General features: G+C 55.4%; 52 protein-coding genes, 4 tRNA genes and 2 pseudogenes (1 of these 58 cut by a window edge). 36 read left to right on the plus strand and 22 right to left on the minus strand.

The window, feature by feature from the left end:
* Positions 1-41 precede the first annotated feature (41 nt).
* Together ACTHSL_RS02510 and ACTHSL_RS02515 are read left to right on the plus strand one after the other, a co-directional pair.
* Positions 42-257, plus strand: a complete 216-nt coding sequence (locus tag ACTHSL_RS02510) for a hypothetical protein (RefSeq protein WP_440380216.1) — start codon at positions 42-44, stop codon at positions 255-257.
* A gap of 41 nt (positions 258-298) precedes the next feature.
* Positions 299-586: a helix-turn-helix transcriptional regulator gene (locus ACTHSL_RS02515; RefSeq protein ID WP_440380217.1), complete on the plus strand. Its 288-nt coding sequence runs from the start codon at positions 299-301 to the stop codon at positions 584-586.
* A gap of 25 nt (positions 587-611) precedes the next feature.
* Here the strand turns inward: ACTHSL_RS02515 and ACTHSL_RS02520 are convergent, their stop codons facing one another.
* Positions 612-1,622: a site-specific integrase gene (locus ACTHSL_RS02520; RefSeq protein WP_440380218.1), complete on the minus strand. Its 1,011-nt coding sequence runs from the start codon at positions 1,620-1,622 to the stop codon at positions 612-614.
* 216 nt (positions 1,623-1,838) lie between these two features.
* Positions 1,839-1,914 (minus strand) — tRNA-Glu (locus ACTHSL_RS02525).
* 124 nt (positions 1,915-2,038) lie between these two features.
* On the opposite strand from ACTHSL_RS02525, the gene ACTHSL_RS02530 reads away from it, so the two are divergent.
* The 9 genes from ACTHSL_RS02530 to ACTHSL_RS02570 all read left to right on the plus strand — a co-directional run bounded on the left by ACTHSL_RS02530 (position 2,039) and on the right by ACTHSL_RS02570 (position 6,476).
* Complete coding sequence (locus ACTHSL_RS02530; protein ID WP_440380219.1) at positions 2,039-2,938, plus strand: recombination-associated protein RdgC; 900 nt, start codon at positions 2,039-2,041, stop codon at positions 2,936-2,938.
* A gap of 20 nt (positions 2,939-2,958) precedes the next feature.
* On the plus strand, positions 2,959-3,327 hold the full coding sequence (locus tag ACTHSL_RS02535) for a hypothetical protein (protein ID WP_074894073.1): 369 nt from the start codon (positions 2,959-2,961) through the stop codon (positions 3,325-3,327).
* A 41-nt stretch (positions 3,328-3,368) separates the two neighbouring features.
* Positions 3,369-4,184 (plus strand): ADP-ribosylglycohydrolase family protein, encoded by an 816-nt coding sequence (locus ACTHSL_RS02540; protein WP_440380220.1) that lies wholly within the window; start codon positions 3,369-3,371, stop codon positions 4,182-4,184.
* On the plus strand, positions 4,181-4,597 hold the full coding sequence (locus ACTHSL_RS02545) for a hypothetical protein (RefSeq protein ID WP_440380221.1): 417 nt from the start codon (positions 4,181-4,183) through the stop codon (positions 4,595-4,597). The genes ACTHSL_RS02540 and ACTHSL_RS02545 overlap by 4 nt, the downstream gene beginning before the upstream one ends.
* A 77-nt stretch (positions 4,598-4,674) precedes the next feature.
* Positions 4,675-5,241: a dCTP deaminase gene (gene dcd / locus ACTHSL_RS02550; RefSeq protein WP_004565761.1), complete on the plus strand. Its 567-nt coding sequence runs from the start codon at positions 4,675-4,677 to the stop codon at positions 5,239-5,241.
* Positions 5,242-5,303: 62 nt separating this feature from the next.
* The gene (gene yaaA, locus ACTHSL_RS02555) at positions 5,304-6,080 is read left to right on the plus strand and encodes a peroxide stress protein YaaA (protein WP_440380222.1); all 777 of its coding nucleotides are present in this window, start codon (positions 5,304-5,306) and stop codon (positions 6,078-6,080) included.
* Between the two features lie 60 nt (positions 6,081-6,140).
* A tRNA-Ser gene (locus tag ACTHSL_RS02560) sits at positions 6,141-6,231 on the plus strand.
* A 40-nt stretch (positions 6,232-6,271) separates the two neighbouring features.
* Positions 6,272-6,362 (plus strand) — tRNA-Ser (locus ACTHSL_RS02565).
* Positions 6,363-6,386: 24 nt separating this feature from the next.
* Positions 6,387-6,476: transfer RNA gene (locus tag ACTHSL_RS02570), tRNA-Ser, on the plus strand.
* Positions 6,477-6,954: 478 nt separating this feature from the next.
* On the opposite strand, the gene ACTHSL_RS02575 is transcribed toward ACTHSL_RS02570, so the two are convergent.
* Positions 6,955-7,410 (minus strand): four-helix bundle copper-binding protein, encoded by a 456-nt coding sequence (locus ACTHSL_RS02575; RefSeq protein WP_440380223.1) that lies wholly within the window; start codon positions 7,408-7,410, stop codon positions 6,955-6,957.
* A 293-nt stretch (positions 7,411-7,703) separates the two neighbouring features.
* On the opposite strand from ACTHSL_RS02575, the gene ACTHSL_RS02580 reads away from it, so the two are divergent.
* Entirely contained in the window at positions 7,704-9,470 is a 1,767-nt protein-coding gene (locus ACTHSL_RS02580) for a Na/Pi cotransporter family protein (protein ID WP_440380224.1), read from the plus strand.
* A gap of 159 nt (positions 9,471-9,629) precedes the next feature.
* On the opposite strand, the gene ACTHSL_RS02585 is transcribed toward ACTHSL_RS02580, so the two are convergent.
* The 4 genes from ACTHSL_RS02585 to ACTHSL_RS02600 form a co-directional block, all read right to left on the minus strand.
* Complete coding sequence (locus tag ACTHSL_RS02585) at positions 9,630-9,980, minus strand: cupin domain-containing protein (RefSeq protein WP_440380225.1); 351 nt, start codon at positions 9,978-9,980, stop codon at positions 9,630-9,632.
* A gap of 588 nt (positions 9,981-10,568) precedes the next feature.
* Complete coding sequence (gene tdfF, locus ACTHSL_RS02590) at positions 10,569-12,749, minus strand: TonB-dependent iron piracy receptor TdfF (RefSeq protein ID WP_440380226.1); 2,181 nt, start codon at positions 12,747-12,749, stop codon at positions 10,569-10,571.
* 109 nt (positions 12,750-12,858) lie between these two features.
* Positions 12,859-13,182, minus strand: a complete 324-nt coding sequence (locus tag ACTHSL_RS02595) for a cupin domain-containing protein (RefSeq protein ID WP_009425946.1) — start codon at positions 13,180-13,182, stop codon at positions 12,859-12,861.
* A gap of 500 nt (positions 13,183-13,682) precedes the next feature.
* Positions 13,683-14,654, minus strand: a complete 972-nt coding sequence (locus ACTHSL_RS02600; RefSeq protein WP_440380227.1) for a siderophore ABC transporter substrate-binding protein — start codon at positions 14,652-14,654, stop codon at positions 13,683-13,685.
* Positions 14,655-14,890: 236 nt separating this feature from the next.
* On the opposite strand from ACTHSL_RS02600, the gene ACTHSL_RS02605 reads away from it, so the two are divergent.
* Positions 14,891-15,844: a helix-turn-helix transcriptional regulator gene (locus tag ACTHSL_RS02605; protein WP_440380228.1), complete on the plus strand. Its 954-nt coding sequence runs from the start codon at positions 14,891-14,893 to the stop codon at positions 15,842-15,844.
* 53 nt (positions 15,845-15,897) lie between these two features.
* On the opposite strand, the gene ACTHSL_RS02610 is transcribed toward ACTHSL_RS02605, so the two are convergent.
* Positions 15,898-18,609 carry an FG-GAP-like repeat-containing protein gene (locus ACTHSL_RS02610; protein WP_440380229.1) on the minus strand — a complete coding sequence of 904 codons (2,712 nt, stop codon included), beginning with the start codon at positions 18,607-18,609 and terminating at the stop codon, positions 15,898-15,900.
* A 244-nt stretch (positions 18,610-18,853) separates the two neighbouring features.
* Between ACTHSL_RS02610 and ACTHSL_RS02615 the strand changes: the two genes are divergently transcribed.
* The 3 genes from ACTHSL_RS02615 (at position 18,854) to ACTHSL_RS02625 (ending at position 21,541) form a co-directional block, all read left to right on the plus strand.
* Positions 18,854-19,930: an HlyD family secretion protein gene (locus tag ACTHSL_RS02615; protein ID WP_440380263.1), complete on the plus strand. Its 1,077-nt coding sequence runs from the start codon at positions 18,854-18,856 to the stop codon at positions 19,928-19,930.
* Between the two features lie 96 nt (positions 19,931-20,026).
* A complete protein-coding gene (locus tag ACTHSL_RS02620) occupies positions 20,027-20,365 on the plus strand; it encodes an RNA polymerase subunit sigma (protein WP_440380230.1) in 339 nt (112 codons plus the stop codon).
* A gap of 54 nt (positions 20,366-20,419) precedes the next feature.
* Positions 20,420-21,541, plus strand: a complete 1,122-nt coding sequence (locus ACTHSL_RS02625) for an NADH-dependent flavin oxidoreductase (RefSeq protein WP_440380231.1) — start codon at positions 20,420-20,422, stop codon at positions 21,539-21,541.
* Between the two features lie 116 nt (positions 21,542-21,657).
* Here ACTHSL_RS02625 and ACTHSL_RS02630 read toward each other — a convergent pair whose 3' ends face one another.
* The 3 genes from ACTHSL_RS02630 to ACTHSL_RS02640 all read right to left on the minus strand — a co-directional run bounded on the left by ACTHSL_RS02630 (position 21,658) and on the right by ACTHSL_RS02640 (position 24,678).
* Entirely contained in the window at positions 21,658-23,244 is a 1,587-nt protein-coding gene (locus ACTHSL_RS02630; RefSeq protein WP_440380232.1) for a tannase/feruloyl esterase family alpha/beta hydrolase, read from the minus strand.
* Between the two features lie 126 nt (positions 23,245-23,370).
* Positions 23,371-24,444: a tRNA (adenosine(37)-N6)-threonylcarbamoyltransferase complex transferase subunit TsaD gene (tsaD, locus tag ACTHSL_RS02635; RefSeq protein ID WP_440380233.1), complete on the minus strand. Its 1,074-nt coding sequence runs from the start codon at positions 24,442-24,444 to the stop codon at positions 23,371-23,373.
* Between the two features lie 63 nt (positions 24,445-24,507).
* Positions 24,508-24,678 carry a hypothetical protein gene (locus tag ACTHSL_RS02640; protein ID WP_440380234.1) on the minus strand — a complete coding sequence of 57 codons (171 nt, stop codon included), beginning with the start codon at positions 24,676-24,678 and terminating at the stop codon, positions 24,508-24,510.
* On the opposite strand from ACTHSL_RS02640, the gene rraA reads away from it, so the two are divergent.
* From rraA to dinB, 6 genes are all read left to right on the plus strand, one after another.
* Positions 24,679-25,170 carry a ribonuclease E activity regulator RraA gene (rraA, locus tag ACTHSL_RS02645; protein ID WP_440380235.1) on the plus strand — a complete coding sequence of 164 codons (492 nt, stop codon included), beginning with the start codon at positions 24,679-24,681 and terminating at the stop codon, positions 25,168-25,170.
* A 3-nt stretch (positions 25,171-25,173) separates the two neighbouring features.
* A complete protein-coding gene (locus ACTHSL_RS02650; RefSeq protein ID WP_049254276.1) occupies positions 25,174-25,593 on the plus strand; it encodes an OsmC family protein in 420 nt (139 codons plus the stop codon).
* A gap of 169 nt (positions 25,594-25,762) precedes the next feature.
* On the plus strand, positions 25,763-27,244 hold the full coding sequence (pta, locus tag ACTHSL_RS02655) for a phosphate acetyltransferase (RefSeq protein WP_440380236.1): 1,482 nt from the start codon (positions 25,763-25,765) through the stop codon (positions 27,242-27,244).
* Between the two features lie 91 nt (positions 27,245-27,335).
* A complete protein-coding gene (locus ACTHSL_RS02660) occupies positions 27,336-27,689 on the plus strand; it encodes a DUF5713 family protein (RefSeq protein ID WP_440380237.1) in 354 nt (117 codons plus the stop codon).
* Between the two features lie 83 nt (positions 27,690-27,772).
* Positions 27,773-29,074 carry a hemolysin family protein gene (locus tag ACTHSL_RS02665; protein ID WP_440380238.1) on the plus strand — a complete coding sequence of 434 codons (1,302 nt, stop codon included), beginning with the start codon at positions 27,773-27,775 and terminating at the stop codon, positions 29,072-29,074.
* Between the two features lie 93 nt (positions 29,075-29,167).
* Positions 29,168-30,232, plus strand: coding sequence for a DNA polymerase IV (gene dinB / locus ACTHSL_RS02670; protein ID WP_440380239.1), 1,065 nt, complete (start codon positions 29,168-29,170; stop codon positions 30,230-30,232).
* A 19-nt stretch (positions 30,233-30,251) separates the two neighbouring features.
* On the opposite strand, the pseudogene ACTHSL_RS02675 reads toward dinB, so the two are convergent.
* The 5 genes and pseudogenes from ACTHSL_RS02675 to ACTHSL_RS02695 all read right to left on the minus strand — a co-directional run.
* A pseudogene (locus tag ACTHSL_RS02675) lies at positions 30,252-30,361 on the minus strand (IS5/IS1182 family transposase); the annotation flags it as partial.
* A gap of 88 nt (positions 30,362-30,449) precedes the next feature.
* Positions 30,450-31,184 (minus strand): epoxyqueuosine reductase QueH, encoded by a 735-nt coding sequence (locus ACTHSL_RS02680; RefSeq protein ID WP_049254266.1) that lies wholly within the window; start codon positions 31,182-31,184, stop codon positions 30,450-30,452.
* 66 nt (positions 31,185-31,250) lie between these two features.
* The gene (gene pssA, locus ACTHSL_RS02685; protein ID WP_440380264.1) at positions 31,251-32,012 is read right to left on the minus strand and encodes a CDP-diacylglycerol--serine O-phosphatidyltransferase; all 762 of its coding nucleotides are present in this window, start codon (positions 32,010-32,012) and stop codon (positions 31,251-31,253) included.
* Between the two features lie 124 nt (positions 32,013-32,136).
* Positions 32,137-32,547: a nuclear transport factor 2 family protein gene (locus ACTHSL_RS02690; protein WP_440380240.1), complete on the minus strand. Its 411-nt coding sequence runs from the start codon at positions 32,545-32,547 to the stop codon at positions 32,137-32,139.
* Between the two features lie 72 nt (positions 32,548-32,619).
* Positions 32,620-33,090, minus strand: a complete 471-nt coding sequence (locus tag ACTHSL_RS02695; RefSeq protein WP_440380241.1) for a ProQ/FINO family protein — start codon at positions 33,088-33,090, stop codon at positions 32,620-32,622.
* A gap of 320 nt (positions 33,091-33,410) precedes the next feature.
* Between ACTHSL_RS02695 and tdfG the strand changes: the two genes are divergently transcribed.
* The 4 genes and pseudogenes from tdfG to ACTHSL_RS02715 form a co-directional block, all read left to right on the plus strand.
* The gene (gene tdfG / locus ACTHSL_RS02700; protein WP_440380242.1) at positions 33,411-37,049 is read left to right on the plus strand and encodes a TonB-dependent receptor TdfG; all 3,639 of its coding nucleotides are present in this window, start codon (positions 33,411-33,413) and stop codon (positions 37,047-37,049) included.
* 282 nt (positions 37,050-37,331) lie between these two features.
* Positions 37,332-38,276, plus strand: coding sequence for a Slam-dependent surface lipoprotein (locus ACTHSL_RS02705; RefSeq protein ID WP_440380243.1), 945 nt, complete (start codon positions 37,332-37,334; stop codon positions 38,274-38,276).
* 218 nt (positions 38,277-38,494) lie between these two features.
* The gene (locus ACTHSL_RS02710; RefSeq protein WP_440380244.1) at positions 38,495-39,988 is read left to right on the plus strand and encodes a surface lipoprotein assembly modifier; all 1,494 of its coding nucleotides are present in this window, start codon (positions 38,495-38,497) and stop codon (positions 39,986-39,988) included.
* A 99-nt stretch (positions 39,989-40,087) separates the two neighbouring features.
* Positions 40,088-40,373 (plus strand): annotated as a pseudogene (locus ACTHSL_RS02715) (helix-turn-helix domain-containing protein); the annotation flags it as partial.
* Between the two features lie 218 nt (positions 40,374-40,591).
* On the opposite strand, the gene ACTHSL_RS02720 reads toward ACTHSL_RS02715, so the two are convergent.
* The gene (locus tag ACTHSL_RS02720; protein ID WP_440380245.1) at positions 40,592-41,398 is read right to left on the minus strand and encodes a DUF4198 domain-containing protein; all 807 of its coding nucleotides are present in this window, start codon (positions 41,396-41,398) and stop codon (positions 40,592-40,594) included.
* A gap of 130 nt (positions 41,399-41,528) precedes the next feature.
* On the opposite strand from ACTHSL_RS02720, the gene dut reads away from it, so the two are divergent.
* Entirely contained in the window at positions 41,529-41,981 is a 453-nt protein-coding gene (gene dut / locus ACTHSL_RS02725; protein WP_049249351.1) for a dUTP diphosphatase, read from the plus strand.
* A 179-nt stretch (positions 41,982-42,160) separates the two neighbouring features.
* Here the strand turns inward: dut and ACTHSL_RS02730 are convergent, their stop codons facing one another.
* Complete coding sequence (locus ACTHSL_RS02730) at positions 42,161-42,583, minus strand: hypothetical protein (RefSeq protein ID WP_440380246.1); 423 nt, start codon at positions 42,581-42,583, stop codon at positions 42,161-42,163.
* 116 nt (positions 42,584-42,699) lie between these two features.
* On the opposite strand from ACTHSL_RS02730, the gene smpB reads away from it, so the two are divergent.
* Positions 42,700-43,146 (plus strand): SsrA-binding protein SmpB, encoded by a 447-nt coding sequence (gene smpB, locus ACTHSL_RS02735; protein ID WP_041961407.1) that lies wholly within the window; start codon positions 42,700-42,702, stop codon positions 43,144-43,146.
* 72 nt (positions 43,147-43,218) lie between these two features.
* On the opposite strand, the gene ACTHSL_RS02740 is transcribed toward smpB, so the two are convergent.
* Positions 43,219-43,707 (minus strand): dihydrofolate reductase, encoded by a 489-nt coding sequence (locus tag ACTHSL_RS02740; RefSeq protein ID WP_440380247.1) that lies wholly within the window; start codon positions 43,705-43,707, stop codon positions 43,219-43,221.
* Between the two features lie 164 nt (positions 43,708-43,871).
* Here ACTHSL_RS02740 and ACTHSL_RS02745 point away from each other — a divergent pair, with 164 nt between their 5' ends.
* Positions 43,872-44,330, plus strand: coding sequence for a Fur family transcriptional regulator (locus ACTHSL_RS02745; RefSeq protein WP_003770176.1), 459 nt, complete (start codon positions 43,872-43,874; stop codon positions 44,328-44,330).
* Positions 44,321-45,244, plus strand: a complete 924-nt coding sequence (locus ACTHSL_RS02750) for a CobW family GTP-binding protein (RefSeq protein WP_107918471.1) — start codon at positions 44,321-44,323, stop codon at positions 45,242-45,244. The genes ACTHSL_RS02745 and ACTHSL_RS02750 overlap by 10 nt, the downstream gene beginning before the upstream one ends.
* Positions 45,245-45,448: 204 nt before the next feature.
* Here the strand turns inward: ACTHSL_RS02750 and ACTHSL_RS02755 are convergent, their stop codons facing one another.
* From ACTHSL_RS02755 to nadA, 3 genes are all read right to left on the minus strand, one after another.
* Positions 45,449-46,738, minus strand: a complete 1,290-nt coding sequence (locus ACTHSL_RS02755; RefSeq protein WP_440380248.1) for an ATP-binding protein — start codon at positions 46,736-46,738, stop codon at positions 45,449-45,451.
* Between the two features lie 296 nt (positions 46,739-47,034).
* On the minus strand, positions 47,035-48,579 hold the full coding sequence (gene nadB, locus ACTHSL_RS02760) for an L-aspartate oxidase (protein ID WP_440380249.1): 1,545 nt from the start codon (positions 48,577-48,579) through the stop codon (positions 47,035-47,037).
* A 206-nt stretch (positions 48,580-48,785) separates the two neighbouring features.
* Positions 48,786-49,898, minus strand: coding sequence for a quinolinate synthase NadA (gene nadA, locus ACTHSL_RS02765; RefSeq protein ID WP_440380250.1), 1,113 nt, complete (start codon positions 49,896-49,898; stop codon positions 48,786-48,788).
* 202 nt (positions 49,899-50,100) lie between these two features.
* Between nadA and ACTHSL_RS02770 the strand changes: the two genes are divergently transcribed.
* The 6 genes from ACTHSL_RS02770 to ACTHSL_RS02795 form a co-directional block, all read left to right on the plus strand.
* Complete coding sequence (locus ACTHSL_RS02770) at positions 50,101-51,039, plus strand: NUDIX hydrolase (protein ID WP_440380251.1); 939 nt, start codon at positions 50,101-50,103, stop codon at positions 51,037-51,039.
* 73 nt (positions 51,040-51,112) lie between these two features.
* Entirely contained in the window at positions 51,113-51,994 is an 882-nt protein-coding gene (gene nadC / locus ACTHSL_RS02775; protein ID WP_440380252.1) for a carboxylating nicotinate-nucleotide diphosphorylase, read from the plus strand.
* A gap of 306 nt (positions 51,995-52,300) precedes the next feature.
* A complete protein-coding gene (ettA, locus tag ACTHSL_RS02780; protein WP_440380253.1) occupies positions 52,301-53,977 on the plus strand; it encodes an energy-dependent translational throttle protein EttA in 1,677 nt (558 codons plus the stop codon).
* Positions 53,978-54,222: 245 nt separating this feature from the next.
* Complete coding sequence (locus tag ACTHSL_RS02785) at positions 54,223-54,744, plus strand: hypothetical protein (RefSeq protein WP_049248535.1); 522 nt, start codon at positions 54,223-54,225, stop codon at positions 54,742-54,744.
* A gap of 81 nt (positions 54,745-54,825) precedes the next feature.
* On the plus strand, positions 54,826-55,917 hold the full coding sequence (gene ychF, locus ACTHSL_RS02790; protein ID WP_440380254.1) for a redox-regulated ATPase YchF: 1,092 nt from the start codon (positions 54,826-54,828) through the stop codon (positions 55,915-55,917).
* 89 nt (positions 55,918-56,006) lie between these two features.
* On the plus strand, positions 56,007-56,407 hold the beginning of the coding sequence (locus ACTHSL_RS02795; protein ID WP_440380255.1) for a hypothetical protein. 418 nt of this gene lie beyond the right edge of the window; only the first 401 of its 819 coding nucleotides appear in the window; it begins with the start codon at positions 56,007-56,009; the stop codon falls past the right edge of the window.

Here is a 56,407-nt window from a genome sequence, read left to right on the forward strand (position 1 = left end):
ACGGTTCGGGTTAAGGGTAAATCTGATTGCAGGACTGATTAATGCGATGGGATGAATATTTTCGCAAGAGGTCTAATGATTGGAAAAATCTAAACGATGAATCACCGTGTATCGGGTGGATTTGCGACGTACTACTACCCGATGGAACGATCATCGAGAACGTGGAGGCAGTAGAAGTTGAGGATGATGAAGCTTTTATGCCTGAAGTCGGTTTTGAAAAATATCCCGAAGCCACGCATTTTCGAAAATCAAAATGATTGATATCCAATAACCCGCGCGGCGGAACCAGAGGTAAAAAATGAACGAGATTAAAACCATCCTATCAATGGTGCAGGAGCTGCATAATAATCAGCAGCGCGGCAGGCTGGCCGGGCTCACCGAAGATTCGGCTATCCTGATCGATACCGCCGACATCGCCGAAATGATGAATTACTCTTACAGCTACACTTATAATAAAATTGTCTGCCGCCCCGATTTTCCCGCACCGGTTGACCTCGAAAAACGCCCGCGCAGCAGCGGCAAAAAAAACCGCCGCTGGATAGCCGGCGACGTGGTGAAATACATCAAATCATGCAGACAGCAATAAACAAGCGGCCAATCGGCCGCTTTCCTTATTCCAGCTTATCCGCCAAATCTTCCACCGTGGGCGCGTAGTAGGTATTGAGCAAAATCCGCAAATCACGATGCCCTGAAATCTTAGCAAGCTCCATCGGCGAATATATCTTGGCCAGCCGCGTCAGCGCCTCACGCCGCGCATCGTGAAAATGCAGGTTTTCCAGTAAGCTGCGCCGCTTGAGCTTGCGAAACAGCGCATCCAGCGAGCCGCTGGTGATATTAAACACAAAAGAATTTTCGCGCACCGTTTCCATCTGTCGCAAAATCGCCACAGCCTTGCTGCTTAACGGCACATTGCGCGGATGGCCGTTTTTGGTAAGCGGGATATACACATAGCGGCGATCATAAAACACACAATCCCACGTCAGCATCACAATCTCCCCTGCCCGCATGGCCGTTTCCAGCGCGAAATAAAACGCTGCCGCCGCCCGTTGCGTGCGGGCGTTTGGCACACAATCAGGTGTATACCCACCCGCAAACGCCACCGCCGCCGCGTCCTCATCCGTTACCCGCTGCGTACGGGCCAGCCCGTCTGCGGGTTTGTCCAGCCGCTGCATAAAGTTTTCAGGCAGCCAGCGCCATTGCTTGGACGCCACCGTCAAAACATTAGACAGAAGCACCCATTCCCGCCGCAACGTGGACGTGCTCACCTCCTTTTTGCGCTCATCCGCCCAATCTTGGAACTGCAACTCCGACAAATGCGGCAGCCTCACCTCCGCCAGCGGCGTGCGCAGCACGCGATTGATGATATTGGTTTCATTTCGCCAGCCGTGCTTGTGCACCGATACCTCGTTTTTATACCGCTCCAACACCTCCGAAAACGGCACATTCGGCGCACCGCCAAAGCGCAGTGTGCGCCACTCATTTTCGATTTTAGCCGCCCAAGCCTCCGCTTCCGCCTTGCGCGGGAACGATGCCGATCGGTTTAGTGCCGGCAGCCCATCCCGAGCTACCCGGCGAACCTGCGCCAGCCACATGCCGTTAGATTTTTTGCGGATAGATGCCATTGTTTTTATCTCCGAGCCGTTGCAACGCCGTTGCAAATTGCGTTGCAAATCCGTTGCAATTATAGGCATAAACAGAGAAAAACAGAAACAAAAAGCATAAAGAAGAGGCAAAACAAGAGCAGGCTATAAATCGCCCAGAATTAAAATATACGATTGAATTATAAAGATAAAATAATATTAGCCTGTACCTTTTTCAGGTTGCAGGCTAATAGAAACTGGCACGCCCACGGGGATTCGAACCCCGGTTGCCGCCGTGAAAGGGCAGTGTCCTAGGCCTCTAGACGATGGGCGCGTAACCGAAGCGCGGCACTATACGGAAAACTGAATGGTAAGTCAAGCTTTGCGCGGGCTACTGATATTCAGACGGCCTGTGCATCCTGTATAATGCGCTGCTTTGAGAAGCAAAGGGATGCAAAATGTGGTTTAAGCAAATCAGTCTTTATCCGCTTAATAAAGACAAACTGCCTGATTTGGAAACATTGTCTGCCAAACTGGCCGAAGCCGGATTTGTTCCGGTCAGCGGTTTGGATTGGTTCAGCGAGGGCTTTGCCGCACCGGTTTCCTTTTCTCACGAACCGGTTTTTCCCGCCGAACATACTTGGCTGGTGGCTCTGAAAAAAGAAGAAAAAGTGCTGCCTGCCGGCGTCATCCGCGATATCTTGGACGATAAGGTGGCGGAAATTCAGAATAATGAGGCACGCAATGTAGGCCGCAAAGAGAAACAAGAATTAAAAGAACAGATTACCGACGATCTTCTTCCCCGTGCCTTTACACGCAGCAGCCGCAGTTTGGCGGTTTTCGACACCAAACACGGCTACCTGCTGGTTAATAATGCTTCATCAACCAAAGCGGAAAACATGCTAACCAGGCTGCGCGAGGCTTTGGGCGGTTTGGAAGCGTCGCTGCCGAACACCAAGCAATCTCCGGCTTCGCTGATGACTTCATGGCTGCTTAACGGTGCTTGCGACGGTGGCTTTGAGCTCGACAGCGATTGCGAGCTGAAAGGCAGCGGCGATGTCGCACCGACGGTCAAAATATCGAAACAGGATTTGACGGCCGACGAGGTGGTGCAACATGTGAAAAACGGCAAAACCGTCACCCAGCTCGGACTGGTGTGGCGCGAACAGCTGGCCTTCGTGCTGACGCAGGATTTCACCCTGAAACGCATCCAGTATCTGGACGTTCTGCAAGAGGAAGCGGAAAGCCACGGTGACGATGCCGCCAGCTTGGCATTTGCCTCGCAAATCCTAATGGCCGAAGCCCTGTCTACCATGGTGGACGAATTAGCCGTACACCTGGGCGGCTGGCAGGATTAGTTTTCAGACGGCCTCAATACATGCACATAGATAATGATTTAAAAAAGGAAATCTACCTTATTCTTGCTGATTTTTTGAATGCCTATCGGACGGAAGACATCCAAATCCTGAACGGCAAATACGATATTTCGGGACAATTTTTGGAAGAAATATACGAAATGTTGGATTTTGTAGAAGACAAAAGCAATCTGCGTCTCTTTCCGATGGAAGAAATGGATAAAGAAGAAGGTGGTGCGGCAAAATTGCAGATTTTCGCCTCAAATCATACGGAGTCGGTGGTGGGAATAGAAGCCTGCCTGTATGACGGACAAGAGTGGATCGGCCTGATCAAGGGAATATACGAACCGGATGGCTTTCCAAAATTTACCTTCCACTATTTCAGCACTTAAGGCCGTCTGAAAATACGGATCGGATATTAAAGGACATTATCATGCTTGGCGCGGCAATCGGCGACATTGCGGGTTCTCGGTTCGAATTCGACTTCGACAACCACTGCGATACCGATTTCGAACTCTTCCACCCAGACAGCGATTTTACCGACGACACCGTCTGTACCACTGCCGTTGCCGATTGGGTACTGCAAGGATGCGGGGAAGATTTGGCTTCAATCCTGCGGGATTGGTATGCAGCATATCCCGCTCCCAAAGGCGCGTACGGCGGCCGTTTCCTTCAATGGCTGCAATCGGACAACCCGCAACCCTACGACAGCTGGGGCAACGGATCGGCGATGCGCGTATCTGCCGTCGGCTGGGCATTCGGCACGCTGGAAGAGACCCTGTATTTCGCCGAACAATCGGCTGCCGTGACCCACAACCACCCCGAAGGCATCAAAGGCGCGCAAGCGGTGGCCGCCGCCATATTTTGGGCCAGAAACGGCATCAGCAAAGCACAAATTCAGGAAAACATTACACGGCAGTTCGGTTACCGCCTCAATCAAAGCTGCGACCAAATCCGTCCGCACTACCGCTTTAACGAAAGCTGTCAGGAAACCGTGCCGCAGGCCATAACCGCCTTTCTTGAAAGCAGCGGTTTCGAACATGCCGTCCGGTTGGCGGTTTCGCTCGGCGGCGACAGCGATACCCTCGCCGCCATCACCGGCAGCATCGCCGAAGCCTGTTACGGCATTCCGGCCGCCATGCGAGAACGGGCTTTGGCCATTCTGCCGCGCCGTATCGCCGAAACCCTGCTGGCATTCGAATCCTCAATCAGGCCGTCTGAAAACATACGCAACAAGGAACCCATATGAAATATTCCGCCCTGCTCCTCCTTTTAGGCACATTTTCCGCCGCCGTTTCCGCCGAAACGCTTTCTCCTTATAACAGCAAAGATTGCCAATATCAGGGCGAAGTCGGCAAAAGCGGACTTCCCGAAGGCAAAGGCACTTGGTCGTGCCGCAACGGCAACCGCTACGACGGAGCGTTTAAAGACGGAAAATTCAACGGCCAAGGCAAATACTCCGTCGGTTCGCAGGGCAACATCTTCCTCGAACCTTTCGGCGTATACAGTGCCTACTTCAAAAATATGACTGTGGAAGGCAACTTTAAAAACAACCGTGCAAACGGCAAACACAAAGTATCGGAAAACGGCCAACTGATTTTCACCGTTACCTTCGACAAAGGCATCATGAAAGATGTCAAACTGGTCAAAACAAAAAAATAAACCGTTTTCAGACAGCCTCACCCTTAGAGGCCGTCTGAAAACCTCCCCGCCAACACCCCCAAATTCAGGACAAACCCATGAGCATCAAATCCGATAAATGGATACGCCGCATGAGCGAAGAATTCGGCATGATCGACCCCTTCGAGCCGAACCAAATCAAAGAAGCCAACGGACAGCGCATCATCTCCTACGGCACGTCCAGCTACGGCTACGACATCCGCTGCGCCAACGAATTCAAAATTTTCACCAACATCAACAGCACCATCGTCGATCCCAAAAACTTCGACCCAAAAAACTTCGTCACCGTCGAAGACGACTGCTGCATCATCCCGCCCAATTCCTTCGCACTGGCGCGCACGGTCGAATACTTCCGCATCCCGCGCAACGTCCTGACCGTCTGCTTGGGCAAATCCACCTACGCCCGCTGCGGCATCATCGTCAACGTCACCCCGTTCGAACCCGAATGGGAAGGCTACGTTACCCTCGAGTTTTCCAACACCACCCCCCTGCCCGCCAAAATCTACGCCGGCGAAGGCGTGGCGCAAGTCCTCTTCTTCGAAAGCGACGAAGTGTGCGAAACTTCCTACAAAGACCGCAACGGCAAATACATGGGGCAAACCGGCGTTACCCTGCCGAAAACCTGATGCCCGGCCCTCAGGCCGTCTGAAATTCCAATCTGAAACAACCGAGTAAAAGAAACGAAGCCATGCTGTTTGTCCTATCGCCCGCAAAAAACCTGAACGAAAAAGACCCCGCCCCCATCGGCAGGCATACCCTGCCCGACCTGTTGTCCGAAGCGGAACAACTCATGGCCGAACTGCGCCAGCTCGCCCCGCACCAACTGGCCGAACTGATGCACGTTTCCGACAAAATCGCCCTATTGAATGCAGAACGGAATGCCGCCTGGCACACACCGTTTACCCCTGAAAATGCCAAACAGGCGGTTTACATGTTCAACGGCGACGTTTACGAAGGTTTATCCGCAGAAACACTGGATTCAGACGGCATCGACTACCTGCAACGGCACGTCCGACTGTTGTCCGGCCTCTACGGCCTGCTGCGCCCGCTCGACCTCATGCAGCCCTACCGCCTGGAAATGGGTACCCCGTTTGCCAACCGCCGCGGGAAAAACCTATACGAATACTGGGGCGGAACCATTACCGAATTGCTCAACCGCACCCTGAAAGAGCACAATGCCGGCACACTGATCAACCTGGCCTCACAAGAATATTTCAAAGCCGTCCAGCCCGAAAAACTAAACGCAGACATCATTACCCCCGTTTTTAAAGACGGAAAAAACGGCCAATACAAAATCATCAGCTTTTACGCCAAACGCGCACGCGGCCTGATGGTCCGCTACGCGGCCGAACGCCGCATCAGCCGTGCAGAAGAACTAAAACAGTTTGATTACGAAGGCTATATCTACAACGAAGCCGCTTCAACCGAGAAAGAATGGGTTTTCTTGCGAGACAACCGCCCATAAACAGAAAAGAATACTTGGCAGACACCCTGTTTTACGCTATTATGCGCGCTTTCAAGAAACGGAAGCGTGGCAGAGCGGTTTAATGCAACGGTCTTGAAAACCGTCGAGGGTTGATAGCCCTCCGTGAGTTCGAATCTCACCGCTTCCGCCAATCTTGAAAATTTTTTTATCTATCAAAAACGCGACAGAACGGAAGCGTGGCAGAGTGGTTTAATGCAACGGTCTTGAAAACCGTCGGGGGTTGATATCCCTCCGTGAGTTCGAATCTCACCGCTTCCGCCAATCTTAAAATTATTTTTATCTGCTGGAAACGTGGCAGAGAGGCTGAATGCAGCGGACTCGAAATCCGCTGAGGGTGCAAATCCTCCGTGGGTTCGAATCCCACCGTTTCCGCCATCATCAGACAAGTATCCGACTTATCTTTTTTTATTTCTACCCTGTTCGAATTTATCCAAAGAAATCATCTGTAACAATCAGGCCGTCTGAAAGCCGAACTGCCGTTCATTTTCAGCCGCATGGCGGATTAACTTGTCTTTCACTATGACTTTGCCGCGCGGGACTCGGACAGAGACCTAAAAATGCAGAAATAAAATGAATTGGTTTGCACTACCTGCCCCTCGCATTGGCAACTTACCGCCTTATACCCATGTCCCATTCCTGCCAAACCGCTGATAAAAACCGCTCTGCTTGTTTTGCAGGGCGGTTTGGTTTGTACGGCCTTCAGACTGCTGGAAGATAAAAAGGCCGTCTGAAAATCATACTGCCTTCTGCTGCCGGACTACGGCAAACAATGCTATCGGACACCATTATATTGCGGCTCTGACAGTATTCGCTGTACGGGCTTTCAGACGGCCTCCCGTTCTTATCGGAAGAATTAAGCGGCGATTTTCTCGCACTCTTTGATGCAGTCGGTGCAAGATTCGTAGCAGGCTTTGCATTCGGCATGATGCGCGGCATGTTTTTGGCACGCGGCCGCACATTGTTTGCAGGCTTCGATGCAGACTTTGGCCAAAGAAGGTGCCAGGCGGGAATTTTGTGCCGCCAGATTTTGCATTGCACCGCAAAGGGCGAGCATTTGGTTAACCGCTGCGGCGCAGTCTTTCATGGAAGTGTCGCCTTTGCTCAACAGCGTGATGCAGTGTGTCAGGCAAACTTGGCCGGCGGCAACGCAGTGGCCTGCAGCCTTACGGGCGGCTTCGTAGGCATTGTCGGTACTGTTGGCGGCATGTGAATGGCTGCTGTGGTCGTGGTTGCCGTGCGCATTGGCCAATGTTGTGGCAGCAGCCAATGAAATGGCAGCAGTGCCCCCGATAAATTGACGACGGTTCATTTTTAATTTCCTTATGGTTTAATTGATAAAAAAGAGGCTTTGCGTGAAACAAACAGCCTTGTGCAAAATCTTAACACGGGGATTTATTTGCCGCCAAGTCCGAAACCTTCGTCCATAAGGTTTTTCAGACGGCCTTCTTGTTAAAATAATCATGGAAATATTGAGTTACGGCAAATTAACTAAACTTTTATTACAATATCGCCACACTTCGACGTACCATCTGCGCCTTTCTGCCTGCGGTCTGAAAAGCCTTGATTTCAAGCCGATTGAATCGGCCATGGTTTGAGGGAAATATGGTTAAACTGATTCGGAAATATTTTTTACTGGCGGCGTTGCTGCTGGCGTTGGTTGTCAGCTTCATCTATAGCCCGTCGTGGCTGAGGCTGTGTTACGGCTTGGCGTTATTCCTGTTCGGGATGCAGAATATCGAGGACGGTTTGCGCGAGGCGGCGGGCGGGCGTTTGGAGCGCTGGATGCGAAAATCGACCGCCACTCCGGCCAAGGGGGCATTATTCGGGATGGGGGCGACCTTCATCCTGCAATCAAGCACGCTGGTTTCACTGCTGACGATTGCGTTTTTAAGCACCGGCATGATTCAGCTTGCCGGCGGTATCGCCATTTTGCTCGGCACCAATTTGGGCGCGACCAGCGGGATTTGGCTGCTGGCTTTGGCCGGGCAAAGCCTGAGCCTCAGCCCCGCCGCCCTGCCTATGCTGGTATTCGGCATCCTGATGAGTTTTTTCAGCGACCGCAGCCGGGCTTTCGGCCGGGTTTTGGTCGGCATCGCGCTGATTTTCCTAGGTGTGGACGAAATCAAGGCCGGTTTTCAGGCCTTCGGTGCGGACATTGATTTCAGCGGTACACAAATCGGCGGCATGGCCGAAGTGCTGATTTTCTTTGTCGTCGGCTTTTTGCTGACCGTGGTACTGCAATCCTCCCACGCCACGCTGCTGCTGACCTTGGCGGCATTGGCCGGAGGGCAAATCAGCCTGATACAGGGTTTTGCCATTGCCGTCGGCTCCAACGTCGGCAGCAGCGCAACCACTGCGCTGGTGGGTATGTTGGGCGGGGACCGCAACGGCCAGCGGCTGGCTCTGGCGCATGTGGTGTTCAATACGGTAACCGCCGTGCTGTCGCTGATTATCTGGTGGCCGCTGACGCATCTGGTGATGAAATTCGGCCAATGGCTGGACATGGGGCAACTGCTGCAGCTGGCTTTGTTCCATACGCTGTTCAACCTGATGGGATTGGCCGTATTCTGGAAATTGCAGGCGAAACTGGCCGATTGGCTGCGGCGGCGTTTGCCCGATAAAACCGATACCAACCTGCTCCTGCAAGACAAAGCGGCGTTGGAACCGCGCTATCTGCAATCCAACATGCTGCTTTCGCCCGATACCGCACTGATGGCGGTAGGCAAGGAAATCCACCACTTAGACAGCATCGGCATCGAAGTCATGTGTCATGCGCTGTTTATCCCCACTGACCGGCTGTATGCCGAAGGGGATGACGAAGGCAAAGAGCTGCCCCCGCCGCAGCCACCGCTCGAGTTGGACGTGCCGCAACTGTATGAAAGCCAAATCAAGCCCTTGTTCAGCGCAATCCTTGATTTCACCGGCAAGCTCGATACCGCAGTCGAAGGGCTTCAGGAACGCCTGGCCGGCGATCATGCCGCCGCCTGGCAGATTGTCGAAATCGTGAAGGAAAGCCAGCACCTGCAGAAAAACATGAAGCTATATCTGTCGGATGCGGCCTCTCCTGCCGGTAAAGACTATCTGCGCCTACGCAGCCATGTCTTCAAAACCCTGCGCCTGTTCCGCCGCATAGACGCCTTGGCGGCAGGCGAAGAACGTACCGGGCTGATGGAAAAACTGCGGATACATACCGAAACGTTGAAAACCTTCAGGGGGCGCGTGATGGTAAAACTGCGCAACCACGAATTGAACGGCTGGCAGACTTCTTCGCTACTGAACGACATCAACTACGCCCGCCGCATCGGCCGGGGCATACTCGAAATCCTTACCCGACGGGAAATAAATAAAGCGGAAGACGCTCCTCTTTAATCAATCATGGCGGTTCAAACCTGAATTGACACAAAGCAGGACAATCCGCACAAACCAAACCGGCATAAGGTATCCCCATATGCCGGTTTGGTTTTGAGGCCGTCTGAAAACAGCTTTTACGATATATGCAAAAATAAGGGCAGTAAACTATTTACATCATTACTTTGCCTCGTCCTTCACCAGCACAATCACAAATTCGCTGTCGTCGGTTATTTTGATGGCGACGTATTCGCTGCCGTCCGCCTTCAGGACGCTGCCCGGCCGCAATTCCTGCCTTTTTCCGCCATCAAACAAAAATACCGAGCTGCCTTTGGTTTGGGTAACCAGCAGGGTGTGGCCGGGGTGGTTGTGGCGGGGGATTTCCTTGCCTTTGGGCAGGGTTTCACGGATGACGGTGTAGTTTTCGCCTTCAAAGACTTTGCCCGTGCTTTGGGCGATTTCGGCGGCAGGCACGGCTGCGGCAGAGAGGCCGAGGAGAACGGCGAAAAGTTGGGTTTTGATGTTTTTCATGATGGTTTTCCTTTGGTTGCAGACAAAATTTATGGCGGATCAAAATTGCAATGATACGGCGTTGTCAACACCCTTATGTATTCTAGCTGTACACAGCAGGCATTACCGTCTTGTCTCTTATTTTAATCCACTATATGTTTCGGGTGGTTTGGGTCGTCTGAAAGCGGAATATGGCTGCGTTATTTGTTTTCGTAACCGGTTTGATTAGACTCCGTGCGGCGGTTTTCGTTTCGTTCCGAATGCAAGCCTGCGGCTTACTGCCCTCTCCCTAACCCTCTCCCACGGGGAGAGGGGACGGGTTGCCGTAGCCTTGCTGTTTACCGCATAAACTTGGGTGCGGACTGCCATCGGTCTGAATCTTTGATTCAGCCGCTCGATGCGTGTGCCTGTGGTACTCCACGAGGTCGTCTGAAAATGGAGCTTCAACGAAGTGAAAATTTGCCTGAACCTTAAAGGTAGCCTGCAACCCAATCCCCTCTCCCCGCGGGAGAGGGCCAGGGAGAGGGCGGCAAACCACAGGTTTGCTTGGACGGCATTCCCAATGTGCAGGCTGCTTTTAACTTCGCAGAAACTCCGTTTCAGACGGCCTTATTTAAACCGATAGGTAAACGCTACGTTCACTGTCCGCAGTGCGCCGTAGCTGTGGCGGTCGGGCTGGGTGCGGTAGTGTTTGTTGAACAGGTTGTCCACGTTCAGCGACAGTTCGGCATGCGGGTTGAAGCGGTAACGCGCCATGATGTCGGCGACGGCGTAGGCTTTTTGGCGGCTGTTGGCGGCGGCGCGGGCTTTGGCGGCGGGATTGGGGATGCGGAGCGTGGCAGGGTCGGTGTGGGTTTCGCTCTGCCAGCGCACGCCTGCGCCGATGGTCAAGCCGCTGGGCGCTTCGGGTGTGAAGTGGTAGGCGGTGAAGAGTTTGAAGCTGCGTTCGGGCACGCTGTCGGGGTTCAGGCGGCTGCCGTCTTGGTCGCGGGTTTTGCTTTGGCTGTAGCCTGCCTGTATCTGCCATTCGGGCGTGATGCGGCCGCCGACTTCGATTTCCCAGCCGTGGGTTTTGGCTTGGTTGGCGGCACGGTAGTAGGTGTTGCCGCTCGGGTCGCGTCCCGCTGCGGTGGCGAGGTTGTTTTTACGGGCGCGGTACACGGCGGCGGATGCGTTCAGACGGCCTTCAAGCCATTCGCCTTTGATGCCGGCTTCCAGATTGTTGCCGGTTACGGGTTTCAGGTAGCTGCCGTATTCGTCTTTTTGCGATTGTGGGACGAACAGGCTGCTGTACGAGCCGTAAAGCGACAGGTTGTCGGTCAAGTCGAACACGATGCCTGTGTAGGGGGTGAAACGGTTGGCGCGGATGGTTGGTGTGCCGCCGGTGTGGCTGTCGTAGCTGCCGCCGGTGCGGTAACGGGTGTATCGTCCGCCCAAAATCAGCGAAAGCTTGTCGACGGCGCGGAAACGGGTGGCGAGATAGCCGCCGATTTGCCGCCTGGTGCCGTATTGCGGGATGGTTTGGGCAAACGATGATGGCTGCGGGTAGGCGCCCGTGCGGGAAAATTCGTAGGCGTTGGGGATGGCGTTGGGGATGATGCTGCGTTCGCCGTATTTGTTGCTGGCGTATTTGTAGCCGTTGATACCCGCGATTAAATCGTGTTCGCGGCCGAACAGGCGGTATTTGCCGGTCAATGATACGCTGGCGCTGTGGGTGCGCGGGTCGGCGTGCCAATAACCGGGAATCAGGTCGGTGGCGGCGGTGCTGTGGTCGATGGAAAGCACGCCTGCTACGCCGTAGGGCTGGCGGAAGCGACTGCGGGTGTAGTCGTATTCGGCTTTGAGTTTCCAGTCTTGGTTGAAGCGGTGTTCGATGCCGGCGAACAGGTTGAGCGTACGGTGGCGGCTGTTCGACCAATTTGTGGCGGGGTTGTCTTTCGGGCCGAAGGCGGTGGCATAACCTTGGCTGTCGTACACGGCGTAGCTGAGCGGCGCGTCGGCGGTTTCTTTCGCCTGCTGGTAGTCCATGCCTGCGTGGACGCGGGTTTGCGGTGCGATGTCGTATTCCAAAATGCCGTAGAGTTCGGCATCGCGGCTGCGTTCGCGCTGCCGCCACGAGTCGCCGCGTCCGAAGGTGGAAACCAGGCGGCCGCGCAGCGTGCCTTCGGCGTTCAGGCTGCCTGATACGTCTGCGCCCAGCCCGAAATGTTTGCGGTTGCCCGCTTCGGCGCGGACTTCAAACAATGGCTTGCGGGTCGGGCGTTTGCGCACCAGATTGACGGTGGCGGAAGGCTCGCCCGTGCCGTCCAGCAGCCCTGCCACGCCGCGCACGACTTCCACGCGCTCATAGGCGGCGGTGTTGGCATTGCCCGTATCGGCCAGCGCGTCGGCAACGGGGATGCCGTTGATTTGGTAATTGGCGATGCGGCTGCCGCGCGCGAACAGGTAGTTGTAGCCCGCGCGGTCGGAGCCGTAAATCTGGCGGCTGGTACCGGTCGCCTGCAACAGGGCGCGGTCGAGCATTTTGATGTTTTGGTCGCGCATTTGTTGCGATGTGATGACGCTGACGCTCTGCGGGATTTCGCGCAGGGTCATGGGCAGCCCGAGCGGGGTGTGCGTGCCGGAAACGGTGTAGCCGTCGTTGGAACTCGCGGTGCGGTCGGCGGTAACGGTGATGGTGGGCAATTCGGTACTTTCCTGCGGTTTGGGGTCGTCTGAAACAGAAACATCGGCCTGCGCGTACACGGGCAGCAGGGCGGCAAACAGCAGGGAGTATTTGAAGCGTGTCATGGGGTTTCCTTTGTGTGTTGGTGTGCGGTGGGGTTGAGCTTTCGGCATATTGAAGGTGCAGGCTGCTTTTAGCTTCGCAGAAACTCGACTTCCTTCGGAAACTTCGTTTTCAGACGGCCTCGGACGGGTCGGGCAGCTCAATCAGCACCACCGAGCAGCCGTTTTCCGAACGCGGGCGGTGCGACACCGACTTCGGCACGACCGCCATCTCGCCTTCGCGTATCGTCATGCTGCCGCCGTCGGCGAAGTCCACCGCCATGTCGCCCTCCACGGCAAACAGCACTTTGTCGCTGTATCCGTGCGTATGCCAGCCGTAATCGCCCAAAAGTTTGACCAGGCGGAATTGGAATCCGTGGCGGTTGATGATTTCGGGCTGCCAGTATTCTTTGATGGCGGCAAGGTGCTGTTTCAGGTTGATGGTTTCGTTTTGCATGGGGTTCTCCTATGGGTTGGGTGGTTTTTGATGCGGTTTGTCGTTTTGGTTTCGTTGCAGGCTGCTTTCAGTGGGCGGGGTTGTAACGGAAGTGTCATCGGCTTTGATGCAAGCCTGCGGCTTACTGCCCTCTCCCTAACCCTCCCCCACGGGGAGAGGGGACGGGTTGCCGCAGCCTCGCTGTTTACCGCACAAACTCGAATGCAGACTTGCCATCGGTCTGAATCGTTGATTCAGCCGCTCGATGCGTGTGCCTATGGTACTCCACGAGGTCGTCTGAAAATGGAGCTTCAACGAAGTGGAAATTTGCCTGAACCTTAAAGGCAGCCTGTAACCCAATCCCCTCGCCCCGTGGGAGAGGGCTAGGGAGAGGGTGGCAAACCGAAGGTTTGCTTGGGCAGTATTTTCAACGTGCAGGCTGCTTTTTGCTTCTTTTGCAGCTTCGGTTTTAGCTTCGCAGAAACTCCGCTTTCTTCGGAAGCTCCGTTTTCAGACGACCCCTATTCTTTCCCCGCCGAAACGGGTTCGGCCTTTTCAAACGCCGCCTTCAACTGTTCCGCCGCCTGTATCAACTGCCGCGCGCCGCCCGCAACGATATAATTCGCGGCAGGCATGACGATGATTTGCTTGCGCTTCCAAGCGTTCGTGCCGCGTACCAGCGCGTTATCCAGCACTTCGACGGCCGCCGGCCCTTCCTGCCCGATGGCGGCGGTACGGTCGATGATGAAAATCCAATCGGGGTTTTTCTCTTTGATGTATTCGAAGGAAACGGGCTGCCCGTGCCCCTCGTTGCGTAAAGATTCGTCCACGGGCGGCAGGCCGATGTCGCCGTGTATCCAGCTGGCCAACCGCGACTGCGTGCCGAAGGCGGACACCTTGTTGCCCGTAACCGACAGCACCAGTCCGCGCCCTTTATCTTTGGCGGCTTCGCGCGTTTGGGCGAACAGCGCGTCAATCTGCGCCTTCAATTCCGCCGCGCGCGCTTCCTTGCCAAAAATCCGCGCCAGGGTTTCCATCTGCTTCTCGCCGCTGGTGCGGATATTGCCGTTGTCCACCGTCAGGTCTATGGTGGTCGTGTTTTTCGCCAACTGTTCATACGCTTCCGCGCCCGGCCCGCCGGTAATGACAAGCTGCGGATTGTAGCGGTGCAGGGCTTCGTAATCGGGTTCGAACAGCGTCCCCACCGTTGCCGCCTTGTCAAATGCAGGCTGCAAATAGTCCACGCGCACCGGCGCGGTGGTTGCGCCCACGTTCACGCCCAATTCGGTCAGCGTATCCAACGCCGCCCAGTCGTACACGGCGATGCGTTCGGGATTCTTCGGCACAACGGCATCGCCCCGTGCGGTCGGCACGGTCAGTGTGGTGGCAGATGTGGCTTGGGATGCGGCGGATACAGTTTTTTCGGCGGCAGGTTCGGGCGAACAGGCGGCCAGCAGGACAGCGCAGGCTGCAAGGCAAAAACTCGGTTTCACGGTGTGCGGTTCCTTTGTTGTGCGAATAGGAATGTTTATTATTAAATAAATAATTCGCAGAAACCATGCTGCCGAACGCAAAATTCCCGATACGGCAAAACAAATTCCCGAAACGGGAAAGGTCGTCTGAAACACGCTTTCAGACGACCTTTCCCGTTTCAACCAATCCCTACGCTTGATTATTAGCAATAATTCCTATTTAATCCACTTATCAGACAACCCATTCCCATCCAAGCATGAACACCGCCGCCATCTACCGCCAGTACCAAACCTATGTCCGCTCCGATAAATCCGGCTGGGCGTTGGACGGCTGTTCCGACAGCGCGCTCATGGCGCAGGCAAAACAGCCCGGTTTGCATCTGGAAATGTGCATCAACCGCTTCGACTCGGGCATCACCCTGTCGCGGATGCGCGGCGGCGGAACGGGTGCGTTTCCCACCGAAATCCACAATTTCAGCCACAACTGCGCCCTGTTCGTCATGGTGTCGGGGCAGAACCGGTTACAAATGGGCGGCAGGGAATACCGCCCGTCTGCCGGCGAAATCTGGCTGGTGCGCGGCGAGTTGGCGGACGTATCCGAAACCCTGCTGCCCGACAACGGCGGCATGTGCGCGCTGCATTTGGATTTTTCGCTGGAAAAACTGCGCCGCTGGCACGACGAAGGCTTGCTGGACGAACGCCTGTTTTCGCCGCAAACGATAGGCCGATTCGCCCTGCAACGGCTGGCGCAAAACGCGGCGGCAGCCTGCCCCCTGCTGCAACGCCCGTTCGAATCGGACGGCTTCGGCCTGCTCGCCGACGAAGCCGCCGCGCTGAAACTCTCCGCCCAATTATTGCGCTTCACCTTCCGCCGCCACGACAACGGCTACCGCCGCCGGCGCATAGACGAAGCCGCCGATATTTTGAACAGCGAATTCGCCCGCCCGCTGACCATCGCCGAAATCGCCCGCCGCGTCGGACTGAACGAATGCTACCTGAAACGCTATTTCAAAGCGCAAACCGGCGAAACCGTCGCCGGACGCCTGCGCCGCCTGCGGCTGGAACACGCGCTCGCCCTCATCGAATCCGGCAGCACCGTCCAAGCCGCCATGCACTTTTGCGGCTACCGCCACGCGGGACGGTTCAACGAAGCGTTCAGGCGGCATTACGGATTTTTGCCTTCGGATGTGAAGAAGTCTGTTCGGATATAAGTGGCAAAATACAAAAAGGCCGTCTGAAAAATAAGTTTCAGACGGCCTCCCCTTTATTTCTGTTCGATACGGTGATACTGACCGGGTTTCAATTTGAATGTTTCGGCATCCCCGCGTCCGCACCAGCGTACCGACAGGCTGACTTTGCCACTGCCTTTGCCGCCCAAGCCGAAGAGGATGCGGCGGTCGCTTTGGGCGGCCAGGCCGTTGTTGGCATAAACTTCGCGGTGTTGCGCGGCACCGGTCGGGCTGTCCCCTGCGGCAAGGACGACTTTACTGCCCAGCGCGTCGCGGTTGCAGGTTTGGCCGTTACCGACCAGTTCCACGCCCACCCAGCCTGCGGGCCGGCTGTCGTTGCGGTAAAGCGAGGGCGCGGCGGTCATGTGGGTTACGAGGCTGTCAAGGTCGCCGTCGTTGTCGAAGTCGGCCAGTATCATGCCGCGCGACGTACCTTTTTTGTTCCAGCCGGCCTGTTCGGCAACATCGACGAAATAGCTGCCTTTGTTCAAATAAACGCGGTTGGCTTCAAAACCGAAAACGCAGCGGCCGCGCATGTCCGCCCAGCGGTCGGCATAGCCGTGCACGTCAGGGTTGGTTAGGGCGATTTGGGCGTTCCAATACCAATAATCGGGGCAGACGGCCTCTTTTTTGTCGTAGGCATCGTCGGCCATGCCGTTGGCCTGCACGATGTCGAGGCGGCCGTCGCGGTCGAGGTCGCCGAAAGCCGCACCCCAACCGAACCGCCGTTCGTTGAGGGCGTTGCGGCGGGCGGCTTCGTCTTTGAACATGTCGGCATCGGTTTGGCCGCTCTTGCTGTAGTTCATCCACAGCAGGCTGCCTTCGGCCTGTAATTTTTCATGCACGTTGGAAACGTGAATGTCGGGGCGGCCGTTGTCGTCCAAATCGCCGAAAGTGGCGTTCATGCCTTTGTAGGTGTCGCGGCCGACGGAGCCGGCAAAGCTGCCTTTAACGGGCAGGAAGCGTTTGCCCTGCTCGTTGATGTACAGTTCGTCGGGGCCGAAATCGTTGGCGATGTAAAGGTCGGCAAAGCCGTCGTCGTTCAAGTCGCCCGTAGCGACCGCCATTGTCCAGCGTTTGCCGCTAAAGCCGTTTTCGCTGTTGGGGATTTTCGCGAAGCGGCCGCCGCCCAAGTTGCGCAGCAGCAGGTTTTCGTCGGCATTGTTTGCGTCGTGCCAACTGCGGTGCATGACGTTGAACATCCTCCTGTCGCCCTGGTATTCGGGTTGCGGCAGTTTGAAGATGTTGTAGGGAACGGTGCGGTCGTAGCCGGGCAGATAACGCTGCATGACGTTGCCGATGATGATGTCGAGGCGGCCGTCGTTGTCGTAATCCAAAACATTGGTGGCAACGCTGATTTGATAGTCGTCCACGGCGTTGCCGCTGCCGACTTCGGTAAAGCCGAGCGTGCCGGTTTCCTTCAAATCGTTACGCAGCAGACGGCCTTTGCCGAAGCCCATGCCGAGCAGCAGGTCTTGGTCGCCGTCGTTGTCCATGTCGAACCAGGTGGCCGAGGCAATCAGGCCGTGGGTTTCGGGATGTTTGCGGTGGTCGTCCAGTTGCGGCAGCGGGAAGCGTTCGAAACGGAAGTTTCCTTTGTTCAGGAACAACTGGGCGCGGTCCTGTTCGCTTTTGAGCGGCTGGGTCAGGAAAACGTCGGGCAGGCCGTCGTTGTCCGCATCGGCGACGGCGGCGGCATCACCCACCGACAACAGCCATTTAGCCACATGCTGCATACGCGGGTCGGTACGCTCCCAAATGTCACCTTTCGTGCCGCCGATGCCGCTTTGCGAAGAAGGGATTTCGCTGAAGCGGAAAGTTACTTCGTCCGCACTGAAGGCATGGGTGAGGCGGTATGCACCCCAACCGGTGCCGCCAATCAGGCCGGTCAGCAGCAAGGCTTTGGCAAACTGCTTCAGCGCAGGCAGCGGATTGCGGTATTGGCTGCGGTTTTGCCAGAGCAGCCACAAACCGCGCAGCGTCATGTAGGCAAAGGCGGAATAGAAAAGGGTGGAGAAACTTTGAAATTTATGCAGCAGCAAATCAACGAAAACGATGAAAAACGCCATAAACACCTGCCCTTTCCGCGATTCGGCAGAGGTGGGCGGGTCGGTAATCATAAAGAAGGTAAACAGGTAAAACGCCGGCGAGGAAAATGCACCCATAAAGAGCGTTTGCGGCGGAATATGGTGGCGGAGCAGCCAGGCGCGCAGCGACAGTTGCAGCGCGTAAAACAGCAAAAAGCAGCTGATCAACACGCTGCGGCGGATATTGAGGGCAAACAGCATCAGCGCGGCGGTGGCGATAAAAAAGGCCGTGATGCCCGCCCCGCCCCACTGATAGGCGGGCGCGGGCGTAATCATGCCGTCGCTCAACACCAGGGCGGCAATCACGCCGAACAGGCCCGGGTTGTAAATATGGCGGCCGTTTACCGTGAAAACGTATTTGGACGCGGTGGCGAAAAACGGCGGTATGGCGGCCAGCCACAGGCCGTGGGAAAAATTGGTCAGCACCGACAGGCCGAGGCCGGTAATCAGGCCGCTAATCGGGACAAGCAGGGTTTTGCGCCGTAACAAATAATGCAGCAGGCAGTCCAACGTAACGCAAATCAGCAGAATCAGACCGACCTGGGCCGGACTCCGGTTGAAACCCCAAAACGTAATGCCGCAGGTAACGAAAGTGGCCTGAAGCAGCAACACGGGCAAACGGGGGTCGTTTTTGGCGGGAAGGCGGTCGAAAGCAATCATGGCAAACGGAGGCAGTCAAAAGAAGCGGATTATAGCCCAGCAACATACTCGGCGGACCATTTCCAAACAAAAGGCCGTCTGAAAACATTACCGCCCGATTTTCCTGCCCGATATGTTTTCAGACGGCCTCAACCGTTTGCCGTATCTATGCCCGCCTGCGGCACATCCTTGTCAAACTCTCCCGGCGGGGGTATAACATTATCCGGCATCCGTTCGATAACATGATTACATGATTGCGAAAACCATGACGAAAAAAGCCGTTTCCAAACAGAAAATCCTTGCCGCCGCGTTGATTGTCTCCGTTGCGGCAGGCGGTTATTTCTATTACAGACAGCAACAGGCCGCCGCCCTGCCCGCATTTGTCGCGCAGTCCAACGGCAGGCTGGAGCTGAACCGCATCGACGTGGCCACTCTGTATCCCGGTCGGGTAAAAAAAGTGTATGTGGAAGAAGGGGCGGATGTGAAATCGGGCGACATACTGGCCGAACTCTCATCCGACACCAGCAGCAGCCGCGTGGCAGAAGCGCGAGCCGCCGCCGACAGGCAGCGTGAAAGCGTGCAGCGGGCCAAAGCGGCGGAAGAGCAAACACGCCGTACCGTCGCCCGCGCCGAAGCCAACATCGAAGCCGCACGGCAGCAGCAGCACGTGGCGAAAATGGAATGGGACAATGCCCGCAACCTGCTGTCGGAGCAACTGGTATCGGAATCCGAAACCGCCCGCCGCCGGGCCGATTACGAACGCGCGACTGCCGCCGTGAAGGCTGCCGAAGCCGCCCGTGCGGAAGCGCAGGCCACCGTGGCGCAAAGCCGTGCCGCAGCGGCCGAAGCGCGTGCAGGCGTAGGACAGGCGGAAGCGGCCGTCAAATCGGCTTCATCCGCCAACGACGACATGAACATCCGCGCGCCGATAGACGGGCGGGTGGAATACACCATCGCCGAAGTCGGCAATGTAGTGGCCTCCGGCTCGAAAGTGGCCAGCCTGCTCGATCCGGCCGATGTCTCCATGAACATCTTCCTGCCTACCGACAGCATCAGCCGTCTGAAAGTAAACGACGAAGCGCGCATCAAACTCGACGGTATCGATGCGGTTTTCCCGGCGAAAATCAAATTCATCGCCACAGAAGCGCAATTCACGCCCAAAGCGGTGGAAACCACCGACGAACGCGCCAAGCTGATGTTTAAGGTAAAACTGCAAGTACCGCGCGAAACGGCGCAAAAATACGACCGCCTGCTCAAAGGCGGTATGACGGGCAACGGTTTTGTGAAAACCGATGCCGCAGCGCAATGGCCTGCCGCATTGGCGGTGAAACTGCCGCAATAGCTTTCAGACGGCCTCCATACCCTTTGGAGGCCGTCTGAAAAATACCGCAAGCCCGAATACAGGCTTAAAGCCTTGCCAATCTTATTGAAATCAACCATGTGGAAACCGGAAAAGATATTGTTTGATGAGTCTGACGATGAAGGCTTGTCGTATGTTTATTTTGATTTGGGGAATTTTCGTTATTTCACCCTCACGTTCAATCCTGATGAAGATGATGAAATATACCTTGAGTTTAACGAACAGACTTTTTCGATTGAAAGCAATAATGTTACCTATACGTTAAACAATCGGATTTTATCCTTCGATTTCGGGGCCGATATTCAGGAAGCTCTGAAAATTGAAAAGCATATCGACATCGATATTGCTTCACATATCGACATCAATTCATTTGGGAAAACCTTAGCAAATATTTTTTCCAATGCCGGCAAACCGTGATTCTACGCGCACCATCAAAAAAGCATCAACACGTTCCATAAGAAAGGAAACAAAATGAACCCCGTCTTCCAGCCCTACACTTTCAACAACGGTGCCACCGTTCCCAACCGCCTCGCCGTCGCTCCCATGACGCACTTCGCTTCGGACGAAAACGGCCACATCACCAACCAAGAGCGCACGTTTCTGCAAAATCGCTTCCGCGGCTTCGGCCTGTTTATCACCGCCGCCACGCTGGTGCAGGCCAACGGCAAAACCTTTGAAGGCCAGCCGTACGCCATAAGCGAAGACGACCTGCCCAGCCTACGCGAAGTTGCCCAAATCGCCCAAGCGCAAGGCGCAAAAGCCATCCTGCAAATCCACCACGGCGGCAAATTCGCCCCCAAAGAGCTTTCCGCCGACATCGTCGCCCCGTCCGCCGATGAAGCCACGGGTGCGCGCGAACTGACCGCCGCCGAAATCGAACAGCTCATCGCCGCCTATGCCAATGCGGCCACCCTCGCGGTGCAGGCCGGGTTTGACGGCGTGGAAATCCATGGTGCAAACGCCTACCTGCTGCAACAATTCGTGTCCGCCCAAACCAACCGCCGCACCGACGAATGGGGCGGCAGCCTGCAAAACCGCCTGCGCTTCCCGCTGGCCGTGGTCGATGCCGTCGCCGCTGCCGTGAAAGCACATGCCAAACCCGATTTCATCCTCGGCTATCGCTTCTCGCCCGAAGAGTCCGGCGAAACCGGCATCACCATGGCCGACACCTTCGTGCTGATAGACGAACTGGTGCAAAAACCGCTGCAATATCTGCATGTTTCGCTGTGGGATTTCTACAAACACGCCCGACGCGGCGCAGATACCAACCGCACCCGCATGGAACTGCTGCACGAACGCATCGCCGGCCGCCTGCCCTTAATCGGCGTGGGCAACCTCTACACCGGCAGCGACATCGCCAAAGCGTTTGACACCGGCTGGGTGGAGTTTATCGCGCTGGGCAAAACCGTGATGATTAACCCCGATTTGGCCGACTTAGTGCGCGAAAACCGCGATGCCGACATCCAAACCGCACTCGATCCCGACCGTGCCGACCACTACCGCCTGCCCGATCCGCTGTGGCAACGTTGCCTCACCAACTCGCCGTGGCTGCCGCCGGTGAAAGGGATGGAACATCAGATTGTGGATATTTGAGCGTTTCAGACGGCCTTTTAAAACCTTTTAGTAGCTAAAAGGCCTTCTGAAAATAAAAAAGCAGCCTGCGCGTTGAAAAATCAAAGTGCAGGCTGCTTTTATTTATGCGGCTGCCGTCAGCGGCACTCGAAACTCTCCGCTTTGCCTTCATCGCCGCCGGCATAGGTGGCGACTTTCGGATAGGCGCAAATCGGCATTTGTTTATTCGGGAAGGATTTGCCTTGGGCAATCATGCGCTCGGGCGCTTGGTTTTTGCCATGCCAGTTTTCCAGAAGCGTGAGCGGGTCTACATCATTGAAGGCTTGGCCGCCGCCGCAGTGGTTCATACCGGGTATCATAAACAGGCGGCTGAAGCTTTGGGCGTTTGGCGTGTCGGCGTTCATTTGGCGGAACCATGCCACTTGGTCTTTGGCGGAAAACACGGGGTCGGACACGCCGGTGAGCACAATCAGTTTGCCGCCGCGTGCGCGGAAGGTGCTCAAATCGGTGGACACCGCATCGTTAATCGCGCCGGTTTGGTAGGTTTTGGGCGTGTCGCGGTCGAAATCAAATTTGTCCAAATCAAAGTTCGGCACGGCGGGGGTCATGAAATACCAAGTGAGCGAGCCTGCGCCGAGCGTTACTCCACGTGAATCGGGCTTGGCCGTTTGCGAGCTGCCAAGTTTCCATGCGCGCCAGTCAGACTGGTTCAGGCCGGAATCATAATACCAGCCGCTGTAAATCTGGTTGCCTTTGCTGTCGCGCGCGCCGTCCATCACGGCTTTGAGTGCGGCAGTTTTGGCTGGGGAGAGGCCGGCATGTTCGGCTTTGAAATCGCAGCTTTCCCATGCGTTAATCACGCCGTCTTTCAGGCCGTCGCGCGCGTCGCAACGGTTTTTCACGGCTTCGCTCACTTTGTCCAAATCGGCCTGAGTAAGGGCGTTTGCCAAGATTTTGTTGCCCTGTGCGTCTTTGGGGGCAATTTTCATGAACTGCTGGTAATCCCACTGCTGGGCAACGGCGGCGCGCGACAGGCGGAAGCCCGGGTTGGCGGCAATCACGCCGTCAAATTCCAGCGGATAACGCTGGGCGGCCATCATTGCTTCGCGTCCGCCGTTGGAGCAGCCCATGAAGTAGCTGTGTTTCGGTGCGGCGGCATACATTTTCTGAATCAGCTGTTTGGCAACCGTCGTCACTTTTCCGGTGGACTGGTAGGCAAAATCCAACCGCGCTTGCTGGTCTGCACCGAAGTCAGGCGTGGGCGTGGGGTGGCCGCCGTCCATAGAAACCACGGCATAACCGCGCATCAGTGCAGGCGTGGCGGTAGATGTATGTAGAGGAACACCGCCCACGGCAGGGGCGACAAAACCGTCCACCCCGCCACCGCCCTGGAACAGGAAGCTGCCGTTCCAGTTTTCAGGCAGCCTGAGTTGGAATTTCGTGCCGTAGTGTTTGCCGTCCGCACCGGTGCGCGCGCCGATTTCGCCTTCCACCACGCAATGTGGTTTCGCCTGCAAGATATTGGTCGAGCCGCCGGTGAGGGATGCCATTCTGTCGGCACTGATTTCACCGTTCGACCATTCGGCTTTGGTGATGGAGGTGTCGGCAATTTGGCTGTTTTTCAGCGCGAGGCACTGCTGCTTATTTTGATTTTGCGCGGGCGCGGCTTGGGCGGCGGAAATGCTGGCTGTCAGCAGCAGCGCAATGGGGGCGAGCTTGTTCATAATGATTCCTATTTCGGGGTTGCAAAAACTTGATGGTATGCATTTTGACCAATAAATCACAAGAATGGTCAAATTATAGAGCATTAACAAAATCAGGATAAATTGCAAAACCGATGCCGTATTTTTTCAGACGGCCTCCACGCTTTTTACAATGTCCGTCAGCGGCCAGCGCGGTTTGACGTTGAAACCACCCGCCGCCACCGCCTGCTCCGCCCGCATCGCGCCGGCGAAGGCAATCATCGCGCCGTTGTCGGTACAGTATTCCATGGGCGGGAAATAGGTTTGCACGGATTCGGCGGGCTTTTTCAGACGGCCTTTGCCCTGCGTTGGACGGATGGTCAAACGGCTCAGGCGTTCGCGCAGTTTTTTGTTCGCGCCCACGCCGCCCGCGACAACCAGCGTGCGGAAGCCCGTGTCGCGCAGGGCTTTTTCCGCTTTGGCAGCCAATACGTCGATAACTGCGTCTTCAAAGGCGCGACAGATGTCGTTGCGCGTTTGTTCGGCGATTCCGCCGTGTTCGGCGCGTACTTTCTCCACGGCGGTCAAGACGGCGGTTTTCAGGCCGGAAAAACTCATCTGCAAGTCGTTCGAATGCAGCATGGGCCGGGGGAAGGAAAAGGTTTCGGGATGGCCGCGTTCGGCCAGTTCGGCCAGTTTCGCGCCGCCCGGATACGGCAGACCGAGCAGTTTGGCGGTTTTATCGAAGGCTTCGCCCGCCGCGTCATCCACGCTTTCGCCCAGCAGCACATAATCGCCTATGCCGCGCACAGCCATAAACTGCGTATGGCCGCCCGATACCAGCAAGGCGACGAAGGGGAAGGCGGGTTTGTCGGCCGCCAGTAAAGGCGAAAGCAGGTGGCCTTCGAGGTGGTGGACGGGGATGACGGGTTTGTTCAGGGCGAAGGCCAACGCGTTGGCATAGCTTGAACCGGCCAGCAGCGCGCCGCCCAGCCCCGGCCCTTGGGTGAAGGCCACCGCGTCGATGTCGGCATAGTCTTTGCCCGCGTCGCGCAGGCAGGCACGGGTCAGCGGCACGAGGCGGCGGATGTGGTCGCGGCTGGCCAGCTCGGGCACCACGCCGCCGTATTCGGCGTGCATGGCCATTTGGGTGTGCAGGGCGTGGGCGAGCAGTCCGCCTTCGCTGTCGTAAAGGGCGACGCCGGTTTCGTCGCAGGAAGATTCGATACCGAGTACCAGCATGATGCGTGTCCGATGCGGATGGGAAACAAAAGGCCGGTATTGTAACGCAAAGCCGCCGCGGAATCAGGCCGGTTTTTCAGACGGCCTGCCGTTTTCCCCTGCTCGATGCGGCTTATCAAGGCCGTCTGAAACAGCGCGGCGGCGGTCGGCAAAGCCTGCGCCTTCCCCTTTCAGACGGCCTGCCGTTTCTATATAATGCCCATCTATCCAAGCCCGCAACTTCAGGAGCCGCATATGCAGACCTTCGAATTCGCCACCTCCGATTTAATCGATTTGGCCCCCGACACGCCTTCGTGCGAAATCCAATTCCGCAGCTTTGGCCGCCGCAGCCGCTTTTGCGGCCGCATCCGCACCGTCAAATGCTTCCGCGACAACGGTTTGATCAAGCAACTGATGAACAGCCGCTCCGACGGCGAAGTTTTGGTGGTGGACGGCGGCTCTTCCGCAGCCAGCGCACTGATGGGCGATTTGATTGCCTCGGCGGGCGCGGCCAACGGCTGGGTCGGCGCAATCATCCTCGGCGCCATCCGCGACAGCGAAGCCATCAACACGCTGGATTTCGGCGTAAAGGCCCTGTCCGTCAATCCGCGCAAAAGCGCGAAAGACGGCGCGGGGGAAACCGACGTCGTGCTGAGTTTCGGCGGTGTGGACTTCATCCCCGGTCACTACCTTTACAGCGATGCCGACGGTATTTTGGTCTCACCCCAACCCATCGGAGAGGAGTAAGTCATGCAGGTAACCTCGCAATGGATAGACGGCCTCTGCTTCGTGGGCACCACTGAAAACGGCCACAGCGTGGTCATGGAAGGCGCGGCGGCGGAAGGCGGCGTGAAGCGCGGCCCCAGCCCGATGGAAATGCTGCTATTGGGCGTGGCGGGCTGTTCGAGCATCGACGTGGTGATGATTGCGGAAAAACAGCGGCAGAAAGTCAGCGACTGCCGCGCCACGGTTACGGCCAAACGCGCCGACGAAGCCCCGCGCGTGTTTACCGAAATCCATATTCATTTCAAAGTGTTCGGCACGGATTTGAAAGAAAGCGCGATTGCCCAGGCAGTTCGGCTGTCGGCGGAAAAATATTGTTCCGCTTCGATTATGTTGGGCAAGGCCGCCGCCGTCAGCCACAGTTTTGAAATCGTCGAATGCGTTTGAACGGCAAAAGGCCGTCTGAAAGCCTGCTTCGGTTTTCAGACGGCCTGAACGTTTTATAGTTTATAGTGAAATTCCCCCAATCGACCATACACATCAGCTTATCGGTCGTTCCCCTGATATTTGAAACCGATACCCCGGTATCGAACAACTTCCCTGAAAGGACAAAAACATGGCCTACACCCTGATTATCCCCGTCTGCCCGCATGTTGATGCGGCCAAAGCCGCCGCCAATATCGCGGCTAAACTGCCGAATGCCGCGGTATTCAACGCAATGGACTATGCCGGCGAAGCCGTCCGCCTGGCGGCCGAAGGCAAAGCGGACGACTGGTTCGACCTGCTGGTCGGCCGCGCCGCCGCGCTGGGTAAGGAAAACGTCGTCATCCAAGGCATCACCCCGAGCGATGCCTATATCTTCCTGAGCCGCCAAAACAACGGCCTGGCCACCGCGTTCAACGCCCGCGTCGTCTTCGCCGTCAGCAACGAACACGCCACCGCCGAACGCCTGCAGATGGCCAAAGCGTCGTTTGCCGGACGCAACGTCGAATTTGCCGGCGTGGTCGGCGGTACGGCCGAAGCCGCCCAAGCAGCCGGTTTGGACTATCTGGGCAGCGCAGACGCACCCGAAGGTGTGGCAAAACTGGCCGCCGAACAAGCCGTCCGTCTGTCGCCCGCGCAATTCCGCTACAACATGATGGAAGCCGCCCGCAAGGCAAACAAACGCATCGTACTGCCCGAAGGCGCGGAACCGCGCACCGTCCAAGCCGCCGCCATCTGCCATGAAAAAGGCCTGGCGCGCTGCGTGCTGCTGGCCAAACGCGAAGAAGTCGAAGCCGTTGCCAAAGAAAAAGGCATCGCCCTGCCCGCGTCGCTGGAAATCATCGATCCCGCCACACTGGTCGAACAATACGTCGCCCCGATGTGCGAACTGCGCAAATCCAAAGGCCTGACCCCCGAAGACGCGCGCAAACAACTGCAAGACACTGTGGTACTCGGCACCATGATGATGGCGCAAAACGATGTGGACGGCCTTGTTTCCGGCGCGGTACACACCACTGCCAACACCATCCGCCCCGCCTTACAGCTGATTAAAACCGCCCCCGGCGCAAGCATCGTATCCAGCGTGTTCTTCATGCTGCTGCCCGAGCAGGTCGTGGTATACGGCGACTGCGCGGTGAATCCGAATCCGACTGCCGAACAGTTGGCCGAAATCGCCGTCCAATCGGCCGAATCTGCTAAAGCCTTCGGCATAGACCCGCGCGTGGCCATGATTTCCTATTCCACCATCGATTCCGGCAGCGGCCCCGATGTGGATTTGGTGATTGAAGCGACCAAGCTGGTTAAAGAAAAAGCCCCTGCCTTGGCCGTGGACGGCCCGCTGCAATACGATGCCGCCGTGGTGGAAAGCGTGGCCAAATCCAAAGCCCCGAACAGCCCCGTGGCAGGCAAAGCCAACGTGTTCGTGTTCCCCAACCTGACCACCGGCAACTGCACTTATAAAGCCGTTCAGCGCAACGCCAACGTCTTGAGCGTCGGCCCGATGCTGCAAGGCCTGCGCAAACCGGTAAACGACCTGTCGCGCGGCGCGCTGGTGGAAGACATCGTCTACACCATCGCCCTGACTGCGATTCAGGCAACCCAGATTGCGAAATAACGGTGGGTTAATACCGACAAGGCCGTCTGAAAGGGTTTGCCCGTTTTCAGACGGCCTTTTTCAAAAATCCCCCAAACCGAAAGGAAACCCCATGACTACCCGTCATCCACTGAACAACCCCGAATTGGCCGGCCACACCTTTTTGCAGGATATGTATGACGACGATTATTTCCCGCCCGAACTGGTGCAAAAAGGAGAAAACATCCTGGTCGAACTGTGCCGCCAAATCGAAACCGAACAGCCCGAAGACTTAGACGGCCTATATAGCCTGACCCACGCAGCTACCGAACGCTTCAACGAATTGGCGGAAGAGTTTGATGAAAACGACAGCGAAATCGAAACCGTCGCCAGAGACACGATTGCCACCGATATGGAATACATCGCCCAAAGCTACGGCTTTGAAGATGCGGACATCGAAGAACTGGTTGCCCCGCGCGATTGGTAAGTATGGTTGGCAAAAAGGCCGTCTGAATTTTTCAGACGGCCTTTGATGTTAAAATAGCCCATCCGCAACACACACCGTTTTTCATGAATATTCTCGAAGCCTTATTATTATTGATCCTGCTGATTGTCATCAGCGCATTTGTTTCCTGTTCCGAACTCGCGCTCGCCTCGGCGCGCAAAATCAAATTGCAAGTGATGGCAAAAGACGGCGGCGACACGCGCGCGCTCGACGTGCTCAATATGCAGCAGCAGCCGGGCAGCTTCATCACCGTCGTTCAAATCGGTTTGAACGCCGTCGCCATTCTCGCCGGTATCGTCGGCGAAGCGGCGGTGCGCCCTTATTTCGGCGGTTTGTTGGCAAACGCGGGCAGTTGGGGCAGTACCGCCGCGTCGCTGCTGACGTTCGCGCTGGTCACGGGCAGCTTCATCCTGATTGCCGACCTGATGCCCAAGCGCATAGCGATGACCCATCCCGAAGCGGTGGCGGTGCGCATCGTACGGCCGATGATGTTCTTAATTTTTATTCTAAAGCCTTTCGTTTGGACATTTGACGGGCTGGCGAACGCGATATTCAAACTCTTCAAAATCTCCACCGTCCGCCAAGAGCAGCTGACTTCGGAAGACATTTACGCCGTCGTCGATGCGGGCGCGCAGGCGGGTGTGTTGAAAGAGCAGGAACACTACCTGATTGAAAATATTTTCGACATGCAGGCGCGCACGGTGACTTCCACCATGAGTACGCGCGAATACATCGCCTATTTCGATAAAAACGACGACAGCGATACAGTGTTGGAAATGATGTCGGAAAAACCGCACAACAAATTCTTGGTGTGCGACGGCGATTTGGAACGAGTCATCGGCTACATCGAATCGCATACGCTATTGACATTGTTTTTAAAAGAAAAAGACGTCCGCCTGACCGACAAGCGCGTGCTGCGCAAAGCCTTGTTCATCCCTGACACGCTGTCGCTTTACGATGTATTGGAAACCTTCAAAACTTCCGGCGAAGACTTTGCCGTAGTGGTAAACGAATATGCGCTGGTGGTCGGCGTGGTTACGCTGAAAGACGTGATGAGCATCGTCATGGGCGAGCTGGTCAATACCGAAGAAGAGCCGCAAATCATCCGCCGCACCGAAGACACTTGGCTGGTGGACGGCGCAACCCCGCTCGCCGACGTCATGCGTGCATTGGACATTGAGGAATTTCCCAATTCAGAAAACTACGAAACCATCGCTGGCTTTATGATGTATTCCCTGCGCAAAATCCCGAAACGCACCGATTTTTTGGTTTACGCGGGATACAAATTTGAAATCATCGACACCGAAAATCTGAAAATCGACCAGCTTCTTGTTTCCAAACAAAATAATGAAGCGGACGGGATATAGTCCGAGGCCGTCTGAAAAAAAGAAAAAGCACGGCACCGAATAAACCCGTCCGCCAGCGACATCTTTTCAGACGGCCTCAAGCCGATACACACCATGCAGCAGCGAAAAATCATCCACATCGATATGGACGCGTTCTACGCCTCGGTAGAACTGCGCGAACAGCCGCATTTGCAAGGCCTACCCGTCGTCGTGGCTTGGGAGGGCGCGCGTTCCGTCATCTGCGCCGCCTCTTACGAAGCCCGCCGCTTCGGCCTGCATTCCGCCATGTCCGCCGCCACCGCCAAGCGCCTCTGCCCGCAAGCGGTTTTCGTGCCGCCGAATTTTTCCCTCTACCGCAACGTGTCGCGGCAGATACACGGCATTTTCAGACGGCATACCGACCTTGTCGAACCTTTGTCGCTGGACGAAGCCTATTTGGACGTTACCCTCAACCACCAAAACATCCCCTACGCCAGCGACATCGCCCGCAGCATCCGCGCCGACATTCTCGCCGAAACCGGCCTGACCGCCTCGGCAGGAGTCGCGCCGAACAAATTCTTGGCCAAAATCGCCTCCGACTGGAACAAGCCCAACGGACAGTTCGTCCTGCCGCCGCAGAAAGTCGAGGCCTTTTTAACCGACCTGCCGCTGGGCAAAATCCCCGGAGTCGGCAAAGTTACGCGGCAGAAGATGCAGCGGCTGGGCATGGACACCGTCGGCGACCTGCGCCGGCACAGCCCCGGCGAATTGGCCAACCTGTTCGGCAAATGGGGCTACCGCCTCCACGACCTCGCCTACGGCATCGACAACCGCCCCGTCAAAGCCGAACGCGAACGCCTGCAAATCTCCACCGAAATCACCCTGCCCGAAGACCTGCCGCTTGCCCTGATTGTCCGCCACCTGCCGCATCTGGCCGATGATTTGTGGCAGCAGCTGCAAAACAGGGAAACCGAGGCGCGGGGCGTCACGCTGAAACTGAAAACCGCCGATTTCCGCATCATCACCCGTTCCCTGACCTATTCCTCCCCCCTGCCCGATTCCGCCGCACTTTTATCTGCCGCCCGCGAATTGGCGGGGCGGATTCCGCACGCCTCCGACATCGATTACCGCCTGATCGGACTCGGGGTCGGCCACCTCGAACCGCGCGGACAGCAGCAGGATTTATGGCAGGCTGTCTGAAAAATAGCGTTGTTTCAAAATATAGTGAATTAAATTTAAACCAGTACAGCGTTGGCTCGCCTTGCCGTACTATTTGTACTGTCTGCGGCTCGCCGCCTTGTCCTGATTTAAATTTAATCCACTATACCTGTGCCGTCATCGAGGCAGATACAAGCACAAATAAAAGGCCGTCTGAAAACGCTGTGTGCGCTTTCAGACGGCCTTTTATTTATCCGGCTTATTCGTCCGTTTTAATTTTTGCGGGTTGTACGTTTTCGTATTGCGTCGATTCGTCGCCGTAATATAAAACGCCGAGTTTGATAGGGATGCGGCCTTGAGATTTGCGGTGGGCGTTGGAGTCGCGCAGGGAGTAGGCGCAGCCGCAATATTCTTGTTGGTAGAAGTGTTCGCGTTTGCTGATTTCAATCATGCGCGCGCTGCCGCCGCCTTTGCGCCAGTTGAAATCCCAGTAAACCAAATCGTCATAAGGCTCGGCGGCGCGGTGGCCGCAGCCGTTGATTTGCTTCATGTCTTTCCAGCGGGAAATGCCCAGCGAGCTGGTGAAGACGGGGAAGCCGTTTTCGTGGGCGTATTGGGCGGCTTTTTCGAAACGCATGTCGAAACACATGGTGCAGCGGATGCCGCGTTCGGGTTCGAATTCCATGCCTTTGGCTTTGGCGAACCATTCTTTGCGGTCGTTTTCGTAGTCGTCGTCTTTGTCGATGAAGGGGATGCCGAATTTGTCGGCAAAGCGCATGTTTTCTTCTTTGCGCAACATGTATTCTTTGAGCGGGTGGATGTTGGGATTGTAGAAGTAGATGGTGTAGTCGATGCCGCTGGCGAGCATGGCTTCCATCACTTCGCCGCTGCACGGGGCGCAGCAGGAATGCAGCAGGACTTTTTTATGGCCGCCGGGCGGGACGAGGACGGGGCGGTCGATGTCGGTAACGATGGGGGTGTCGGATGTGTTCATATCAAATTATCGTTTTTCGTTGTAATCGGATGAAGGGAGGCCGTCTGAAAAGACGGCCGAAGCGGTTTATCGGGATGCGGCAGGAGGTACGGCCTGTTTGCGTTGCCGTTTTTTCCAAAACCGCCAGCCGTACATCACATAGCCGGACAGGCTGTAGCCGAGGAAGAATAAAAACAGGACAAGCGCGGGTTTCAAGGCCAATATCAACAGGCCGAGCATGACTAAAATCATCACGAAAAACGGTACTTTCCGGTGGATGTTGATTTCCTTGAAACTCCAAAACGGAATCTGAACCACCATGGAAAGCCCGGCAAACAGGGTGATGAACAATGCCCACCATTTCTCACCGGCAAAATTTTCCACGCTGTGGTTTACCCAAATCAAGCCGACAATCAAGGCGGCCGCCGTCGGGCTGGGCACGCCGACAAACCAGCGTTTGTCCGCTTTGCCGTTGCCGATCAGGGTATTGAACAAGGCCAGGCGCAGGGCGGCGCAGGCGCAATAGATAAAGGCGATGGTATAGCCGATTTTGCCGAAGTGGAAAAGCTGCCATTTGTAGGCAATCAGTGCGGGGGCGACGCCGAAGCTGACCATGTCCGCCAAACTGTCGAGCTGTTCGCCGAACGCGCTTTGGCTGTTCGTCCAACGTGCGACACGGCCGTCCATGCCGTCAAGCAGCATCGAAATGAAAACGGCGATAGCGGCGGTTTCGTAGTAACCGTGCATGGCCTGGGTGATGGCGTAAAAAGCGGAAAACAGGGCGGCAATGGTAAAGGAATTGGGCAGCACATAGATGCTGTTCTGCCGCAGGCTGCGGCGGATTTCCATGCCGCTGCGGGATGGTTCTGTGGCCATAATGAAAAGCCGTTAGTTGTTGAAGAACAGGGTAATTATACCCGATTTACCCGAAACGGGCTTTTCAGACGGCCTTTACGGACGGCCGATTTATTGCTTATGCTTTGCCGGATGCCGAACGTATCAGCATTTGCGTTCCGAACCAGCCCCAATAAATCCGATGATGCCGGATTTTTCCCTGCCCGATCCGCATCACTTCAAGAATATCGACCTGATTGCCGTCGGGCGTTTGGCGCGGATATTCCCAAATCAGTGTATCCCCTGAAATAAAACGGCTGCCGTCGCGATACCAGCGTACCAATTCATTCGGCCGCCGCCGCGTACCTTCTTCTAAAAAACGCAGGATTTCGGCTTTCCCATTCAGAATCCCGCTCTCAATATTTAATATAACAGGGACAAGCGGGCTTTCCAGCACGGCATCGTCCGCATACAGCCCGATTAACGCTTCGGTATCGCGGTTTTTTGCGTATTCGTGCCAATCGTGGTAAATCCGTTCGAAATCGTTCATGATGCACCCCAAGGTTTTACACAAGAAAAAGGCCGTCTGAAAACCCGGTTTGACTTTCAGACGGCCTGCCGTTTATTCGGCTGAAGTGTCGGGAACCGCTTCCTGCACGGCGGCCTCAACGGCTTCGGCAGACTGTGTTTCACCGCCCTCTTCATTTGCCGCTTCCGCCTCTGCACGGCGTGCCGCCTGTTTTTCCAACATTTCTTTCACCATCGGATTTTGCGCGGCAACAGCCTGCTCTTCCGGCGTTACTTCGCCTTTGAAACGGTTGTTCAAATCAAAACGTTTGCCACCGCGGGCCAGCGCCTTCAAATAGCGCGGACGGCGGCAGTGATTGGCCAGCACGCGCATAATCAGGGCGGAATCGTATTGTGGCATAGCCGCGATTAAATCCTGGTCGATGCCCAATGCCAAAGGCTTAAAGCGTTTGAAAACATCAAATTTGCCGTAAATATAGTCGGCAATCATATCGGTTTGCTTCTTTTTGCTCATGGTCTGCACTGCGGTTTTCAGTGCCGCACCCAAGGCGGTTTCTTTTGTCATGCTTCGTTATTCCTGAGTAAATGAGAAGGGGAAATCGGCGTGTATTGTAACGTAAACCGCGGTTTGGGTTAAGCTGTTGTTGGCCGCGCTCCGCCATTGATACATCTTTTGAAACAATCGTGCTTAGGTTATATGCCGTTTGAACATCAAGCAAAATATAAAATAGCAAAGATGCATCTGAAACAAAATAAAATTTCGCAATATTTTTAGTTTTCGGCACCTTTTTCTATCATTATTTTAATGATTGATGCGCACTATCATTTGTATTAACATCGCAACCTTCACATCCCATTACAAAGGATTACAGAAAGGTTGCAGAAATGTCCGAAAGCAAATCCAGATTCCCCTCACGGCCGAAAATCCTCGCCGTTAGCCTCGCAGGCATCCTCATTGCCCTGCCCGCCTATGCCGCCGACAACCCGCCCTCCGAAGTAACCGAAAGCAGCAACATCGAAGCGCTGACCGTTACCGGCAAACGCAGTGCCGACCAAAAAGGCGCGGACGACGTGTATTACAAAAACGTCTCCAACGCCTACGTCGGCAAAGAATACCTCGAACGCTACCGCGTCCAATCCGCCGGCGACGTGCTCAAAGGCTTAAACGGCGTGTACAACATGAACACCCGCACCGCCGGCGGCGCGATTACGCCCAACATACGCGGCATCACCGGCAAGGGCCGTATCCCCGTAACGCTGGACGGCACGGAGCAAACGGTCGACGTCTGGCTCAACAACTACGGCGTGGGCGACCGCAACTATCTCGACCCCGCCCTGTTCCGCAGCATCGCGGTGGAAAAAAGCCCCGCCATGACGCGCGGCGTGAAATCGGGCGTCGGCGGCGCGATGTCCATCCGCACCATCGAACCCGCCGACATCATCCCCGAAGGGAGAAACTGGGGAATCGAAGTCAAAACCGAGTTTTCCGGCAACACCGTGGCGCAGAAAAACGACTTGCGCCAATTCTTAGGCCGCGACTACCGCACCCTCTCGTCCATAGGCGCGACGGCGGACGGCACACCGGGTATGGCGGACGTGCTGACCGGCTATACCGGCAAACCCTCCCCCACCGCCCTGTTGTTGGACGAAGGCATAGCCGACACGAAATTCTCGGGCGGCAAAAGCCACACCAACTTCAAAGACGACAGGCAGCTGATGCTGTCCGCCGCCTTCAAAACCGACATTACAGACGGCCTTGCCGCATACAGCCACCGTCAAAAGGGCAACTACTACGCGGGCAAACGCGGCTATCAAAGCTACCTCAACAACCCCATTTACGGTGCGGATGCCTGTTACGACCAGTATCCCGACAAATCGCAACTGGAAAAAGACATACTCTGCAAATCTTCCGCCAGCCTGGTGCCGAATATGGCCATCCTGTTCAGGCCGGGCGAAGAAATCATGAACAGCCACACCGACACCAAAACCCTGCTGCTGAAAAACAACTGGTATCTGCCGGGCAATCAGAAAATCAGCCTGCAATATATGGACAACAAAATCGGCTTCGGCGAAATCAACCCCCTGATAACGGCATGGATACTCGGTTTCAGCGAACAATCCCTAAATGACCCCGCGCAGCAGGCACCGGGCATAGGCACGAAAATCGACAGCAAAACCTACAAAATCGGCTACGAATGGAAGCCGCAGGACAACAAGTGGATAGATTTTCAGGCCGATATGTGGCGGGTGAAGACCGACAGCAACCGCCATCAGAGCGGCGGCCCCGTCGTCGGCGTAACCACGCCCGACATGGACTACGACATCTGGTACTGGTGCAACATACGCAAACGGCCGTCTCCCGGTCTTAGAACGGAAAGCTGCGAAGACGCGATGACGTGGAACGCCTACGGCTCGGCTCGAACCCATGAAGAAGTGCTGCGCATGATAGAAGACACGCCCGACAAAATCGCCCGCAGGCTGGCCCAGTACGATGAAAACAACCGTGCGATTACCGACCGCTGGATGGGGCATACGGGCGGCTACTACGCCATTACGCCCGCCGATAAAAATGTGATGACCGACCAGACCAACCATCTGGGCAGGCTGATGAACCTGGCCGAACTGAAGCAAAAGCTGAATCAGGAACGCTACTACATCGAACATCCCGACCGCATCATCGTTCCCGGCGCGCGGCAGCGTACCGACGTCGTCCGCAACGGCTTCAACCTCAGCAACCGCTTCCGCCTTTCCGACAAACTCAGCCTCACCCTCGCCGCCGACTACCAGCGCGAAACGCTGGAAGAACGCACCGACATCGCTAACAGCACCGACCTGATGAACACGTTCGGCGTACTGACCCGCATGGCGGCCTTGGGCGGCCCGCAGTCGGCGAAAAAGCGCGAATGGGGCGCGAACCTAGTCTTCGACTGGAAACCGACTTCCCGCCTGAACATACAGGCGGGCGTGCGCTATCAGAACTTCAAAGGGCGCAATATCGAACTGGCGCGGCAGCGTGCCGCACGCAACCCCTGGTATCAGTACGGCCTGGGTTCGGACAGCTATGTTACCGGCCTGATGATGCCTTATTACGAATTGGCGGATGAAGAAGATATTGCCAACCAAAAGCGAATGCTGCAGCTTTATGACCCTGATAGAATCGGGGGACAGGTTGCAGAATATCAAGACCTTAACCGCCGTTTTAAGGAAAAAAACGGTTACGATTTTGATCCGCATGATACTCTCGTTGGTCAGGATACTCGGTTTTACGCCAAATCTGATGGAAATTTTGTTCAATATGCGGATGGCAATAAAGATACCGATGTGCTATATGTCCTGCGCCGCAAACAGATCATTCCAATGAATGCAGGCAAATTTGACCCCGGCAAAGTACAAATTACGCCGGAAATGTACCGCGAAAGGGTAAACAATCCGCAAGGAAAGCGCGGCAGCTACCGCCGTTATATTCCCGGATCACATATAGGCATAACACCCGGTTCGGTAGGCGAAACAACAGACCGTATGGCCAATGAAAACCAAATTCCGTCAAAAGAAGACAATAATCAGGCACTGGAATTCAATAGCGACCTAAACCGTACAGCTTGGATTCGGCATCAATTCGGCGAATCCGACCGCTGGCGCATGCCGCAGGAACAGCGTGCGCATTCCTGGGCGCCCATGCTGTCGGTCAGCTACGATCTTGCCGACAACCACCGCCTCTTCGCCCGCTATGCCCGCATGAGCCGCTTCCCCAGCCTCTATGAATTGACCGCTTCCACCAGCAGCGGCGGGCTGTACGGCAGCAAGACCGTGGCCGAATACAGTCTGAAACCGGAAAAAAGCACCAACTGGGAAGTCGGCTACAATTTCAATTTCGCCCCGCATTTCGCCAAACTGCGCCAAGGCGACCTCCGCCTCACCTACTACAGCAACAAAATCAAAAACCAAATCGACACCTCGAATATGGACGGCGGCATGATCCAATACGACAAGGCAGTCAGCAAAGGGATAGAACTGCAAAGCCGCCTCGACAGCGGCCGCTTCTTCGCCTCCTTCGGCGGCACTTACCGCTTGAAACATATGGTGTGCGACAAGAGCATCGCCTTCAAATTCGACTATTACCTCCAACGCGTACCCGAATGCCTCGAAGGCGGCTTCGGCCTCAGCCGCTTCTTCCAGTCCCTGCAGCCGAAATATTCGCTTACCCTTGATGTCGGCACGCGCTTCTTCAACGAAAAACTGGAATTGGGCATGCGCGCCATCCATCACAGCAAGGCGGAGCGGAAAAACTACGACAAGCTGATTGCCGACGGCGCGGGGCAGGTGTATGAGCGCAACGGCAAACCCTACGGCTGGCATGCCGCCACTCTTTTGGATGCCTATGCCCGCTACCGCATAGGGAAACATATAGACTTGAATTTCGGCGTAACCAACCTTGCCAACCGCTATTACCTAGACCCGATGTCCAGCACCCCCGTTCCCGGCCCGGGCAGGACGGTTACCTTCGGCATCAAGGGCAGGTTTTAGGGCTTGACCGCATCATATTGCAGCCGACGGGCAGGAATCCGCCCGTCGGCTATAGTCTGTTACCCGTTACTATAATATTTGTATTTCTTAGATGGTAATGCAATGATATTAAAAATAAAATATTGACAAATGCAATCTAAAACCAATATTTGATAATAGGTTTTAATTAGATTATTATTTGCATTAGTATTAATATGCGCCCTGTCGGCAACAGCCGATACATCTTGCCGCTGAAGACAAAACAGCGGTATCCACCATATCTTTTCTTTGAAAGGAAAAATCATGAAAGCATCACAATTAACCCTCGCCGTCCTTCTGACCGCCGCCTTCGGCTCTGCTTATGCAGTAAAAGTTGAAGGTGGGGATTCAAGTCAAAAACAATTAATTCAAGCTGCCGAATCCGATTCCCTACCCTTCGGTGCAGGTGCGGCGGGCATTAAGGTCAGCACCGGCAACGGCCTGTCCAAATCCATCAACCTCGAAGCCGGCCCCGCGCAGCGCATCCGCAACAAATACGGCAACGCACCTATCAACGGCGGCAATCAGAACGCCAATGTAAACGGTGCGGCCAATCCGAGATACCTCACCCCAGGTGATGTCAATCCCGTAATGGGCTGGTTCAGCTCGAAAAAACTCGGACAAGTTTGGTATGAAAAACGCGCCAACAACACCGAGGTGTTCAGCGTACGCCAAATGGCTGACCCGCTGCTGCCGATTGCACCGAAATTCGGCGGCATGGCCTTTGCCAAAGTGCCGACTGCGGCAACCAACGTCTTCTTCGGCGAATGGGCGCCGCGCAAAGGCAACAGCAATCAGATTGCCAACAGCACGGATTTAAATATGAACGACGGCAAGCGCACGGTTTGGTTCGTGGGTGAGAATCCGACCAAAAACACCAGAAACTTGGCCGCGGCTACCTATAACGTTGTCGGTATCAACAAGCACACGCCGGGCAAAAACGATTTCTATACCGGTGAAATCAAAGCCACATTCGGTACGGGCGACAAAGGTTCTATGAGCGGAGCACTGAAACGCGCGGGCGATAAGGATTTGAGCTTTAACGGTGTTGAAATTACCAACTCCGCTGGCACGTTTAAAAGCGGTGCGGGTAATCATGAAAAAATCCAAGGCCAATTCTACGGCAAAGGCGCGGCAGCTATGGCGGGCTATGCCGAACGCGGCAACGGTAAAGGCGACGACGTAGCCTTCGGCGGCGCGAAAAAATAACCTTGCCCGCTTACGCGATTAGGGAATGCCGGTGTTTTCGGCGTTTGGCCGTCCGTTCCCGCAATCAGGAAAACCGCCGTTTTTTAACCGCAGCCGCAGTAGGCATAAATATACTGCGGCTGACCTGTTTCCGAAATGCCGTGTAAACCTGCATTGCCTTGATGGATTTCTGCTTTTACTTCTTTCAGACGGCCTCCCCGCCCAAAGGACCCCATCCCATGAACCACCGCCTCTGCCTGCTTTTCCTGCCGCTCTGTACGGTCTGCCTTGCCGCCCCGTCCGACGATGCCGCGGACGAACGCCGCCGCCTGCTGGACGAGGGCAGCCGCCAAACGCAGCAATACCGCGAAAGCGGCTGGCTGGACACGGAGCAGGCACGCGGGGAAGTAGAGGAAAACGACGGCTATATTTCGATAGGCGGCGAAATCTACCAAGTCGGCGACACGGCGGAAGAGCTGGAAAGCGCGATTTACCACGCCCTCAATACGCGGCAGTGGCACAAGGTGCGGCAGTTCGCCGCCCGCTACGCCAAACTGCCCCGGCACAAACCCGCGCTGATTCATTTGGCCGATGCGCTGCAAAAACGGGACGAAGGGGATTTCCGCGCGGCGGGGAACAGTTTTCAGACGGCCTTGGAAGCCGAACCCGACAACCCCCGCCTGCTGCTCGAAGCGGGGCGGTTTTATGCCGAAGACAACCAAAACAAAGAGTCCGCCGCCGCCTTTGAGAAAGTTCTGAAAACGGATATTCCCGCAGAAACCCGCCCCATCGTGGAAAACTACCTGTCCGAACTGGGCAAACGCCGCCGCTGGCACGGCCAAATCAGCCTCGGCTACGGCTACAACAGCAATGTAAACCAAGGCAACGGCATCAACCAATGCGTGTGGGAAATCGCGGGCATGTGCCTGATGGAACGCACCCTGCCCGCGCCAACGGATTCGACCTTCTCATCCTATAGCGCGACCGCCGAAAAAACCGTCCCGCTCAAAGGGCATCACGGCGTACAGGTGCGCGGCGTGCTGTACGGCAACCGCTACACGGAAAAAGACAAAGATTCGGCGGCCATGCCGGATTACGGCTATCACAACGGTTCGCTGTACGCGGGATACGCCTATGCCGACGCACGCTCCTCCTTTTCCCTGCTGCCCTATTTCGAATACGACTTCCGCAACCGCCACACCCACTACCGCGCATGGGGTGCAGATGCCGACTGGTCGCGCACACTCTCCCCGCGCTGGCGTATCAATGCCCGTGCCGGCGCGAAAAAGACCGGATACGGCGGACAAAGCAAAACTTATTTTGCCGATTTCAAACAATACGAACTGGGCGGAGGAGCGGAATTTTCCATCACGCCGAAAAGCGGCCTGCTTGCCAACTTCGATGCCGCCCGCAAAGCCTATCCCGAAAAATCCTCTTCCAGCAAAGAATATACGGCACGGCTGGGCGCATACCGGCTGTTTCCGGGCGGTACTTATTTAAACGCCATCCTGCTCTACCGCCGCAGCCTGTATGACGCGGCAAGTTTCGTCAGCGACAACAGGCGGCGGCGCGACAAGCAATACATCATGATGGCTGCGGCGGGTTTTCCGCAATGGAATATCAAAGGCGTATATCCCGAACTGCGCTTCCGCCGCACAATCGCGCGCAGCAACACGGTATATTACCGCTACCGCCAAAACGAATGGCTGTTGAGTTTGAAGTATCGGTTTTGAAGGGAAAGGCCAGCGGATTCGCATTTGAAGTGCAACTTTCCATAACAGAAAAAGGCCGGTATGCGGCAGCATACGGCCTTTCCTGCAAGAAAGATTGTCATGAGCTGCACACAACTGACCCAAGACGAACGATACCATATCCAATACCTATCCCGCTAAAGCCCAACGGCAAAGCCGGCTGACCAAACAGCACCGGCGCAAACCCTATAAGCTCGATTCGCAGCTGATCCAACACATCGACACCCTTATCTGCCGCAAACTCAGTCCCTAACAAGTATGCGCCTACCTGCGCAAACACCACGGGATTACACTCCATCACAGCACCGTTTTCCGTTATTTAACCGGCTTCAACATCGGCAGCACGGCGTCCCAGATGGCGAGAATTTCGGCTTTTCAGTTTTTCGGCTTCGGAAGGCGCGGAATTTCTTTAAAGCATCAGGTGGGATGGTAATTAAAGGGAAACGCTATATTTCTATTCTAACAGGGTATTTCTCAAAACCGCATCCGACAAAAATAAAAAAAGCCGTCTGAAAACGTTTTCAGACGGCCTTCCCCCCACATAAGCCGAACCGGGTTCGGCCTAAAGCAAACGGTTAAAAATCCTTAGTGGTGCGTATGCCCGATTTCAAAAGTCAGTGTGCTGTATGAAGCCTGTTTTTGGCATACTTTTTGGTCGGCATAATCGGCTTTGTATTCCACGCTTGCCTTCCAAAAGCCCTGACGCAGCGGAATGATGTCCACCGTGCCGTCGGCTGCGGTTACATCGTAGAAGGCCTGCGCCTCTACTTTGTGTGATTTTTTGCGGTCGCTCAGGTCGAAGCCTTCGAATGTCGCGGTAACCGGAACATTGGCCAAAGGCTCGCCCTTATAGAGCACTTTTACTTTAAACAGTTCGCCTACGCGCACATTGGCGGGATTATCCAGCGGTACGATTTCCAAAAGATGATCCACAGGGCGCGTAATCACCGCGGTATCCGCGCTGTCATGGCCGACATTGACGATGTTTTTGCCGTACATCCGCGTTTGTTCGCAATATTCGGCATCCGGCATTTCGGTCATATTGACTTTTTTCCAACCGGCTTTGTTTTTCGACCAGAAAGTCGGCTGGTATTCCGCTGTTACCAAAAAGCTGCCTTCGCGTACCGGTTTTTTGCTTTCATATTGGTAATTGAATTCGCCCTTTTGCACCAAATCCTCATGGCCTTTGTCGGTATACAGCCGCATCGGTTTGCTGAAAATATGCAGCCGCTCTTGGGCAATCGGTTCAAATTCGGGGAACTCGCCATAGCCCAGCTGCGCTTTCAAAATTTCGCCGCCGTGGGTATGGTCTGTCTTTACCCAAACGCGGTGTGCATGTGCGGAAAACACGGCAGCCGACAGCACTGCCGCCAATACAACTTGCTTCTTCATTTTTCATCCTGTGTATGACTTGTTTCGATTGTTATATTGTAACCATTTTGGTAAGGTTTTGCCAGTATTTGTTAAAAAAAATATCCGGCCGTATAATTCCCAATTTATACAAACCGATACGGATATCCATATGCACCTTCCGGTAGAAATCAAAATCCTTAATCCGAAAATGGCCGAACAGTTGCCCGCGTATGCCACGCCCGGCTCGGCCGGGCTCGACTTGCGCGCCTGTATAGACACGGCCGCCACCATCAAGCCGGGCGAAACATTCCTCATCCCGACCGGTTTGGCGGTTCATTTGGCCGACCCGGGCTACGCCGCCATGATATTGCCGCGCTCCGGGCTGGGACACAAACACGGCATCGTTTTGGGCAATTTGGTCGGCCTCATCGATTCCGACTATCAGGGCGAACTCAAAGTTTCGGTTTGGAACCGGGGCAACGCGCCGTTTACCGTCGAACCGTTCGAACGCATCGCCCAGATGGTCATCGTCCCCGTCGTGCAGGCCGAATTTAAAATCGTCAACGAATTTGCCGCCAGCCAGCGCGGGGAAGGCGGTTTCGGCAGTACGGGTAAAGCCTAAACTGCTGTTTTAACTATCTATTGCTAGAAATAAACAGGCAGGAGATGCGGTTTGCAAAAAACATGGCGGGTTTGCCGACATCATGAACGGCAAACCCGCTTTTCTATTAGCCTGGGTTTGAATGCCCGCGTCTTGCTGCATGGCATCGGGAACGTATGGCCAGTAAAGTTGAAACAGAATCAGTAAGCCGTAAACGGCACGCGGTAAACCTGCCCGTCCACCGACACATCGGCCAAGAAATCATGCCGTGCTTCGGTACAAAGCGGCAGGCGCACGTTTTGTGCCAGCCAGCCGCCGTCTGCTTGACGGTGTAAGTCATAGCGGTTGAAGCCCATATCCATATCCCGCATCGAAAAACTCACCCACACGGCTTTCTCCGTCCCGCTGCCGGATAAGGCAATATCAAACGGCGTTTTCAAACCCGCAGCCGGCGTAAAACGCAACACGGCGCCGTTTGGCAGCGTGCAGCCGCGGCCTATATCGCATGCCACAGATTCGGCGGCAGGCTGCTGCTGTTGCCACCAATATAGCCCCGCCAGTTTTGCCGCCGCAAACACCAGCAGCAACACCGCCGCCGCCAGCCATTTTCCCTGCCCCTTCATCCTTCAAGCCTTCACATCAAAAAGCGCGATTATACCCCGCCCTCGGAATACGGCGGAAAGGGGGAGTGCCTCAATATCTGATACAATGCCGTCTGAAAAAAACAGCGGATTGAAAAATGAGCATTGCCAACAATAAAAAAGCCTTTCACGACTACTTTATCGAAGACGAACTCGAGGCCGGCCTGGTATTGGACGGCTGGGAAGTCAAAGCCATCCGCGCCGGACGGGTGCAGCTCAAAGAAAGCTACATACACTGGAAAAAAGGGGCATTCTACCTGGTCGGCTGCCACATCACCGCCCTGCCCACCGCTTCCACCCACGTCAAACCCGATCCCGTCCGCCAACGCAAACTACTGTTGAAGCAAAGCGAAATCAACAAGCTCATCGGCAAAGTCGAACGCAGCGGCTATACCCTCGTCCCGCTCAATATGCACTACAAACGCGGCTACATCAAAATGGACATCGGCCTGGCCAAAGGCAAAAAACAACACGACAAACGCCAAAGCATGAAAGAAGCGGACTGGAAACGGGAAAAACAAAGGCTGATGAAAAACAGCCGCTAAACCGCCGGACAACAAAAAGGCCGTCTGAAAAACCTTTTCCGGGTTTTCAGACGGCCTTTAAACTACCGCCCGTCATGCACGGCGGACATAATGCACAAACGCATACTCCAAACCGTTTTCCGCAACATGCGCCTCACGTCCGGCCTCCTGCCAAACCGCCAGATCGATTTCGGGAAAAAAAGCATCCCCCTCCACCCGCAGGCCGATTTCCGTAATCCGCAGGTCGGTGGCCGACGGCATGGCGAGACGGTAAACCTGTTCCCCGCCCATCACCACGATCTCCTCCGCCCCCTCGCACATAGCGACAGCCTGAGCCAGGCCGGAAGCGGTTTCCGCGCCTTCGAACACACCTCCCGCCTGCCTGCTGACCACGATATTGCGGCGGTTCGGCAACGGCTTCTTCGGCAGCGAATCCCAAGTCTTCCTCCCCATCACCACCGGCTTGCCCGACGTATAGGCTTTAAAAAAAGCGAAATCCTCCGGCAAATGCCAAGGCATCGCATTGTCGATACCGATTACATTACCGTCGGCACAGGCGGCAATCAGCGTGATTTTCTGCATAACTCTTCCTTTTTTCAGACGGCCCGCATTATAGCCAAAAAGCACGCCCGCACACCAAACCCCGCCTCATGCTTTTCAGACGGCCTGAAGAATTAAAGCTATAATAAACACCTTGCAACCACCCTGCCGGCCGCAGAGGCCGTCTGAAAAACGGAACCGATAAAATGAAACAGAAAATCATCGAGCAAGCCCGCGCCAAAGGCGCACAAGTTACCGCATTGCGCGAACAGGTGCTGGACATCGTATTGGAGCACGAAGGCGTCATCAAAGCCTACTACGTCCTCTCGCAAATGCAGCAACACAGCAAGACCCCGGTCGCACCGCCCACCGCCTACCGCGCACTGGACTTCTGGGCCGAACTGGGCGTATTGCACAAAATCGCGGCGGTAAACGGCTACGTCTTATGCAGCCACGCCCGCCACAACTGCTGCGAACACGGCCACGCCGAACACACCGGCAGCGGCCACAGCGCCTTCATCCTCGTCTGCACCGAATGCGGCGCGGTGGACGAACAATCCCTGAGCCGACAATGGGGCGACCTCCAGCAGGCAGTCGCCGACACAGGCTTCTCGCTGACCGAAAAACACCTCGTACTGACAGGAATCTGTGCAAAATGCCGATAAAAAAAACCAAAGTCCACCTGATTTCAGGCTTTTTAGGCACAGGCAAAACCACCGCGCTGAAAAGCCTGATGGCGCAAAAAGACCCAAATGAAAAATGGGTGATATTAGTCAACGAATTCGGCGAAATCGGCATCGACGGCGCAGTATTGAGCGACGAAGGCATCCCCGTGGCTGAAATCGCCGGCGGCTGCCTCTGCTGCGCCGCCGGGCCGCAAATGGGCAGCGCGTTGGCCAAACTGCTGCGCAACGAACCCGACCGCATCATGATAGAAGCCAGCGGCCTGGCACACGCCGCCAGCGTCATCGACGAACTCAAAGCCGCCCCCTTCGCCGACCGGCTCGAAATCGCCGCCGTCTTTACAGTGGTCGATCCGCGCCAATTCATCAACCCCGACTACGCCCAGCAAGCCCTGTACAAAGACCAAATCGGCATCTGCGACATCTTGGTCGCCAGCAAAACCGACCTCTGCACCCCCGAACAACTTGCCGAATTCCATGACAAAGCGGCCAAACTGTTCCCGCCGAAAGCCAAAGTGGTCGAAGTGCAAAACGCACAACTCGACATCCAATGGCTGGACATCCCCGTCATCGAAAAATCACGCTACCGCCTCAAAGCCCTGCCCGACAACACCATGGGCTTCCAGTCGCAGGGCTTTACCTTCCCAGCCGGACAAGATTTTGACGGCGAGAGGCTGACTAACTTTTTCAACGACCTACCGAAACTGACCGAAGGCCTCGTCCGCGCTAAAGGCGTCTTCCAAGTGCTCGGCACCTGGGTATGGCTCAACTGGGTGGACGGGCAATGGGGCGCCAACCAAGTCGCCTGGCGGCGCGACAGCCGTTTCGAACTGATTGCCAAATCCTTTGATGCTGACCTGATTGAGCAAAAACTGCGCGACGCATTGGAAAAGTAAACGCGAAAACAAAAAAGGCCGTCTGAAATATCAACTTCTGCGAAGCAAAAGTTGATATTTCAGACGGCCTTTTGGCATTAGATCGGGAGTTGTGCCTTAGTGATGTGCAATACGGCCGGATATTCTGACATTCTTAATTTCTCGAAATTTATCAAAATTCTATTTTTAATCAGCCTAACTGGCCGCAAAAATTTAAAACCCGATTCATAAATCAGAACAGGCATACAACGGCACATTCGCCATCCAGTCCTGTTCCCGATAATCCGCCATCGAAAACCGCAATGCCTGTTCGGGTGCAAACTGTTCCACATAAACTTTCAAGCTCTTCGCTTTCAAATTCTCTTCGGCCTTCACTTCAATCGGTACAACCCCTTGTCCGCGTTGCAGGACGAAATCCACCTCAGCCGTTCCTTTTTCGGTTGCCCAATAGAAGACAGGATTGTCTTGCGTGGCAATCAGTTGTTGCAAAACATATTGTTCGGTCAGCGCACCTTTGAATTCAATAAAAATGCGGTTGCCTTCCAATAGGGTCGCCGCATCCAAATGACTTTGGGCGGCAAGCAGGCCAACATCCAAACCGAAGAGTTTGAAAGCGTTGTCTTGATAGGCGGAAAGCGGCAAATGCGGCTTTTTGACGCGCGGCACGATATGCACCAAGCCGCTGTCTTCAAGCCATTGCAGGGCGGTTTCGTAATCTTTGCTGCGCGCGCCTTTTTGCAGTTGGGCATAAATAAACTTCTTGTTTTCTTTTGCCAGTTGTTCCGGAATCGCATTCCATAAGGCGCGCACACGCTGTACGGTGTGGCCGTCTGAAATGTGTTTAGAAAAATCTTGTTCGTATGCCGTCAGCAAATGTCGCTGCACTTGGCGGACTTCATCTACATTTTGCGTATCAATAAAGGTTTGCACTGCTTCGGGCATCCCACCGACAAAATAGTATTGGCGCAATCGCTCGATATAGCGGCTCTTCATCGCCGAAATCAATGCCCAATCCTTCATCCTAAGCAGCTGAACCAAATTTTCATCGCCAAGTGCAGTCAGAAATTCGTGAAAATCCATCGGGTAAAGCGGTAAAAATTCCACCTTGCCGACGGGAAAAGATACCTGATGGTGCAGCGACACGCCCAACAGCGAACCGGCGGCAACAATATAAAACTGCGGTGCATTTTCATAGAAATATTTGAGCGATGACAGGGCTTGCGGTACTTCTTGAATTTCATCGAAAATCAGCAAAGTATCTTCGGCTTGGATATCCACGCCGCTTTCGATTTTCAAACCGAGCAGCAGGCGGCCGATGTCGTAATCGCCCGAAAACAGGGTTTTCATGCGCGGATTGTTGTCAAAATTGATATAGGCGGTTTTGGCAAAATGCCGTTTGCCGAAATGCTTCATCGCCCAAGTTTTACCAACTTGCCTTGCACCTTGAATAATCAAAGGCTTGCGATTGGCTTTGTGTTTCCACTTTTCTAAAGATTGGATGATTTCGCGCTGCATGATTTCTCTCGAAAACCAAATATCAGGCTGATTATACAGGCTAAAATACATTTTTTCTAAGGAAAATTTATTTTTATAATACATTTTCTCAAACGAAAAAATGGGAGAAAATACATTTTTTTGAATGAAAATCTAAAAGATTTTTTGCTTCACAGATAATAAAGTTTACGAATAGACGGGTTACGAATCGACAGGGAAGACCAGGACGGTTTAAGAAAAAAATAATGAAAATGGATTGAAAGGCCGTCTGAAGACAAGGTTTCAGACGGCCTCTTCTTCCTATTAGGGAAAAACTGTCAGCCTGCTTCCCGCTCCTGCCAGTTGAAACATGCCGCCAAGTCGGTATTGAAATGCGCGCCGATGTTTTGCCGCCTGGCGTATGCGGCTTGGGCGACGGCGAGGCTGCATTCGAGCAGGTTGCGGTTTTCGTATTCGGACGCGGTGTGCGGCTCGGCTTGGTTTTGCTTCCAAAGCCGCAGTTGGGCGATGGCGCGGCGCAGGCCGGTATCGTTGCGGAGAATGCCCAGATGGCGTTGGTTGAACGCTTGCAGGGCGGGGCGGCTGAATGCGCTTTGGATGCCGTCTGAAAAGATGCCTGTTTCGGAGGAGGGGCTTTCAGACGACCTTGGAGACGTTTTGGCTTGGAATGCTTGTCCGTCTGCGATGGCTTGGGCGCAGAGCCTTGCGGTCACGACGCATTCGAGTAGGGAGTTGCTGGCGAGGCGGTTGGCTCCGTGCAGTCCGGTACAAGCGGTTTCGCCCAAGGCGTAGAGCTGCGGCAGGGAGGTTCTGCCGCTGGGGTCGGTTTGGATACCGCCGCAGGTGTAGTGTTGCACGGGGCGAACGGGGATGGCTTGGCGCGTGATGTCCAAACCGCATTGGGACAGGCAGTGCCGATGGATGGACGGGAAATGCTGACGGACGAACTCTGCGGGTTGATGGCTGATGTCGAGCGAGACGAAATCTTGCGTTTGTTTGGCGATTTCGGCGGCGATGGCGCGGGCAACGATGTCGCGCGGCGCGAGTTCGGCGCGGCGGTCGTAATGCGGCATAAACCGTTCACCCGCTTGGTTGGTCAGAATGCCGCCTTCGCCGCGCACGGCTTCGGAAATCAGGAAGGTGCGGCCGTTTTCAGACGACCTTGCCAAGCCTGTGGGGTGGAATTGGATAAATTCGAGGTTTTCGACTGCGCAGCCTGCGCGTATCGCCATGGCGATGGCGTCGCCCGTGCATTCGGGCGGCGTGGTGGTGGCGGCGTAAATCTGTCCCAAGCCGCCGCCTGCAAGTACGGTATGGCGGGCGCGGATGCGGTAGGTTCCTTGCGTTTGGCGGTCGAGGACAGTCAGTCCGCACGCCGCGCCTGATTCGGTTTGGATATCCAACGCCATCTGCTGCTCGTAAACGCGGATGTTCGGGCGGCGGCGTATTTGGGCAATCAGGCTCTGCATGACGGCTTCGCCCGTGTAGTCGGCGACGTGGGCGATTCGGCGGCAGGTATGCCCGCCTTCGCGCGTCAGGTGCAGGTCGTTATGATTCCGGTCGAACGCCACGCCCTGCGCCAACAGCCATTCGATTGCCGGTTTGCCCTGCGACAGGATGGCGCGGACGGCGGCTTCGTCGCACAAACCCGCGCCCGCTTCTAAGGTATCGGCAACGTGTTTTTCGATGTCGTCCTCTCCCGACCACGCCGCCGCAATCCCGCCTTGTGCATGACGGCTGGCGGTGTCGTCCAGCCGGTTTTTGCACAAAATGACGATGCGGAACGATTCAGGCAGCGACAGGGCGAGCGTCAGTGCCGCCAGCCCGTTTCCGGCAATCAATACGTCGCAATCGGTTTGCATGGTGTTTCCTTGTTTGAGAGGTCGTCTGAAACGGTATAGTGGATTAAATTTAAACCAGTACGGCGTTGCCTCGCCTTAGCTCAAAGAGAACGATTCTCTAAGGTGCTGAAGCACCAATTGAATCGGTTCCGTACTATTTGTACTGTCTGCGGCTTCGTCGCCTTGTCCTGATTTAAATTTAATCCACTATAATATTGACGGGCAAATCAGGCGGGCCCCATGCCGTTGAACACATCCCCGCGTTTGAGTCCCGCCGCGAAGTCGAGCATACGCTGCAAAGGCAGTTTGGCGGCTTCGCCCAGTTTTCTTTCCAACAGGATTTCGTTGTGTCCGCTTGTCAGGGCGTATTTGATGCCGCCCAGCGAATTCATTGCCATCCACGGGCAGAACGCGCAGCTTTTGCAGCTTCCGCCGTTGCCCGCAGTCGGGGCGGCGATAAATTCTTTGTCGGGCGCCTGCTTTTGCATTTCGTGCAGGATGCCCAAATCGGTCGCTACGATGAATTTTTTTTCGGGACGCGATACGGCGGCTTTGAGCAGTTTGCTGGTCGAACCGACCACGTCGCCCAATTCAATAACGCTTTGCGGCGATTCAGGATGAACCAGCACCACTGCGTCGGGATGCTCCGCCTTCAGTGCCGCCAGCTCCTGCCCTTTAAATTCGTTGTGGACGATGCACGAACCCTGCCACAACAGCATATCCGCACCCGTTTCGCGGCGGATATAGTCGCCGAGGTGGCGGTCGGGTCCCCAAATCAGCTTCTCGCCGCACGATTTCAAATACGACACGATTTCCAACGCCACCGAAGACGTGACCACCCAATCGGCACGCGCTTTCACGGCAGCGGAAGTGTTGGCGTACACCACCACCGTGCGGTCGGGGTGTTGGTCGCAAAACGCCGAAAACGCCTCTTCCGGGCAACCCAAATCCAAAGAACATTCCGCTTCCAAATCAGGCATCAGCACCGTTTTTTCAGGGCAGAGGATTTTCGCGCTCTCGCCCATGAAGCGCACGCCCGCCACCACCAGCGTATCGGCTTCGTGTTCCGCACCGAAACGCGCCATCTCCAGCGAATCGCCCACGCATCCGCCCGTTTCCAAAGCCAAATCCTGAATCAGCGGATCAACATAATAATGCGCCACCAAGACCGCGTTTTTCTCCTTCAGCAAGGCCTTGATTTCGTCTTTCAGACGGCCTGCCGTCTCGCGGTCGGGCGTGTCGGCAACCTTCGCCCACGCCTGACGGATTTGGCAGGCGGAAGTCGGCGTTTGGATGAGGGGCATATCGTAGTCGAACGAGCGGCGGGCGGCGGTTTGCATGATGTTTCCTTGTAGCTGGTTTTTGAGGCGGCATGAAGGTTTGCCGTCTGTTTTTCAAACTGTTTTTATATTATGCTCAACTTGAGTATAATATGCAAGGTCGTCTGAAAACAGGTTTGAGATACCGCAAAACCGACCCGCTTCGTTCCGACAAACCGCTTTGGTTTACAATAAAGCCTTTCCCACCCGCAGAAAGCCGAGCATGGACGCCTACCCCGAAGCCGAAGCCCCGCCGCAAAGCATCGTCGAGCTGGTTCCCGTATTGATTGCCGTTACCGACGGCGGCCTGCGGGTGTTGACCGTCGCCCAAGGCACGCTCCTGCCCAACGGCCCGCTCTCCCCCCTGCGCAATTCCCTGCAGGCGGGCGTGAAACTGTGGGTCGCCAAGCAGACTTCGCAGCCTATGGGCTATGTGGAACAGCTTTACACCTTTGTCGATACCCACCGCCGCAACGAACACGGTATGCCCGTCTTGTACGTCAGCTACTTGGGGCTGGTGCGCGAGGCAGCCGACAGCATCCTGCATCCCGACGCGAAATGGCAGGACTGCTACGACTATTTCCCGTGGGAAGATTTGCGTACCGACGGCAGGCAGCGCGACGCCGTCGTCAGCCGCCTGCGCATTTGGGCAAACTCGGCGGACACGGAGGAAGTCCGCCAAAAGCGGCTCAAGCGCATTCATTTGTGTTGGGGGGTCGAACCGGAAAACTGGTCGGAAGAATACGTTTTGCAACGCTATGAAATGCTGTATGAAAGCGGCCTGATAGCGGAGGCCGCCGAGCCGCAGGCAAACTTCGACTTCACGCCCACGGGGCAGCCCATGCGCCACGACCACCGCCGCGTGTTGGCGACCGCCCTGTCCCGCCTGCGTGCCAAAATCAAATACCGCCCCGTGATTTTCGAACTGATGCCGCCCGAATTCACGCTGCTGCAACTGCAAAACAGCGTCGAAGCCATCAGCGGCAGATTGCTGCACAAGCAAAACTTCCGCCGCCAGATTCAGCAGCAAAACCTCATCGAGCCGTCGGATACCGGCGTATCGGGCAGCAAAGGCCGTCCCGCGCAGCTTTACCGCTTCCGCGACGACGTCCTGCCCGACAGGCTGATTTCGGACATTGGACTGCCGCTGGGCAGCCGTTAGCCCGTTTTCAGACGGCCTTAAATGAAGTTTTAACCTCGCCGCAACACCAATATTTTTCAACAAAGGAAACCCCATGCCGTCTGAAAACACCCTCTTCCCCCTGCCCGACACCCTGTTGCGCCCCATGGTGGAACAAGCCTTGAGCGAAGATTTGGGCAGGCGCGGCGACATTACGTCCGCCGCCGTCATCGCCCCCGATAAAACCGCCAAACTCTTCCTCGTCAGCCGCGAAAACGGCGTCATCGCCGGCATGGACTTGGCACGTCTTGCCTTTCAGACGATGGATCCGTCCGTCCGCTTACAAGCCGAAATCCACGACGGGCAAGCCGTCTGCGCAGGTCAGACGCTTGCCGCCGTCGAAGGCAACGCCCGCGCGCTGCTCGCCGCCGAACGCACCGCGCTCAACTACCTCACACACTTAAGCGGCATCGCCACCGCCACCGCTCGTGCCGTTGCCGAAGTCGCCGAATACGGCACAGACATCGTGTGCAGCCGCAAAACCATCCCCCTGCTGCGCGTCCTGCAAAAATACGCCGTCAGGGCGGGCGGCGGCGTGAACCACCGCATGGGTTTGGACGACGCCGTACTCATCAAAGACAACCACCTCGCCTATTGCGACAGCATCGCCCAAGCCGTGCGGCAGGCAAAACAGGCGGTCGGACCGTTGACTTGCGTAGAAATCGAAGTGGACACGCTGGCACAACTGGACGAAGCCATCGCAGCGGGCACGGAACGGATTTTGCTAGACAATATGGACGACGAAACCTTGAAAGAAGCAGCAAACCGCTGCCACACGCAAACCGCCCGTCCCCACACCATCTATTGCGAAGCATCGGGCGGCATCGGCTTCGACCGCCTGAAACGCGTAGCACAAACCGGCGTAGACGGCATCGCCCTCGGCTATCTGACCCACAGCAGCCGCTCGTTGGACATAGGCTTGGATTTCGTGGCGTAAGTTCAATTACACATCGATATCCAATTTCCCCCAAAATAGAAAAATAGAAAAGGAGGCCGTCTGAAACCTGTTTTCAGACGGCTTCAAATCCAAATTTCAAAGGCTGGGCTTCAATTGATATGCCGTATCCGCACCCTTCCGCACAATGTCCGCCGCGATTCAAAATCACCCGAACATCGGCTTAAATCGGCTAATTCCGATTTATCTTCATCTATTTTTTCTTAAAATATCATCCGTGCAAGCAACAATCGGTGCAATCGGTTAAAATGGGTCGTCTGAAATTTGTTTGACTGAATTGAGAATACTATGTCCCAACAATACGTCTATTCCATGCTGCGCGTGAGCAAGGTGGTGCCGCCGCAGAAAACCATCATTAAAGATATTTCCCTTTCCTTCTTCCCAGGCGCGAAAATCGGCCTGCTCGGTTTGAACGGCGCGGGCAAGTCCACCGTGCTGCGGATTATGGCGGGTGTGGATAAGGAATTTGAGGGCGAGGCCGTGCCGATGGGCGGCATCAAAATCGGCTATCTGCCGCAAGAGCCGGAGCTTGATCCTGAAAAAACCGTGCGCGAGGAAGTGGAAAGCGGTTTGGGCGAGGTGGCCGCCGCGCAGAAACGTTTGGAAGAAGTGTATGCCGAGTATGCCAATCCCGATGCGGATTTTGACTCGCTGGCGGAAGAGCAGGGCCGCTTGGAAGCGATTATCGCGGCGGGTTCGTCCACGGGCGGCGGTGCGGAACACGAATTGGAAATTGCCGCCGATGCGCTGCGCCTGCCGGAATGGGATGCCAAAATCGGCCATCTGTCCGGCGGTGAAAAACGCCGTGTTGCCTTGTGCAAACTCTTGTTGAGCAAGCCCGATATGCTGCTGCTGGACGAGCCGACCAACCACTTGGATGCGGAATCGGTCGAATGGCTGGAGCAATTCTTGGTGCGCTTCCCCGGCACAGTCGTTGCCGTAACGCACGACCGCTACTTCCTCGATAACGCCGCCGAATGGATTTTGGAACTCGACCGCGGCCACGGTATTCCGTGGAAAGGCAATTACTCGTCTTGGCTGGAGCAGAAAGAAAAACGCTTGGAAAACGAGGCAAAATCCGAAGCCGCGCGCGTGAAGGCGATGAAACAGGAACTGGAATGGGTGCGCCAAAATGCCAAAGGCCGCCAAGCCAAGTCCAAAGCGCGTTTGGCGCGTTTTGAAGAAATGAGCAACTACGAATACCAAAAACGCAATGAAACGCAGGAAATCTTTATTCCCGTCGCCGAGCGTTTGGGTAACGAAGTGATTGAATTTGTGAATGTTTCCAAATCGTTTGGCGACAAGGTGCTGATTGACGATTTGAGCTTCAAAGTGCCTGCGGGCGCGATTGTCGGCATCATCGGCCCGAACGGCGCGGGTAAATCGACGCTGTTTAAAATGATTGCGGGCAAAGAACAGCCTGATTCCGGCGAAGTGAAAATCGGGCAAACCGTGAAAATGAGCCTGATTGACCAAAGCCGCGAAGGTTTGCAAAACGACAAAACCGTGTTCGACAACATCGCCGAAGGCCGAGATATTTTGCAGGTCGGACAGTTTGAAATCCCCGCACGCCAATATTTGGGACGCTTTAACTTTAAAGGCAGCGACCAAAGCAAAATCGCGGGGCAGCTTTCCGGCGGCGAACGCGGAAGGCTGCACTTGGCGAAAACCTTGTTGAGCGGCGGCAATGTGTTGCTGCTGGACGAGCCGTCCAACGATTTGGACGTGGAAACCCTGCGCGCGCTGGAAGATGCATTGCTGGAATTTGCCGGCAGCGTGATGGTCATTTCGCACGACCGCTGGTTCCTCGACCGCATCGCCACGCATATTCTGGCGTGCGAAGGCGATTCGAAATGGGTGTTCTTCGACGGCAACTATCAGGAATATGAAGCCGATAAGAAACGCCGTTTGGGCGAAGAGGGTGCGAAACCGAAACGGATTAAATATAAACCGGTAACGCGTTGATTCTTTCTTTTAGTGATGAAAGGCCGTCTGAAAAGTAAAACAGTTTTTCAGACGGCCTCTTATCAAGCAGAGAAAAGAAATAAGCGGCAGGGCGGCAAACAGGCCAAGAGGCCGTCTGAAAAAAGCATATGCCCAAGCCCCCTGCCCGCTTCTGACATAAAGCAAAACCATACCGCATACATGCCGTTATAATGCCGCCGTTTTCAGACAGCCTGAAAGAACCTCCCCACACACAGAGTATCACCATGAAAAAACTTCTCCTCATCGGCGCAATCCTGATGCAACCCGTTTACGGCGCAAAACTCCCTACCTCCGTAGACAGCGAATTGCAGGAACTGGCCCGCTTCTGCCGCCTTTTGGGCGGCCGGCCGCACGGTTTCCAACAGGCTGTCGAACGGGCCGACCTCAACGGAGACGGCATCACCGACTATGTCCTCGACGATAGCGAACTGCAATGCTACGGCGCGACCGGTTCGGTGGGAATGTTCGGCAACCGCAACGGCGGCGGCGTTACCGTTTTTCTCGGCCGTGCGGATGGAAAAGCCGAAAAAGCATTTTATTACAGCGCGTTCGGTGCAAAAATCGATTATGTCGGCAAACAGGCGAAACTTTACCTCGGCATGGCGGGCACATACTGCGGCCAAACGCCCGAAAGCGAAAAACGGGACGGCTATGAAAAATGCAGCCGACCGTTGAAATGGAACGACAAATCGCGCCGGTTTCAAATCGACATGCAAACCAAGCGTACCGCCCTGCATTGGTGGTAACCCGTCTTTCAGACGGCCTGAAACGCACGGTTTATGCTACAATCGCGCGTTAAATTTTCTTTACTGAATTCAGGAAAAACCATGAGCTTGAAATGCGGCATCGTCGGCCTGCCCAACGTCGGCAAATCCACCCTCTTTAACGCGCTGACCCAATCGGGCATCGAAGCGGCGAACTATCCCTTCTGCACCATCGAACCCAACGTCGGCATCGTCGAAGTACCCGACCCGCGCATGGCGGAGCTGGCGAAAATCGTCAATCCGCAAAAAATGCAGCCTGCCATCGTCGAGTTCGTCGACATTGCCGGTTTGGTTGCAGGCGCGAGCAAAGGCGAAGGCTTGGGCAACCAGTTCCTCGCCAACATCCGCGAAACCGACGCCATCGTCAACGTCGTGCGCTGCTTTGACGATGACAACATTGTCCACGTCGCAGGCAAAGTCGATCCGATTGCCGACATCGAAACCATCGGCACCGAACTAGCCCTTGCCGACCTCGCCAGCGTCGAAAAAGCCATTGTCCGCGAAGAAAAACGCGCCCGCTCAGGCGACAAAGACGCGCAAAAACTGGTCGAGCTGTGCAAAAAACTGCTGCCGCATCTGGACGAAGGCAAACCCGTCCGCTCCTTCGGTTTGGACGCGGAAGAACTCGCCATGCTCAAACCGCTGTTCCTGCTTACCGCCAAACCCGCCATGTATGTCGGCAACGTTGCTGAAGACGGTTTTGAAAACAATCCGCACCTCGACCGCCTGAAAGAATTGGCTGAAAAAGAAAACGCCCCCGTCGTTGCCGTTTGCGCCGCGATGGAGAGCGAAATCGCCGAATTGGAAGAAGACGAAAAAGCCGAATTCCTCGCTGAAATGGGCTTGGAAGAACCCGGCCTGAACCGCCTGATTCGTGCCGGCTACGATCTCTTGGGCCTGCAAACCTACTTCACCGCCGGCGTCAAAGAAGTCCGCGCCTGGACCATTCACAAAGGCGACACCGCCCCGCAAGCCGCCGGCGTCATCCACACCGACTTCGAACGCGGCTTCATCCGCGCTCAAGTCATTTCCTACAACGATTTTGTCTCACTCGGCGGCGAAGCCAAAGCCAAAGAAGCCGGCAAAATGCGCGTAGAAGGCAAGGAATATGTCGTACAGGACGGGGATGTGATGCACTTCCTGTTTAACGTGTAAACCAGGTAACTGCTTTTCAGACGGCCTTCTGCCAAAAGAAGCCGTCTGAAATACATTACTCCGCCGTTTAACCGACAAGGAAGTTATCCATGAAGAAAACCGTTCTCTGCATAGCTTTATCCCTCGCCGCAGCAAACGTTCAGGCGCAAACGCCGCAGCAAATCGTACAGAAGTTTTATCCGAAATATTCGCAAAAATACCGCTGTTACCAAGTAAACGTCAAAGACAAGGGCGAATATTGCGTGCACCAAACCAAAAGCGAAACGCGCCAAACCGCGCAGGGTAAACTGACCTACCTGCTGTTTACCGGCGATGTATTCGATTTTGAAAAAGGCATAAAAGACGGCTCACACGCCCAATCCGGTTTGGCCGGCGTATTTGTCTTGAAACAGGCAGGAACCGACTGGAAACTCCTCGCCGCACAACCGCATGGCTGGGCCGGATCGTTTGGCAATGCACCCGATGCAAAATATTGGTCGTTGCATGAATT

Origin of the sequence: Neisseria sp. P0008.S010 (assembly GCF_051962715.1) — a bacterium.
Classification (GTDB): domain Bacteria; phylum Pseudomonadota; class Gammaproteobacteria; order Burkholderiales; family Neisseriaceae; genus Neisseria; species Neisseria elongata.

Bases quoted from the DNA above. Each gene is read 5' to 3' on its own strand.
- tdfF (WP_440380226.1), bottom strand. From the start codon at position 12,749: ATGACACGCTTCAAATACTCCCTGCTGTTTGCCGCCCTGCTGCCCGTG.
- ACTHSL_RS02575 (WP_440380223.1), bottom strand. From the start codon at position 7,410: ATGAACCGTCGTCAATTTATCGGGGGCACTGCTGCCATTTCATTGGCT.
- ACTHSL_RS02710 (WP_440380244.1), top strand. From the start codon at position 38,495: ATGAACCACCGCCTCTGCCTGCTTTTCCTGCCGCTCTGTACGGTCTGC.
- ACTHSL_RS02680 (WP_049254266.1), bottom strand. From the start codon at position 31,184: ATGAACACATCCGACACCCCCATCGTTACCGACATCGACCGCCCCGTC.
- dinB (WP_440380239.1), top strand. From the start codon at position 29,168: ATGCAGCAGCGAAAAATCATCCACATCGATATGGACGCGTTCTACGCC.
- ACTHSL_RS02520 (WP_440380218.1), bottom strand. From the start codon at position 1,622: ATGGCATCTATCCGCAAAAAATCTAACGGCATGTGGCTGGCGCAGGTT.
- ACTHSL_RS02785 (WP_049248535.1), top strand. From the start codon at position 54,223: ATGAAAAAACTTCTCCTCATCGGCGCAATCCTGATGCAACCCGTTTAC.
- ACTHSL_RS02750 (WP_107918471.1), top strand. From the start codon at position 44,321: ATGCCGATAAAAAAAACCAAAGTCCACCTGATTTCAGGCTTTTTAGGC.
- ACTHSL_RS02705 (WP_440380243.1), top strand. From the start codon at position 37,332: ATGAAAGCATCACAATTAACCCTCGCCGTCCTTCTGACCGCCGCCTTC.
- smpB (WP_041961407.1), top strand. From the start codon at position 42,700: ATGAGCATTGCCAACAATAAAAAAGCCTTTCACGACTACTTTATCGAA.
- dcd (WP_004565761.1), top strand. From the start codon at position 4,675: ATGAGCATCAAATCCGATAAATGGATACGCCGCATGAGCGAAGAATTC.
- nadC (WP_440380252.1), top strand. From the start codon at position 51,113: ATGCCGTCTGAAAACACCCTCTTCCCCCTGCCCGACACCCTGTTGCGC.
- ACTHSL_RS02625 (WP_440380231.1), top strand. From the start codon at position 20,420: ATGAACCCCGTCTTCCAGCCCTACACTTTCAACAACGGTGCCACCGTT.
- dut (WP_049249351.1), top strand. From the start codon at position 41,529: ATGCACCTTCCGGTAGAAATCAAAATCCTTAATCCGAAAATGGCCGAA.
- nadA (WP_440380250.1), bottom strand. From the start codon at position 49,898: ATGCAAACCGCCGCCCGCCGCTCGTTCGACTACGATATGCCCCTCATC.
- ACTHSL_RS02615 (WP_440380263.1), top strand. From the start codon at position 18,854: ATGACGAAAAAAGCCGTTTCCAAACAGAAAATCCTTGCCGCCGCGTTG.
- ACTHSL_RS02770 (WP_440380251.1), top strand. From the start codon at position 50,101: ATGGACGCCTACCCCGAAGCCGAAGCCCCGCCGCAAAGCATCGTCGAG.
- pta (WP_440380236.1), top strand. From the start codon at position 25,763: ATGGCCTACACCCTGATTATCCCCGTCTGCCCGCATGTTGATGCGGCC.
- ettA (WP_440380253.1), top strand. From the start codon at position 52,301: ATGTCCCAACAATACGTCTATTCCATGCTGCGCGTGAGCAAGGTGGTG.
- ACTHSL_RS02630 (WP_440380232.1), bottom strand. From the start codon at position 23,244: ATGAACAAGCTCGCCCCCATTGCGCTGCTGCTGACAGCCAGCATTTCC.
- ACTHSL_RS02595 (WP_009425946.1), bottom strand. From the start codon at position 13,182: ATGCAAAACGAAACCATCAACCTGAAACAGCACCTTGCCGCCATCAAA.
- ACTHSL_RS02755 (WP_440380248.1), bottom strand. From the start codon at position 46,738: ATGCAGCGCGAAATCATCCAATCTTTAGAAAAGTGGAAACACAAAGCC.
- ACTHSL_RS02720 (WP_440380245.1), bottom strand. From the start codon at position 41,398: ATGAAGAAGCAAGTTGTATTGGCGGCAGTGCTGTCGGCTGCCGTGTTT.
- ACTHSL_RS02605 (WP_440380228.1), top strand. From the start codon at position 14,891: ATGAACACCGCCGCCATCTACCGCCAGTACCAAACCTATGTCCGCTCC.
- ACTHSL_RS02545 (WP_440380221.1), top strand. From the start codon at position 4,181: ATGAAATATTCCGCCCTGCTCCTCCTTTTAGGCACATTTTCCGCCGCC.
- ACTHSL_RS02620 (WP_440380230.1), top strand. From the start codon at position 20,027: ATGTGGAAACCGGAAAAGATATTGTTTGATGAGTCTGACGATGAAGGC.
- ACTHSL_RS02530 (WP_440380219.1), top strand. From the start codon at position 2,039: ATGTGGTTTAAGCAAATCAGTCTTTATCCGCTTAATAAAGACAAACTG.
- ACTHSL_RS02585 (WP_440380225.1), bottom strand. From the start codon at position 9,980: ATGAAAAACATCAAAACCCAACTTTTCGCCGTTCTCCTCGGCCTCTCT.
- ACTHSL_RS02650 (WP_049254276.1), top strand. From the start codon at position 25,174: ATGCAGGTAACCTCGCAATGGATAGACGGCCTCTGCTTCGTGGGCACC.
- tdfG (WP_440380242.1), top strand. From the start codon at position 33,411: ATGTCCGAAAGCAAATCCAGATTCCCCTCACGGCCGAAAATCCTCGCC.
- ACTHSL_RS02740 (WP_440380247.1), bottom strand. From the start codon at position 43,707: ATGCAGAAAATCACGCTGATTGCCGCCTGTGCCGACGGTAATGTAATC.
- yaaA (WP_440380222.1), top strand. From the start codon at position 5,304: ATGCTGTTTGTCCTATCGCCCGCAAAAAACCTGAACGAAAAAGACCCC.
- ACTHSL_RS02535 (WP_074894073.1), top strand. From the start codon at position 2,959: ATGCACATAGATAATGATTTAAAAAAGGAAATCTACCTTATTCTTGCT.
- ACTHSL_RS02690 (WP_440380240.1), bottom strand. From the start codon at position 32,547: ATGAACGATTTCGAACGGATTTACCACGATTGGCACGAATACGCAAAA.
- ACTHSL_RS02640 (WP_440380234.1), bottom strand. From the start codon at position 24,678: ATGCGGCTCCTGAAGTTGCGGGCTTGGATAGATGGGCATTATATAGAA.
- ACTHSL_RS02745 (WP_003770176.1), top strand. From the start codon at position 43,872: ATGAAACAGAAAATCATCGAGCAAGCCCGCGCCAAAGGCGCACAAGTT.
- ychF (WP_440380254.1), top strand. From the start codon at position 54,826: ATGAGCTTGAAATGCGGCATCGTCGGCCTGCCCAACGTCGGCAAATCC.
- ACTHSL_RS02665 (WP_440380238.1), top strand. From the start codon at position 27,773: ATGAATATTCTCGAAGCCTTATTATTATTGATCCTGCTGATTGTCATC.
- nadB (WP_440380249.1), bottom strand. From the start codon at position 48,579: ATGCAAACCGATTGCGACGTATTGATTGCCGGAAACGGGCTGGCGGCA.
- ACTHSL_RS02660 (WP_440380237.1), top strand. From the start codon at position 27,336: ATGACTACCCGTCATCCACTGAACAACCCCGAATTGGCCGGCCACACC.
- pssA (WP_440380264.1), bottom strand. From the start codon at position 32,012: ATGGAAATCCGCCGCAGCCTGCGGCAGAACAGCATCTATGTGCTGCCC.
- ACTHSL_RS02540 (WP_440380220.1), top strand. From the start codon at position 3,369: ATGCTTGGCGCGGCAATCGGCGACATTGCGGGTTCTCGGTTCGAATTC.
- ACTHSL_RS02580 (WP_440380224.1), top strand. From the start codon at position 7,704: ATGGTTAAACTGATTCGGAAATATTTTTTACTGGCGGCGTTGCTGCTG.
- ACTHSL_RS02695 (WP_440380241.1), bottom strand. From the start codon at position 33,090: ATGACAAAAGAAACCGCCTTGGGTGCGGCACTGAAAACCGCAGTGCAG.
- tsaD (WP_440380233.1), bottom strand. From the start codon at position 24,444: ATGCTGGTACTCGGTATCGAATCTTCCTGCGACGAAACCGGCGTCGCC.
- ACTHSL_RS02610 (WP_440380229.1), bottom strand. From the start codon at position 18,609: ATGATTGCTTTCGACCGCCTTCCCGCCAAAAACGACCCCCGTTTGCCC.
- ACTHSL_RS02730 (WP_440380246.1), bottom strand. From the start codon at position 42,583: ATGAAGGGGCAGGGAAAATGGCTGGCGGCGGCGGTGTTGCTGCTGGTG.
- ACTHSL_RS02510 (WP_440380216.1), top strand. From the start codon at position 42: ATGCGATGGGATGAATATTTTCGCAAGAGGTCTAATGATTGGAAAAAT.
- ACTHSL_RS02515 (WP_440380217.1), top strand. From the start codon at position 299: ATGAACGAGATTAAAACCATCCTATCAATGGTGCAGGAGCTGCATAAT.
- rraA (WP_440380235.1), top strand. From the start codon at position 24,679: ATGCAGACCTTCGAATTCGCCACCTCCGATTTAATCGATTTGGCCCCC.